The organism is Actinacidiphila sp. bgisy144 (assembly GCF_057708105.1).
Genome location: NZ_JBYIRM010000049.1, coordinates 1 through 45437, shown reverse-complemented (window position 1 = coordinate 45437; position 45437 = coordinate 1). Strand labels below are relative to the sequence as shown.

Sequence of the window (45437 nt, the reverse complement as noted above, 5' to 3'; positions counted from 1 at the left end):
CCCCCCCCCCCCCCGCGGCCTGCTCGCGCCGGGCGCGAGCAGCGGACTACGTCAGAGGTTGACCCCGAAGTCCTGGGCGATGCCGCGCAGGCCGGAGGCGTACCCCTGGCCCACCGCGCGGAACTTCCACTCCGCGCCGTTGCGGTACAGCTCGCCGAAGACCATCGCGGTCTCGGTCGAGGCGTCCTCGGTCAGGTCGTAGCGGGCGATCTCCGCGCCGCCCGCCTGGTTGACCACGCGGATGAACGCGTTGCGGACCTGGCCGAAGCTCTGCTGCCGGGTCTCGCCCTCGTAGATCGAGACCGGGAAGACGATCTTGTCGACCTCGGCCGGCACGCCGGCCAGGTTGACCTTGATCGACTCGTCGTCGCCCTCGCCCTCACCGGTGAGGTTGTCACCGGTGTGCTCGACGGAGCCGTCCGGGCTCTTGAGGTTGTTGAAGAAGACGAAGTGCTTGTCCGACACGACCTTGCCGGAGGCGTCGAGCAGCAGCGCACTCGCGTCGAGGTCGAAGTCGCTGCCGGTGGTGGTCCTCACGTCCCACCCGAGGCCGACGGTGACCGCCGTGAGTCCGGGGGCCTCCTTCGTCAGCGAGACATTGCCGCCCTTGGAGAGGCTGACACCCATGCTGGATCTCCCTGCTCGGTTCGGCGCGGGCCACGCCGCTTGACGATTCCTTTGCCCAACGGATTCAACGCACACCACCCTGCCCGGGTTCCCGCCCGGCTGCCACCGCGACCCGCACGCAGAACAGGGCGGCATCGAAGAACGATGCCGCCCTGTCCGGGTCCTGCCTGGAAACACCGGGTGCTTCCGCTGGTGCGCGAGGGGGGAGTTGAACCCCCACGCCCTTTCGGGCACTGGAACCTGAATCCAGCGCGTCTGCCTATTCCGCCACCCGCGCATGGGTGCCGCCGTTGGGCTTCTCACCTGGGCTTCGACCGGTAGGTCTTGCTGGTGGGAACCCCGTCCGACATGCAGAAGATTAGCACGCCGCAAGCCGTGCGTTCACATCCGTTTCCCGCGGTGCCCGGCGGGCGGCACGCGGGGGCGTGGCGGTGCGGGACACTGGGGACACTGGTGGGGACGGCCCGCACCCGGGGCCGGTCCGGAGCCGCGCACAGCGGCCCCAACTACCATCGCTGTGGGTGGGAGGAGCGCAGGCGCGGCGCGGTGTGAGGGTGGACACTGCCCACCCGGTCAAGATCGGGGAACCACGGGTTTTTCCCACGCGTGGATACGATCAGTAAGCAGTATCGGAATCGAGCCGACGGACGATCCGGAGGAGGGAGGTGCCCGGTGGGTGTGCTGAAGCGTTTCGAACAGCGGCTTGAGGGCATGGTGAACGGCACCTTCGCCAAGGTCTTCAAGAGCGAGGTGCAGCCCGTGGAGATCGCGGGTGCGCTACAGCGTGAGTGCGACAACAACGCGACGATCTGGAACCGCGACCGCACCGTGGTGCCGAACGACTTCATCGTCGAACTGAGCGCTCCCGACTACGAGCGGCTGAGCCCGTACGCGGTCCAACTCGGCGACGAACTGGCCGGCATGGTCAAGGACTACGCCAAGCAGCAGCGCTACACGTTCATGGGCACCATCAAGGTGCACCTGGAGCGGGCCGACGACCTGGACACCGGGCTGTACCGGGTGCGCAGCCGCACCCTGGCGTCCAGCGAGTCCCAGCACCCGCAGTCCCACCAGCCCCAGCGCCCGCCCGCACCGCACGCCCCGCACGGCCACCAGCCGCCGCCCGCGCGCCCGCAGCAGTCCTACCAGGCGCCGGCCCCGCCGCCGTACCAGCAGCGCCCCGAGCGCCCCGCGCCCGACCGGCACGCCGCACCGCCGCGCCCGGCCGGCCTGCCCCCGATGCCGGCCGCCCCGCCGCCGGGCGGCGGCGCCCCGGTGACGCGGCTGCCCGGCACCGGCGTGCCCGCGGGCTCGCCGGCGGCGAGCGTCCGGCGCTGGGTGGAGATCAACGGCACCCGCCACCAGATCTCCCGCGGCAGCCTCGTGCTGGGCCGCTCCACCGAGGCCGACGTCCGCGTGGACGATCCGGGCGTATCGCGCAAGCACTGCGAAATCCGGGTCGGCACCCCCTCCGTCGTCCAGGACCTCGGGTCGACAAACGGCATCGTGGTGGACGGACAGCACACCCAGCGCGCTACGCTCCGCGACGGCTCCCGCATTGTCGTGGGGAGCACCACCATCGTGTACAGGCAAGCCGAAGGGTGAAGCGGGGGCAATGTCAGAGCTGACCCTGACGGTCATGCGGTTGGGTTTCCTCGCCGTGCTGTGGCTGTTCGTCATCGTCGCGGTCCAGGTGATCCGCAGCGACCTGTTCGGGACCCGGGTGACCCAGCGCGCCTCGCGCCGGGCCGACGACCGGTCCCGCCCGCCGCAGCAGCGCCAGCAGCAGGCGCCGCCGCCCCGCCAGCAGCCGCAGAACAACCGCCAGCGGCGCGGCGCCCCCACCAAACTGGTGGTCGCCGAGGGCTCGTTGGCGGGCACCACGGTGGCGCTCCAGGGCCAGACGATCACCCTGGGCCGGGCACATGACTCGACGATTGTGCTCGATGACGACTACGCGTCCAGCAGGCATGCCAGGATCTACCCGGACACCGACGGCCAGTGGATCGTCGAGGACCTGGGCTCCACCAACGGCACCTACATGGACCGCAACCGGTTGACCACGCCCACCCCGGTCCCGCTGGGCGCGCCGATCCGCATCGGCAAGACCGTCATCGAGCTGCGGAAGTAGTCGCACAATGGGGCAGCGAAGCCACGACGCGCGAGCGAGAGGGTGGGCAGCGTGCGGATGTACCCGGAACCGACGGGGGAGGTACGCATGTCGTTGAGCCTGCGTTTCGCCGCCGGTTCGCACAAGGGCATGATCCGCGAGGGGAACGAGGACTCCGGCTACGCCGGCCCCCGTCTGCTCGCGATCGCCGACGGCATGGGCGGCCAGGCCGCCGGCGAGGTCGCCTCCTCCGAGGTGATCTCCACCATCGTCACGCTCGACGACGACATCCCCGGCTCCGACATCCTCACCTCCCTCGGCACCGCGGTGCAGCGGGCCAACGACCAGCTGCTGCACATGGTCGAGGAGGACCCCCAGCTGGAGGGGATGGGCACCACGCTCACCGCCCTGCTGTGGACCGGGCAGCGGCTCGGGCTGGTGCACGTCGGCGACTCCCGCGCCTACCTGCTGCGGGACGGTGTGCTCACCCAGATCACCCAGGACCACACCTGGGTGCAGCGGCTGGTGGACGAGGGCCGGATCACCGAGGAAGAGGCCACCACGCACCCGCAGCGCTCGCTGCTGATGCGCGCGCTGGGCAGCGGCGAGCGGGTCGAGCCCGACCTGTCCATCCGCGAGGTGCGGGTCGGCGACCGCTACCTGATCTGCTCCGACGGGCTGTCCGGGGTGGTCAGCCACCAGACCATGGAGGACACCCTCGGCGGCTACCAGGCCCCGCACGAGACCGTGCAGGAGCTGATCCAGCTCGCGCTGCGCGGCGGCGGCCCGGACAACATCACCTGCATCGTCGCCGACGTGCTCGACACCGACGACGGCGACACCCAGGCCGCGCAGCTCAACGACACCCCGGTGGTGGTCGGCGCGGTCGCCGAACACCAGTCGCAGCCCCACGACCCGCGGCACCTGGACACCCCGGCCGGCCGCGCCTCGGAGCTGGGCCGCACCCCGCACCAGGCCGGGCCCACCGGCACCTTCGGGCCGCCCGGCAGCGGCGACCCGGTGCCCGGCACCCCGCCCGGCTCCTTCGGCGCCTACGACGGCGACCTCGACAAGCCGGCCCGGCGCAAGTGGCCCAAGCGCACCCTGATCAGCGTCGTGGTGCTGGCGGTCGTGGCCGGCGGGCTGTACGGGGCGTACTCCTGGACCCAGAACCAGTACTACGTGGGCGCCAAGGGCGACCACGTCGCCGTCTACCAGGGCATCAACCAGAAACTCGTGGGCCTGAGCCTGTCCAAGGTGCACCGCGACCGCTCGGACATCCCGCTGAAGTACCTGCCGTCCTACCAGCGCAAGCAGGTGCAGGACACCATCGCCACCAGCAGCCTGGGGCAGGCGGACGACAAGGCGGACGAGCTGGCCCAGCAGGCCGAGGTCTGCAAGAAGGTCGCCACTGCCACCAGCCTGGCCGACAAGGCCAAGGACGCGACGAAGAACGCCGAGAACTCGGTCGGCTCCGGCAGCGCCGAGGGGACCAAGGGCGGGAAGAAGATCACCACCACCCCGACCCCCTCCCCGAGCGCCTCCCTGACGCCGGACGAGAAGAAGCTGGCCGGCGAGTGCAGCACGGACACGGACACGGGCCAGCAGTAGTGCCGGCACCGGGAGCAGCAGGAAGGTTCGGCTCGTCATGAGCGCCAGCAACACCACGACGATCACGTCGATCGGCGCGCCCAACCGCCGCAACACCGAACTGGTCATGCTGCTCTTCGCGGTGGCGATCCCCGTCTTCGCGTACGCCGACGCCGGGCTCGCCAAGCACGGCTCCGTGCCGGCGGGCCTGGCGGAGTACGGCCTCGGCCTGGGCTGCATCGCGGGCATAGCGCACCTGCTCGTCCGCAAGTTCGCGCCCTACGCGGACCCGCTGATGCTGCCGATCGCGACCCTGCTCAACGGCCTCGGGCTGGTGCTGATCTGGCGGCTGGACCAGGAACCGTCCATCACCACCCCCCAGCTCGGCGGCGCGATGGCCCCCAAGCAGCTGATGTGGTCCGCGCTCGGGGTGGCGCTCTTCGCCCTGGTGCTGGTCTTCCTCAAGGACCACCGCATCCTCCAGCGCTACACGTACATCTCGATGATCGTGGCGCTGGCCCTGCTGATCTCGCCGATCTTCTTCCCCGCGGTCTACGGCGCCCGGATCTGGGTCACCATCCCCGGCGTCGGCTCGCTCCAGCCGGGTGAGTTCGCCAAGATCGTCATCGCGGTCTTCTTCGCCGGCTACCTGATGGTCAAGCGCGACGCCCTCGCGCTCGCCTCCCGCCGCTTCATGGGCCTGTACCTGCCGCGCGGCCGCGACCTCGGCCCGATCCTGGTGATCTGGCTGTTCAGCCTGCTGATCCTGGTCTTCGAGACCGACCTCGGCACCTCGCTGCTCTTCTTCGGCCTCTTCGTGATCATGCTCTACGTGGCCACCGAGCGGACCAGCTGGATCGTCTTCGGCCTGCTGCTCAGCGCGGGCGGCGCGGTGATGGTCGGCACCACCGAGGCGCACGTCAAGGTCCGCGTCCACGAGTGGCTGCACCCGCTCGCCCTCCAGAACGGCGGCGTCACCGAGACCGCGCAGTCCCGCTACGCCTTCGGCTCCGGCGGCCTGTTCGGCTCCGGCCTCGGCGAGGGCTACAGCCGGCTGATCGGCGGCATCGCCCCGAAGAGCGACTACATCCTCGCCACCGTCGGCGAGGAACTGGGCCTGGCCGGCGTGATGGCCATCCTGCTGCTGTACGGGCTGCTGATCGAGCGCGGCATGCGGACCGCGCTGGCAGCCCGCGACCCGTTCGGCAAGCTGCTCGCGGTCGGCCTGTCCGGCGGCTTCGCGCTCCAGGTCTTCGTGGTCGCCGGCGGCGTCACCGGGCTCATCCCGCTGACCGGTATGACCATGCCCTTCCTCGCCCAGGGCGGCTCCTCCGTGATCGCCAACTGGGCGCTGGTCGCGCTCCTGCTCAGGATCAGCGACACCGCGCGGCGCCCGGCGCCGAGCCCCGCGCCCTCCCCCGACTCCGAAGCGACCCAGGTGGTGCGCAGCCAGTGAACAAGCCCCTGCGACGGGTCGCGGTCTTCTGCGGTCTCCTCGTCCTCGCCCTGCTCGTGCGCGTGAACTACGTGCAGTACGTCCAGGCGGGCCAGCTCTCCAGCGACCCGAACAACCGGCGGGTGGCGATCAACCAGTTCGCCCAGCCGCGCGGCGACATCATCGTGGACGGCAAGGCGATCACCGGCCACACCACGACCACCGGCAGCGACTTCAAGTACAAGCAGACCTTCACCGACGGCCCGATGTGGGCGCCGGTGACCGGGTACGCCTCGCAGGCGTACAGCACCTCGATGCTGGAGGGCGTGGAGGACAAGTTCCTCACCGGCAACGACGACCGGCTCTTCTTCAACCGCACCGTCGACCTGCTCACCGGCAAGCAGAAGCAGGGCGGCAACGTGGTGACCACCCTCAACGCCAAGGCACAGGCCGCCGCGTTCAACGGGCTCGGCAAGAAGAAGGGCGCCGTGGTGGCGCTCGACCCGCGCACCGGCGCGATCCTGGCGATGGCCAGCACCCCGTCGTACGACCCGAACTCCTTCGCGGGCAACTCGCTGACCGACGAGAAGAACTGGAACGCGGTCCAGAAGAAGAGCGACAAGGACGACCCGACGCTGAACCGGGCGCTGCGCCAGACCTACCCGCCCGGCTCGACGTTCAAGCTGGTCACCGCGGCGGCGGCGCTGGAGAGCGGCAAGGTCACCGACATCGACTCCGCCACGGACTCCCCCGACCCGTACATGCTGCCGGGCACCACCACCCCGCTGCCCAACGAGGGCAACATCCCCTGCAAGAACGCCAGCATGCGCAACGCGCTGAAGTACTCGTGCAACAGCGTCTTCGGCAAGCTGGGCAACGAGGTGGGGCTGGACGGGATGGTCTCCGAGGCCGAGAAGTTCGGCTTCAACGAGGAGCAGTTCATCCCGGTCCGCGCGGACGCCAGCAACTTCGACACGAAGATGAGCGACGACCACGTCGCGCAGTCGTCGATCGGGCAGTTCGACACCACCGCCACTCCGTTGCAGATGGCGATGGTGGCCGGCGCGATCGCCAACGACGGCACGCTGATGCAGCCGTACGAGGTGGACAAGCTGGTGGCGCCGAACCTGAGCACCATCTCGCAGACCTCGCCGAAGAAGATGAGCCAGCCGCTGTCGGAGGAGAACGCGAAGAAGCTCCAGTCGATGATGGAGACCGTGGTCGACTCCGGTACCGGCAGCAACGCCAAGATCAGCGGTGTGACGGTCGGCGGCAAGACCGGTACCGCGCAGAACGGCGTCAACAACGAGGGCATCCCCTACGCCTGGTTCGTCTCCTACGCCAAGACCGACCAGGGCTCGCCCGTCGCCGTGGCGGTCGTGGTCGAGGACGCCTCCGCGAAGAGCGACGTCTCCGGTAACGGGTACGCCGCCCCGATCGCCAAGAAGGTCATGGAAGCGGTGCTCGACAAGTGAGAGACACGTCACGTCCGGATCGGGTCGCAGGCAGATACCGGTCGGATATCGGCGGGCCGCCGAGCCCGATGTGCGCGCGGAGCGCCCGGTAGCGTAGGCCCGAGCAGGCATAGGGCACAGGTTCACATGTCGGGTTGAGCTTGCGGGATTGAGGAGAGGGCAGAGCTATGGAAGAGCCGCGTCGCCTCGGCGGCCGGTACGAGCTGGGCTCGGTGCTCGGCCGCGGTGGCATGGCCGAGGTGTACCTCGCCCATGACACCCGGCTCGGCCGCACCGTTGCCGTGAAGACGCTCCGGGTGGATCTCGCCCGCGATCCGTCCTTCCAGGCCCGGTTCCGCCGTGAGGCCCAGTCGGCCGCCTCTCTGAACCACCCCTCCATCGTCGCCGTGTACGACACCGGCGAGGACTACGTCGACGGGGTCTCGATCCCATACATCGTGATGGAGTACGTCGACGGCTCCACGCTGCGCGAACTGCTGCACTCCGGGCGCAAGCTGCTGCCGGAGCGCTCCCTGGAGATGACCGTCGGCATCCTCCAGGCCCTGGAGTACAGCCACCGGGCCGGCATCGTGCACCGCGACATCAAGCCCGCGAACGTGATGCTGACCCGCACCGGCCAGGTCAAGGTCATGGACTTCGGCATCGCCCGCGCCATGGGCGAGTCCGGCATGACGATGACCCAGACCGCCGCGGTGATCGGCACCGCGCAGTACCTCTCGCCGGAGCAGGCCAAGGGCGAGCAGGTCGACGCCCGGTCCGACCTGTACTCCACCGGCTGCCTGCTGTACGAGCTGCTGACCGTCCGGCCGCCGTTCGTCGGCGACTCGCCGGTCGCGGTGGCCTACCAGCACGTCCGCGAGGAGCCGCAGCCGCCGTCGGTGTACGACCCCGAGGTCACCCCGGCGATGGACGCGATCGTGCTGAAGGCGCTGACCAAGGACCCGGACTACCGCTACCAGTCGGCCGACGAGATGCGGGCCGACGTCGAGGCGGCACTGGACGGCCAGCCGGTCGGCGCGACCGTCGCGATGGGCGCGGCCGGCTACGGCTACCCGCACCAGTACGGCGACACCGCGGCCACCACGGCGATGCCGCCGCAGACCGACCCGCAGACCTCGATGCTGCCGCCGGCCCGCGACGACGACGGCGGCTACGGCTACGAGGACCGCCCGGACCGGCGCCGGCAGAAGAAGTCGAGCAACACCTCCACGGTGCTGCTGGTCATCGCCGCCGTGCTGGTGCTGATCGGCGCGATCTTCCTCGGCAAGTCGCTGTTCGGCGGGCACGCCAACAACAGCGGCACCGTGCCGGACTTCACCAACGTGTCGCTGACCGACGCCCAGGCGAAGGCGGGGAACGTCGGCATAAAGCTGGTCAAGGGCCCGGCGGTGTACTGCGGGAACGTCGACAAGGACCTGGTCTGCAAGCAGGACCCGGCGGCGGACTCGGCGATCCCGTCGGACAAGACGGTCACCGTGAACCTGTCGAAGGGCGCCGCGCCGGTCGCGGTGCCGGATGTGACCAACGACAAGTTCGACGACGCGAACACCGAGCTGACCAAGCAGGGCTTCCAGGTCCAGCAGAAGTCCGAGACCTCCACCACGGTCGACCCGGGCACGGTCATGAGCCAGGACCCGAAGGGCGGCACCAAGGCCGCCAAGGGCTCGACGATCACCCTGACCGTGGCGGTGGCGCCGAAGAAGGCCACCCCGACCAACGTCAAGGGCGAGTCCTACGACGACGCGGTCAACGCCCTCAAGGCGCAAGGCTTCACCAACATCAGCCGGGGCACCGACCAGCCGTCCGACGAGACCCAGCAGGGCGACGTCATCAGCCAGACGCCCGACCCGAGCGCGGGTGAGCAGTCACTGGACACCCAGATCGTGCTGACCGTCTCCTCGGGTCCGGCGCCGACGACCCAGGCGCCGGCGACCATGCCCGACCTCGCCGGCAAGAACGTGGGCGACGCCAAGGCGGCGCTCCAGGCGCTGAACCTCAACCTCCAGATCAACGCGGTCAACATGCAGGGCGGCCAGGCCGCCGACAACGCCAAGGTCGTCCAGACGGACCCGCAGGCCGGCACCCAGCTCCAGGAGGGTCAGACGATCACGCTGACCGCGTTCGGCGGCAACGGCTTCGGCCAGTAGGCCGCCGCTCCTCCTCCCGCGCCGCCCAACACCCCGCGCCCCGCCGCCGGAGCTACTTCAGCTCCGGCGGCGGGGTGCGCTGTGCGTCGACCTTCTCGGTGCGGACCAGCTGGCCCCACACCACGTAGCGGTAGAGCGAGGTGTAGACGGGCGTGCAGGTGGTGAGGGTGATGTAGCGGCCCGGCGTCTTCTTGCCGGACTCCTTCGGGACCTGGTCGGTCACCGCGACGTCGTACTTCGAGGTCTGGTCGAGGACCTTGTAGACCTTGTAGACGTACCAGGTGTCCTTGGACTCGAAGACGATCGGGTCGCCGGTGTGGATCTTGTCGATGTTGTGGAACTTCGCGCCGTGGCCGTCGCGGTGCGCGGCGACGGTGAAGTTGCCGGTGCTGTCCCAGGGCATCGCCGCCGGGGTGGGCTTGGTGTAGTAGCCGGCCACCCCCTCGTTGAGCACGTTGGTGGAGGTGCCCTTCTTCACCAGCACCTCGTAGTTCCGGCCCATCGCGGGCACGTGCAGGAAGCCGATGCCGTCCTTGGTGTCCAGGCCGCGCGGGGCGCTGTTGCCGCCGCCCGACGGCGTCTGGGCCCACTCCTGGCGGACCTTCGCGGCCTCCTTGCGGGCGTGCCGGTCGGCGACGACGTTCGTCCACCACAGCGAGTAGACGACGAACAGCGCGAGGATGAGCCCCACGGTGATGAGGACCTCGCCGACGACGCTGATGACGGCCGCGACACGGCCCCGCCCGGTGCGGTTCTCGGTGGTCACGCTGTTCCGTTCTGTTGTTGTCGCGCCCTCAGCCATTGACGAGCGCGTCGGGTTTGCCCTTGCTGCGCGCCCGCTCCTCGGTCAGTTTGCCCCAGACGATCAGCCGGTTGGTGCTGGTGAACTCGGGCGTGCAGGTGGTGAGCGTGATGTAGCGGCCCGGCCCGGTGAAGCCGGAGCCCGGGGGCACGGGGTCGAGGACGCTGATGTTGCTGGGCGGGGTGGTCGCCAGTGAGCTGGTCACGGTGTAGGTGTAGTACGTCGTGGACGTCTCCACCACCACCTTGTCACCGGGGACGAGGCGGTTGATGTAGCGGAAGGGCTCGCCGTGCGTGTTGCGGTGGGCGGCGACCGCGAAGTTGCCGGTCTTGTCCCAGGGCATCGCGGTGTTGGTCGGCTCGCCGTCGTAGTGGCCGATCATGCCCTTGTTGAGCACCTTCGTGGTGCTGACGCCCTGGGCGATCGGGGCCTTCACGTCCAGCTTGGGGATGTACATGATCGCGAAGCCCTGGCCGGGCGAGAAGGTGCCCGCGTCCCGGCTGCCGTCACCGGTGCTGTTGTCCCACTGCTGCTCCAGGTTGTGCGACGCGCTGTTGGCCTGCGCGTGCGCCCGTACGTTGGTCCACCACAGCTGGTAGGTGACGAACAGCAGCATCACGACGCCGACGGTGATGAACAGTTCGCCGACGATCCGGCTGATCACCACCGCGGGGCTGTCCTTGGCAGCCTTCGCGGCCCGGCGGGCCTCGACCCGGCTCAGCGGCGCGGCCGGCTGCTCGCCGTCGGCCGCGGGGGCGGGCGCTGCGGCGGCGCCGCGGCCCCGGGCGCGGTGGCCGCCGCGGGCGGCCGCCTTGCGCCGGGCGGCGCGGCCGCCCTCGGCAGGGGCCGGCCCGGGGGTGGGTGCCGCGGCGGGGGTAACGGCCGCGGCGGGGGCCCCGGCCTGGGCCGCCTCAGCCGCCTGGGCCGCCTCGATGGGCACGGTGTCGGTGAACTGGGGAAGCTGCGCGGTCTCGTCGGGCGCCGGCCCGGATGCCCTCGGCTCGGGCGAAGGCACGGCGGCCGCGGGAGCGGCAGGGGCCGGCGCCGTGCCAGGCGTCGTGCCGGGTGCCATGACGGCCCCTGGGGCCGGGGCAGGTGCCGGGCCGGGCGCGGTCACGGGTGGCGGCGCCATCGGCGGGGGCGCGCTCGCCGGCTCCGGCTGCTGCGGGGCCCGCCCCGGCGCGCGGAACCACGGCGAACCCGGCGCGGGGCCTTGCGGCGGGCCCTGCGTCGGGCCCTGCTGCGGGCCAGGGGGCGCAGCACCGTGCGCGGGCCCCTGCGGGGCGCCCTGCGGCGGGCCCTGCTGAGGTGTGCTGCCGCCCGCCGGGGCCCGGCCGGGCAGCGGGTCGTTCAGCGGGTCCGCGAGCTGTCCGACGGCGACCTCGAACTGCCCGGTGTCCTCGTACGACATCGGGCCGTCGGAGTGTCGCTCCGGCCGGAGCGTGGTCACCTCGCGGCCCCCGCGGCCGGGGTGCCCGTCCCGACCACCGGGGCCAGTCCGTGCGAGCGGGCCACCGCTCCCGGTTCACCGCACTCGGCCAGCCAGTTGGCGAGCATGCGGTGCCCCCACTCGGTGAGCACCGACTCCGGGTGGAACTGCACCCCTTCGACGGCGGCTTCGCGGTGCCGGAGCCCCATGACGATCCCGTCCTCCGTCCAGGCGGTCACCCGCAACTCGTCCGGGAGTGTGTCCCGTTCGACCGCGAGCGAGTGGTAGCGGGTGGCGGTGAAGGGCGAGGGGAGCCCGGCGAAGACTCCGGAGCCCTCGTGCAGCACCGCCGAGGTCTTGCCGTGCAGCAGTTCCGGCGCGCGGCCGACGACCCCGCCGTAGGCCACCGCCATGGACTGCACACCCAGGCAGACGCCGAAGACGGGTACGCCGGTTTCCGCGCAGTGCCGGACCATGTCCACGCACACCCCGGCCTCTTCGGGGGTGCCGGGGCCGGGGGAGAGCAGCACCCCGTCGAACCCCTCGTCGGCGTGCGCGAGTCCGACCTCGTCGTTGCGCAGCACCTCGCACTCGGCGCCGAGTTGGTAGAGGTACTGGACCAGGTTGAAGACGAAGGAGTCGTAGTTGTCGACCACGAGGATGCGTGCGCTCATCGGAAGGCGGCCACTCCGTGCTGGACTGAGGTCATCCCGTTGTCGACGGTGACGTCGTTGAACGGCAGCAGCGGCTCCGCCCACGGGAACACGTACTGGAAGAGGATGTAGACGACCGCGAGGACCAGCACGAGTGAGATCAACGCCCTCACCCACACGTTGCCCGGCAGATGTCGCCAGATCCAGCCGTACATGCGGTGCCTTCCTTCCGGGTCCCCGCAACAGGGTAAAGGGAGATCGGCGACCAAGGGACGTCCATGGGACAAAGCTTCGGCATGGGATCGGGCCGCGCGCACGGGATGCCGGGGGCCGGCGGCGGGGCGGCTCACTGCTGGTCCACAGGCGTCGCATAGCGCAGGTCCACCGACCCGGTGTAGCCGGGCAGGGTGGTCCGGCCGGACGCCGCCACCTTCCAGCCGAGTCCGTACGCCCGCACGTACTGGAGGTAGTTGCGGATCGCCGGGCTGGCGTCGAGGGCCTTGCGCAGCCGGCTCTGGTCGCCGACCGCGGTGATCCGGTAGGGCGGGGAGTACACCCGGCCCTGGAGGATGAGGGTGTTGCCGACGCAGCGGACCGCGCTGGTCGCGATCAGCCGCTGGTCCATGACCCGGATGCCCCGGGCGCCGCCCTGCCACAGCGCGTTGACCACCGCCTGGAGGTCCTGCTGGTGGATGACCAGGTCGTTCGGCTGCGGGTCGGGCACGCCGGGCACCAGCGCGGTGGCGTTCGGCGGGGCGTCGTCGAGGGTGACCTGGAGCGCCGGGCCGGTCAGCGGCGCGGTGCCGGCCGCCTTGCCGAGGGCGTCGATCCGGGCCCGGTCGGCGGCGCTGAGGCCACTGCCCTGCCGGGTCAGGCCGTCCACGTCGGAGCGGACCCCGGCGAGCTGCCGCTCCAGCTTCTCGTTCTGCGCGTTCTTCGCCCGGATGTTGTCCGACAGCTTCGGCAGCGGGTCGTCGCTGCGGATGTCCACACCCTTGGCGGTGTCGAAGCTCGTCCAGAAGATCAGCCCGGCCAGCGCGAAGACGCCCGCGCTCAGTGCGCGCAGCGCTACCGTTCGGGAGGTCCCGCGGGATGTCCCACGAGATGTAGGGGCTGGGGAGGTGCCACCGGCTCCGGTCACCAAATACCCTTCTCCTTACAACCCAAGGGAAGCACTACGCTAACGGACGTCCGGGAGCGGCACCGCCTCCCACCGCCCCTCACCCGCCGGGCTGACCCCACAGAACCGCGCGGTCACGCAGCGCATCGACAGGAGTTCTCTCGTGCCGAAGTCACGGATTCGCAAGAAGGCGGACTTCACCCCGCCCCCCAGCAAGAACGCCGGAGCGATAAAGCTCAGCAACCGCGGCTGGGTGGCGCCGCTGATGCTGGCGTTCTTCGTCGTCGGGCTGGCCTGGATCGTCCTGTTCTACGTGACCCGCGGCGACCTTCCGGTGGACGCGTTCGGCAACTGGAACATCGTGGTCGGCTTCGGCTTCATCGCCGGCGGCTTCGTCGTCTCCACCCAGTGGAAGTAGCACATCGACACGGTGGAAGCAGCACGTCGGGCATGGTCCCCCGCACTTGTCCACACGGTTATCCACAGTGGGGAAAAGGTCGGAAGATCTGTGGATAACCTCTACGGAGTTGACGCCGGTACGACCGGTGGTCGCCACGGCGGCCACCGGTCTTTCGTCGATCGGGCCGGGAAAACCCGGTCGAACCGGACCACGTGACGTCGTGCACACGGGTTGTGCACAACATGGCGGAAGTTCTTCACAGGTGCGGTCCCGCTGTGGATAACGTCGGATCAACGCCAGGGACACGGGCCGGTGCGGCGGTCAGGGCGTGACTTGCGCCACAGCCACGCCGATGAGCGCGACCGAGGCCAGCAGCACCGCCGCCGTGGACCCCCACTGCACCAGCGACCGCCGCTCCCGCGGCGCGTAGAGCATCCCTATGGCCACCAGCGTCCCGGCCACCAGACCGCCGACGTGCGCCTGCCAGCTCACCCCGCTCCAGGTGAAGCTGAAGAGGATGTTCAGGCCGAGCAGGATCAGGATCGGCCGCATGTCGTAGTTGGCCCGCCGCATGTACACCGCGGTCGCGCCGAACAGCCCGAAGATCGCCCCCGAGGCGCCGATGGTCAGCGCGTCCGGCGCGAGCAGCAGCACCGCGGCGCTCGCCCCCAGCGCGGAGACCAGGTACAGCGCGATGTAGTGCAGCCGCCCGAGCCGCTGCTCCAGCGGGGCGCCGATCCACCACAGCGTCAGCATGTTGAAGCCGATGTGCAGCGGGTTGGTGCGCTCGTGCAGGAACGCCGAGGTGATCACCCGGTACCACTGGCCGTCGGCCGCGCCGCCGCAGACATGGTGGCCGAACTGGTCGTGCAGGCACACCGCGTACAGCCCGTAGTCCGAGGCGACCTTGCCGGTGGCGCCCCCGCCGGCCGCCAACTCCACCAGCCACACCGCGACGTTGACCGCGATGAGGATCTTGGTGACCAGGAACGGGTCGCCCCGGCCGACCCGGCTGCCGGTCACGGTACGGGGCTGGGAGACGTGGCGCGGGGCGCCCGGACCCGCCTGGTGGGACTGGGCCACGCACTCCGGGCACTGGAAGCCGACCGAGGCGCTGACCATGCACGCGGTGCAGATCGGCCGCTCGCACCGGGTGCAGCGGATGCCGGTCTCCCGGTCGGGATGCCGATAGCAGCAGACCGGCTGGTCCATGACGTCCACTCCCTGATGACACCCGACGACACCCTGCGCGCCTGTGCGCGCGCCCTGTGCGGGCTGTGCACTCGTACGCCCCGCCCTCTGAGTACGTGCGGGCGGGGCGTGGCGTTCCCCGAAGACTACGGGATCGGCGGTCGCGGGCGGGCGGTCAGGAGGTACGGCGCTCGATCAGCACCGTCTCCAGGACCACGTCGCTGAGCGGGCGGTTGGTGTGCGGGTTGGTCGGGGTGCCGACGATGCCGTCCACCACCTTCCGGCTGGCGTCGTCGGCGACCTCGCCGAAGATGGTGTGCTTGCGGGTGAGCCAGGTGGTCGGTGCCACGGTGACGAAGAACTGCGAGCCGTTGGTGCCCGGCCCGGCGTTCGCCATCGCCAGCAGGTAGGGCCGGTCGAAGGCCAGGTCGGGGTGGAACTCGTCGGCGAACTCGTAGCCCGGGCCGCCGGTGCCGTCGCCCAGCGGGTCGCCGCCCTGGATCATGAAGCCGGACAGGACCCGGTGGAAGACGGTGCCGTCGTAGAGCTTCTCGTGCGACGGGTCACCGGTGCGCGGATCGGTCCACTCCCGGGTGCCCTCGGCGAGCCCGACGAAGTTCGCGACCGTCTTCGGGGCGTGGTTCGGCAGCAGCCGGATCACGACGTCTCCGAGGTTGGTCCGCAAGGTGGCGTAGAGCTGCTCGGCCACGTTCTACCTTCCATGATTCTTCGCTGACAAGGGACAAATCCTTGCACGGCCCGGACGGTGCCGTGGGCCCGGTCCCCGGCCGTGCCCGCTGCTGGGGCGGCCGGTACGAGGGGAATCGGGCCGACTGACCCGGATGGCTTGCCGCACATGCCGTACACCGGTCGGCCGGGCATGATTTCGAAGCGGATGGACAGGCGAGGACGGTACGCCACCGAACCACCGAGGAGGAGGTTCCTGTGACCCGCATCGACAGCGTGCGCCACGCGGCCGACGTGACGAAGGACAGCGTGCGGCACGCCGCGGAGGTGGCCGCACCGTACGCGGCCGCGGCGAAGGAGAACGCCGTGGTCTACGGCCGGCAGTACGGTCGGCAGGCCGGCGTCTACGGCCGCCAGGCGGGCGCCGTCGCCCGGCAGCAGTACGAGGCCAAGCTCGCGCCCCGGGTCGACCAGGCTCGGGAGCAGGTGTGGGCCGCCATGCCGCCCAAGGCCGCCAATGCCGTGGAGACCGCGACCCGCCGCACCGCGGAGGGCGCGCGGGCCGCCACCGACTACGCCGCCCCGAAGGTGACCACCGCGGTCGCCGCGACCCGCTCCGCGGCCGGTCCGGCCAAGGACGAGGTGGTGCTGCGCGGTGGGGCCGCCCTGCAGGCCCTGCGCGGCCAGGTGTCGGCCGGCGACATCGACCGGCTGGTGCGCCGCCGGATGCGGCGCGCGAAGGCCGGGCGGGCCGCCCGCGACGTGGTGCTCGTGGCCGTCTGCTGCGGCGCGGCGCTGGCCGCGTGGAAGTGGTGGAACAAGCAGAACAACCCCGAGTGGCTGGTCGAGCCGTCGGAGCCGACCGACACCGGCGAGCGCTCCCCGATGCCCGGCACCACCACCCTCACCGTGGTGGACCCGCAGTCCGGCTCGCTGAACGGCTCCTCGCCGGACACCGTCGACCACGTCGACGGCTCTCCCGGGGCGGACGAGCTCGACGAGGAGGTGCGGGCCAAGCAGGCGGAGGCGGACCGCAGGCGCGAGAACGGCGAGGGCGGCGGCCACTAGGCCGTGGCCTGGAGCCGCCGCGTCCGCCCGCCGGCGCGGTCCGCGGCCGGGCTCAGGCCGTCGCCGCGGGTGCCGGCGCGGTCGCGGCGCCGGCCGGGTCGGCGTCCTCCACGTGCTGGTCGAGCACCGCGGGGACGTCCTTCAGGGTGCGCAGCGCGAACAGCGCGCCCGCGAGCATGACCGCCGCGGCGGCCACCACCGTGACGTGCATGCTGCCGGTGAACGCCGCGCGGGCCGCGTCCACCACCTGCCGGCCGGTCGCGCCGCCGAGCTGCCGGCCGGTCTGCACCCCGCCCGCCACGGACTCGCGGGCCGCCGACCGGTGGCCGGCGCCGAGCAGCGCGGGCAGGTGCAGGTCGTTCCGGTAGAGCGTGGTGAGCACCGACCCGAGGATCGCGATGCCGAGCGCGCTGCCCAGCTCCGTGCCGGTCTCCGAGATCGCCGCCGCCGCGCCCACCCGCTTTCTGGGCACGCTCGCCAGGATGGTGTCGGAGGTGACGGCGAAGGTGAAGATGACGCCGAGGCCGTTGACGACCAGCAGCGGCAGCAGGTGCCAGTAGCCGGTGTGCGGGGTGACCCGGACGAAGGCCGCGGTGCTCAGCGACATCAGCAGCAGGCCGAGCGCGACCGTGCGGGCCCGGCCGGCGCGCTGGACCAGGACCGTGGACAGCGGCGCCCCGAAGGCCGCGGACAGCGGCCCCGGCAGCAGCGCGAGTCCCGCCATGAGCGGCGACCAGCCGTGCACGACCTGGAAGTAGAGCGAGCAGGCCAGCGACAGCGTGGACGAGGCGAACAGCGCGACCACGTTCGCGGCCAGGGCGCCGGTGAACGCGGCGTTGCGGAAGAAGCGCAGGTCGAGCAGCGGCTCGGCGAGCCGCCGCTGGCGGCGCAGGAAGGCGGTCAGGGACACCGCGCCGACGGCCGCGGCGATCCACACCGCCGGCTGGTCCACGCCGTCACGGGCCGCGGTCTTGATCGCGTAGATGATGCCGAGCATCCCGGCGATCGACATCGGCACGCCGGCCCAGTCCAGCCGCCCGGGGTGCGGGTTCCTGGACTCCGGCAGCACGATCGCGCCCGCGACCAGCACCAGCGCCATCAGCGGCACGTTGATGAGGAAGACCGAGCCCCACCAGAAGTGGTCGAGCAGCAGGCCGCCGACGACCGGGCCGAGCGCGAAGCTGGCCGCGCCGACGCCGCTGCTCACCCCGACCGCGGTGGTGCGCTCCCGGGGGTCGGTGAAGGCGTTGCGGACCAGGGAGAGCGTGGAGGGCATGATCGTCGCGCCCGCGACGCCGAGCAGCGCGCGGGCCGCGATCAGCAGGCCGGGGTCGTCGGCGTAGGCGGTGAGCGCGGAGGCGGCGCCGAAGCCGGCCACGCCGAGGAGCAGCAGCCGCTTGCGGCCGATCCGGTCGCCGAGGCTGCCGGCGAAGATCAGCAGCCCGCCGAGGACGAAGCCGTACACGTCGACGATCCACAGCAGTTGCGTCGAGGAGGGGTGGAGCTGGTCGGTGAGGCTCGGCAGCGCGTAGTTCAGGACGCTGTTGTCGATGCCGAGGAGGGCGGCGGCCACGCAGCAGATGGCGAGGACCGCCCAGCGGCGGCCGTCGGCCACGGCGCCGGAGGCGGGGGCGGGAGTTGTCGTCGTCATGGCACCGAGCGTGGGCGGGGGCGCTGACCGCGGGCTGACCGTCGGCGCACCGCGGGCTGACAGCGGGTGTCGGCGCAGGTCGGTGCGGTGCCCCGGAGCGGTGGTCGCGCCCTTCGCGCGGGGGCGGGGGACGGGTCACCCGCTGGTCAGGTACTCCGTGGTCAGGGCGAGCGCGGCTGCCCGGTCCAAGGCGCGGGTGCGCGCGTACGCCTCCTCGTACGGCCCGTCGCCCAGGGCTCTTCGGGCCGCGGCGGCCGTGGCGCGCACGTCGGGTCCGCCGGGCGGCCTGCCGCGCACCGCGTGTGCGGCGCCCAGCAGCAGTGCGGCCCGGCGCGGTTCGTCGACCAGCACCGCGAGCCCCGCGGCGGCCACCGCCAGGAGCGCACCGGACATCGGGAACTCCATGGCACCGCTGCCGCTGTCCGCCGCGGCGGCCCTGAACCGGTCCCGGGCGGCGGCCGCGTCGCCCTCGGCCACCGCGATCCAGCCGAGGGCGCGCAGCGCGGTGGAGCGGATGCCGTCGCTGGAGAACCAGCCGCGCGGGCACTCCAAAAGCGCCTGCTCGCACAGCGCCCGCGCGGTGGCCAGGTCGCCGGACAGCCGGGCGGCCTCGCCGAGCCCGACGTGGGCCATCGCCAGCGTCTCCGGCGAGCCGGCCCGGCGGGAGAGCAGCACGGCCCGCTCGCAGTACGCCCGCGCCGCGTCGTACTCCTCCGCGCGCAGGCTGTACGCGGCGTGGTTGCAGAGCAGTTCGGCCATGTCCAGGGCGGAGTCCAGCTCCTGCGCCAGCTCCAGCGCACGGCCCAGCGACGCGAGGGCCTCCGGCAGCCGGCCGTCGTAGTCCGCGAGGTCGGCGAGCACGTTGAGGGAGGTGATCATGCCCCAGCGGTCGCCCTCGGCCGTGAAGTACTCCAGGGCGCGGGTGCACTCGCGCCGGGCGGCGGCGGTGTCGGCGTGCGTCATCCACGCCTGGAAGCCGGCGCCGAGGTGGCCGAGCGCGCGGTACCACGGGTCGTCGTGCTCGGCGAGGAACTCCTCCAGCACCGCGACGGTGTCCTCGCTCGCGTCCGGCACGCCCGCGAACGGCGCCCACAGCAGCGTGAGGACGGGGAAGCGCCGGGACACCCGGTGCATCCGGTCCACGACGACGGTGGCGGCCGCCACGTGCTCGGCGTAGGCGTCCGGGTCGGAGAGCGCGCCGAGCACCGCCATCACGCACAGGGCGAACTCCTCCTCCATGCCCTCCGGCGGGTGCGGCCCGAGCGCCGCGAGCACCTGCCGGGCGGCCGCGACCCCCTCGTACCGCACCCCGCGCAGCAGCCAGTACGACGACAGGGCCGCGACCAGCCGCATCGTGGCGGTGGTGTCCCCGGCGGCCTGGGCGCGGTGCAGGGCCGCCCGGAAGTTGTCGTTGTCCTCGGCGTACCGCGCCAGCCACTCCACCTGCTCGGCGCGGCGCAGGTGCGGGTCCGCGTCGAGCGCGAAGCGCAGGAAGTGCGCGATGTGGGCACGCTGGGTGCGGTCGGTCTCGCCCGCCTCGGCCAGCCGCTCGGCGCCGTACGCGCGGATCGACTCCAGCACGCGGTAGCGGACCCGGCCGGACACGTCCGGCTGCTGGGCGACGACGAGGGACTTCTCCACGAGCGCGGCGACCAGGTCCAGCACGTCGTCGGGGTCGATGCGGTCCGCGCCGGCGGGGTCGCCATGGGCCGGTTCCGGGTCGGCGCAGACCGCCTCCGCGGCATCCAGGGTCCAGCCGCCCGCGAACACCGAGGCGCGCCGCAGCACCGCCCGCTCGTCCGCGGGCAGCAGCTCCCAGCTCCACTCCACGACGCCGCGCAGGGTGCGCTGGCGCGGCTGGGCGGTGCGGCTGCCGCGGGACAGCAGCCGGAAGAGCGCGTCCGGCCGTATGCCGAGGCTGTACGGGACCACGTCGCCGTCGCGGTCGGGGAGCGCACCGAGCCGGGCGGCGATGTCCACGACAGACAGCGAGCGCAGCCGGGCCGCGGCGAGCTCGATCGCCAGCGGCAGCCCGTCCAGGGCGGTGCACAGCCGCAGCACGGCGTCCGCGCTCGCCGGGTCGGCGACCGGGTCGAAGTCGGGGCGCACGGCGGTGGCCCGTTCGACGAAGAGGCGCACGGCGGGGGAGGCCAGCGCTCCTTCCCGGTCCGTGCCGGGCTGCGGCAGGGGCAGGGTCGGCACCGGGCACAGCGCCTCGCCGTCGATGCCGAGCGCTTCGCGGCTGGTGGCGAGGACCCGCAGCAGGGGCAGCCCGGCGAGGAGGCGCTCGGTGAAGTAGGCGGCTTCGGTGACGACGTGCTCGCAGTTGTCCAGGACCAGCAGCAGCGGGCGGTCGGCGAGGGCGGCCGTGATCCGGGACAGCGGGTCCGGCGCGGCGGCGCCCGGGCCGGACGTCGGCAGCAGCCCGCCCTCGCGGAGCCCGAGACCGCCGAGGACGGCCCGTGCCAGGGCGGCGCCGTCGTCGAGCCCGGCCAGCTCCACGAACCGCACGCCGTCCGGGTGGCGGCGGGCCGCCTCCACCGCGAGCCGGGTCTTCCCGGCGCCGCCCGGGCCGATCAGCGTGACGAGCCGGCCATGCGCCAACTGCTCGCCGATCCGGGCGATTTCCTCCTCGCGGCCGATGAAGCTGGTGAGCCGGGCAGGAAGTTCGTGGTGCTCCGGAGGCTCGGGACGCTCCGGATACTCCGGATGTGCACGGCGGGCGTGCGGCGCTGTTCCACGTGGAACATGCGCCTCCGCGCGTGTTTCACGTGGAACATGCGCGGTTGTCCGGGGCGGTACGGGCGCGGGCCCGGCTGCGGCTGCGCCCGGCCACTCCCGCTCCTCCCGCGTCCGCGGCCTGTCCGGTATCAGCGACGGGTCCCCGCGCAGCATCGCGAGGTGGACCGCGGACAGCTCCGGGCCCGGGTCGGCGCCCAGCGCGTCGGCCAGCTCCCGCCGGGCCGCCTCGTACGCCGCCAGCGCCTCGGCCTGCCGCCCGCTGCCGTACAGCGCCCGCATCAACTGGCCGCGCAGCCGCTCCCGCAGAGGGTGCGCGGCCACCAACTCCCCCAGTTCCGCCACCACATCGCGATGCCGGCCGAGCGCCAGTCCTGCCTCGACCCGGTCCTCCACCGCCCCCAGCCGCAGTTCCTCCCACCGCGCCGCCTGGGCCACCGCGAACGGCGCGTCCCCCACGTCCGCCAGCGCGGGCCCGCGCCACCACCCGAGCGCGTCCGCCAGCAACTCGGCCGCCGCGTCCGGCTGTCCGGCCGCCAGCGCCTCCCGCCCGCGCAGCGCCAGCCGCTCGAACCGATACGCGTCCACCTGCTCCCGCTCCGCCGCCAGCCGGTACCCCGCCGGGTGCCCCTCCACCGCCACCGGCAGCACCTGCCGCAACCGCGAGATCTGCGACTGCACCGCGTTGGCCGCCCCGGCCGGCGCGTCCGCCCCGTACAGGCCGTCGATCAGCCGCTCCGCGGCGACCACCCGCCCCGCCTCCAGCACGAGCAGCGCCAGCACCGCCCGCCGCCGCGGCCCGCCCAACGCGGCCTCGGCGCCGTCGGCCCCGACCGCCCGCGTCGCCCCCAACACCCCGAACATGACCACCCCCCGATTCTGTCCCACCCCCACCCCGACCCCCAGCCCCCGCACCCCACCGCCCGGCCGCCGCACCCGGCCCACACGCCGTCGGCCCCCTCACCCATCCCGGGTGAGGGGGCCGACGGTCTGCACGCGCACGAGTGGAGCCTAGGAGATTCGAACTCCTGACATCTGCCTTGCAAAGGCAGCGCTCTACCAACTGAGCTAAGGCCCCGTGTGGCAGACAGCGTACCGGGTGGAGGGGGGCGAGCCGAAACGGGTTGTGGGCGGGATGGGGGGACACACCCTCGCGCCCGGGTGGGCGGCCCTGGCAGAGTCTGGTCCGACGGGATCGAGGTCGGTGAAGAGGGCGGACGGCAGGCGATGGGCGAGGTCTTCGCGGGTCGGTACGAGCTGGTGGACCCGATCGGACGCGGCGGGGTCGGAGCGGTATGGCGGGCGTGGGACCGCCGCAGGCGGCGCTACGTGGCGGCGAAGCTGCTCCAGCAGAGCGACGCCCACGCGCTGCTGCGCTTCGTCCGGGAACAAGCGCTGCGGATCGACCACCCGCACGTGCTGGCCCCGGCGAGCTGGGCCGCGGACGACGACAAGGTGCTGTTCACCATGGACCTGGTGTGCGGCGGTTCGCTGTCGCACCTGGTCGCGGAGTACGGCCCGCTGCCGCCGCGCCTGGTCTGCGTGCTGCTCGACCAGCTGCTCGCCGGGCTGAGCGCGGTGCACGCCGAGGGCGTCATCCACCGGGACATCAAGCCCGCCAACGTCCTGCTGGAGGCGACCGGCACCCGCCCCCCGCACGTACGGCTGTCGGACTTCGGGATCGCGATGCGCAAGGGCGACGCCCGGCTCACCGAGGCCAACTACGTGGTCGGCACGCCCGGCTACTTCGCCCCGGAGCAACTGCTCGGCGCCGAGCCGGACTTCGCGGCGGACCTGTACGCGACCGGGCTCGTCGCGCTCTACCTGCTCGGCGGGCGCAAACCCGACGCCCAGGCGGTTCAGGACCGGTTCCTGGAGATGGGCATGCCCCCGGCGCCGCTGGGCGTGCCGGGCCCGCTGTGGCAGGTGGTCGGCACCCTGCTCCAGCCGGACCCGTACGCGCGGTTCCGTACGGCGACGGGCGCGCGCAAGGCGCTGGCAGCCGCGTCGGAGCTGCTGCCGGAGGACGGGTCCGGCGAGGAACCGGTGGAGATCTTCGACCTGATCGGCCCGCTGCCCGCGGGGTTCGGCCCGGACGGGCCGACCGCGGACCGGGCGGTCACCGCGCCGGCGCCCGCAGGTGCGGCCGTCCCGCCGTCCACTCCCGTCCTGCCGTCCACTCCCGTCCCCCCGCCACCGGCGCTGCCGCCGGACCAGGACCGCTCGAGCCAGGGGCACCCGGGCCAGGGCCACCCGGCCGGATACGGTGCGGCGCCCCTGCCGGGCTACCCCGCCCGCCCCACGACGGCCCCCACGCCCATGCCTCCCGCCCCGCCCGCGGCTCCCCCCACGCCACCCGCCACCCCGGTGCCGCCCCCGCAGATGCCCGCCGAGGCCCCTGTGGAGCCCCTGCCCGCCCCGCAGCCGCCCGGCGGACGCCGCCAGCCCCGCCACGCCGCCCCGACCGCTCACGCGGCCGTGGAGGCCGTCCCGCTGCCCGCGCCCGCCGCTCCGCCGGAGCCCCCGACGCACCCGCCCACCCGCCTGAACCACCCCGCACCGCCGGAGCCCTTCCCGGCACCCGCGACCGCGGCCCCGACTCCGACCCCGCCCCCGGCCCCCGCGACCGCCTCCACCGCGCCGGGCACCACCACCGGCACCGCGGACACCGCCGACACCGCCTCCGCCGCCCTCCCGGCCCGCCGCGCCAAACCCGGCCCCCCGGCGAAGGTCGCGGTGCCGATGCTGGTCCTCGCCCTGCTCTGCTTCGCGATCGGCGTCGTGGCCCTGATGGCCTCCTGAGGCTCAGCCCCTGGCCGGCCGCCGCCGCGCCGCCCCGAACCAGACCGCCAGGACGATCAGCAGCAGCGTGCCGAGCCCGAACGCCCCGTACGCGACCATGCGCAGTCCCGGGACCGCGGGCGCGCCGCCGGCCGTGCCGGCGGCCGACGGCGCGCTGCCGTCGGCCGAGGCCGCCGCGCGGGCGTCGACGCCGATCCCGGCCGCGCCCGGGTCCCCGGCGTACGGGGGACCGGCCTGCGCCGTACCGGAGACCTGGACCCGCAGTGTGACCGGCACCGCCCCGCTGACCTGCTTGGCCACGTCCGGGTGCACCGTGACCGCGACGTAGTACCACCCCGCGTACCGCACCCGCTGGACCGTGTCGTCGTCCGAGGAGCGGTTCGCGTAGGACACCGTCGGCACCTGCGTGTCGAGCGAGGTCTGCGCGCCGGAGTAGGAGCCGTCGTCGCCGTCGACGTACTGCCGGACCGGGCTGAAGGAGGTCAGCCGGACCCCGGTGTTGACGAAGTTGAGGGAACTGCCGATCAGCGGAGCGCTGGAGAAGTCCGCGAAGACGGTGGCCTGTTGGCCCCAGTCGACCGCCACCTTGTAGAAGCGCGTCTCGCCGGGCAGCACCTGGTCCTTCCAGATGCCGGTCCGCAGCGCGGCCGCGGTCTCGAACGAAGTGCCGCCGCTCGCCGGCTTCGTCGTGCCGGTGGTGAGCGGGGTCGGGGAGGCGGTGGCGGTCACGTCGGGCGGTGCGGACTGCCGGTCGGCGCCCGCCTTGAGCGGCGGTTCCAGGACGTAGCGCAGCTCCAGCGGCCAGGCCGCCTGGTCCGAGCCCGCCTCGGAGGTGCGGTGCACCTGGAGCGTGTACCGGTCGGCGACCTCGCAGGAGCCGTAACCGCCGCTGGCCACGCGCTGCACCGCGGTGCCGACCGGGCGGGCGTCGCCGTCGTCGTCGAAGTGCGCCTCGCGGCTGTCGCACTGCGTCCCGTCGGCGCTGGTGAACTTCAGCTCGATGCCGTCGTTGTAGGCCACCTTCACGCCGGTCGGCGGCAGGGCGAACGCCGAGGCGTAGGCGGAGGAGACCGCGTCCAGGGGGATGGTGTACATCCGCGTCTGGCCGGGCTTGATGGTGTCCTGGTAGGTGGTGCCCGCCTTCAGCACGGGTGCGTCGGCCGTGGTGGCGGCTCCGGTGAGCACGCGGCCCTGCGGCTGCCAGGTGGCCGGGGCGGTCGGCGTGGCCGGGGCGGTGGCGGTGTCGGTGGCACCGGAGGGGGCGGAGGACGCCGAGGACGAGGAGGTGCCCGGCGACGTGGTCGTCCCGCCGTCCGCGACCGCCGGGGTCGCCGCGGCGGCCAGCACCACTAAGGCCGCGGCCACGCCGAACGTCGTGCGCTTCATCCCCTGCTCCCGTCCCCTCCGACCGGGGAACCGACCGGGACCGATCGGAGCCGATCAGAGTGCGATGCGCGGCACCGTAGCTGCACCGGCACCGTATCGGAACGGGCGGGAACGGCGAAGGCCCCGGCCGCGCTGTGCGACCGGGGCCCGAAGACCGCCCTCGCGCCTCTCGGCGCGCTGCTCACGGCATCTCACACGTCTGAGCCGGAACCACCCGGGACCGTGTCAGTGGCTTCCGTCCACAGGTCCTGCTCGGCGCGATCCGCCTGGATCTGCCGGTACACGAACAGCCCGGCGACGGCGGCCAGGGCGATCAGGAGAATCTTCTTCATCGCCTGACCCTCCTCCTTCTTGCGTGAGACGAGCTTCTGACCCGCCCGACTATACACAGCGGCCGATACCGAATGGTTACCTGGCATCGAAAACGGGTAGGGCGTCGCGCCACCGCCGAGGCCGGGCCCGACACCCCGCCGGGGAACGACAAAGGCGGCCCGGTCCCTCAGGGACCGAACCGCCTGTCTGCGAGTGGGGCTACCAGGACTTGAACCTGGGGCCTCTTCCTTATCAGGGAAGCGCTCTAACCGTCTGAGCTATAGCCCCGCGCTGCACGGAAAGATTAGCGCACCAGGGGCCGAGCCCCAAAATCGGTTACTCGTCCTCGGCCAGGGTGAGCTCCACGCCGCCCACGAAGTTCGAGGAGAGGTTGTAGATGAAGGCCCCCAGAGTGGCCAGCGCGGTGGCGAGCACCACGTCGATGACCGCGATCACCGTGGTGAACAGCAGCACCCGGGACAGCGACAGGAAGCTCACCAGGTCGAAGCCGCCCTTGCCGCCCTCGGTGGAGGTCGCGTCGCTGATGGTGGAGCCCACGGCGCTGAACACGCCGATGGTGTCGAGCACCATCCACAGCACGGCCACCGCGACGATCGTGCAGATGCCCAGCGCGATCGACAGCAGGAAGCTGACCTTCATCACCGACCACGGGTCGGCCTTGGACACCCGCAGCCGCGCCTTGCGGGTACGCGGCGCCGTACGGGCCGCGGGCCGCGGTCTGCGCACCCCGGCGGCCGCGGCGGACGTCCCGGTGCCACCGGGCGCGTCCGAGGGCCGGGGCGGCGGGTACGCGGCCGGCGGCTGGTGCGGCGACTGACGGGTGTCGGTCACGGTGTATCCCCCCTCCTGCGGACCGCTGCGGTCCGCAGCGCCGGCCGGGCCGGTGCTCCCGGCCGAGCCATGGGCACCGCCCGTGCGGCCGGCGCCATGGGCGCCACCCGTCCTACCGGACCCGCCCGCGGCGCCCATGGCTCCACTCACGGCTTACTCCTCTGCTTCACCGGCCGCGGGGGTCTGACCCGGGGCCGCAGTGTCATGCCCTGTCGTGCTCGTGTCGTCCGCCGCGGCCGCCTGCGCCACCACGCCGTCCTGCTCACCGGACTCCGCGCCTTCCGGCGCCACGCCGTCGGACTCCACGCCGTCCGGATCATCCTCCGCTTCGGCGTTGCGCGCGATACCTACCACCGCGTCCCGCTTGCCGAGGTTGATGAGCTGGACGCCCATGGTGTCACGACCGGTCTCCCTGACCTCGTTGACCCGCGTCCGGATCACGCCACCGCTGAGCGTGATGGCAAGGATCTCATCGGTCTCCTCGACCACCAGCGCACCGACCAGCGAGCCCCGGTCCTCGACGATCTTCGCCGCCTTGATCCCGAGCCCGCCACGCCCCTGCACGCGGTACTCGTCGACCCGCGTGCGCTTGGCGTAGCCGCCGTCGGTGGCGGTGAAGACGAACGTACCGGGCCGCACCACGTTCATGGAGAGGAGTTCGTCACCCGCGCGGAAACTCATCCCCTTCACCCCCGAGGTGGCCCGGCCCATCGGCCGCAGCGCCTCGTCGGTCGCGGTGAAGCGGATGCACTGCGCCTTGCGGCTGACCAGCAACAAGTCGTCCTCGGCGGAGACCAGCTCGGCGCCGATCAGCTCGTCGGACTCGGCCGCGGCGCCCTCCTCGGCGGCCCCGGCGTCCCGCAGGTTGATCGCGATCACACCGCCGGAGCGCGGGGAGTCGTAGTCCTTCAGCGCGGTCTTCTTCACCAGGCCGGACTTGGTGGCGAGCACCAGGTACGGCGCCGCTTCGTAGTCCTTGATGGCCAGGATCTGGGCGATCCGCTCGTCCGGCTGGAAGGCCAGCAGGTTCGCCACGTGCTGGCCTCGGGCGTCCCGTCCGGCGTCCGGAAGCTCGTACGCCTTGGCGCGATAGACGCGTCCCTTGTTCGTGAAGAACAGCAGCCATTGGTGCGTGGTTGTGACAAAGAAGTGGTCGACGATGTCGTCCTGCTTCAGCTTGGTGCCCCGCACGCCCTTGCCGCCGCGCTTCTGCGAGCGGTAGTCCTCGGTCTTGGTGCGCTTGACATAGCCGCCGCGGGTGATCGTGACGACGATGTCCTCCTCGGCGATCAGGTCCTCGATGGACATGTCGCCGTCGAAGGGCACCAGCTTGCTGCGCCGGTCGTCGCCGAACTTGTCGACGATGGCCTGGAGTTCCTCGCTGATGATCTGCCGCTGCAACTCGGGCGAGGCGAGGATCGCGTTGTACTCGTTGATCTTCGCCTGGAGCTCGTCGTGCTCGGCGATGATCTTCTGCCGCTCCAGGGCGGCCAGCCGCCGCAGCTGCATCTCCAGGATCGCGTTCGCCTGGATCTCGTCGATCTCCAGCAGGCCCATCAGGCCCTCGCGCGCGGTCTCGACGGTGTCGCTGCGCCGGATCAGCGCGATGACCTCGTCGATCGCGTCGAGCGCCTTGAGCAGGCCGCGCAGGATGTGGGCGCGCTCCTCGGCCTTGCGCAGCCGGAACCGGGTACGCCGGATGATGACCTCGACCTGGTGGTTCACCCAGTTGCGGATGAACGCGTCCAGCGAGAGCGTGCGCGGCACCCCGTCGACCAGCGCGAGCATGTTGGCGCCGAAGTTCGACTGGAGGTCGGTGTGCTTGTAGAGGTTGTTGAGCACCACCTTGGCGACGGCGTCGCGCTTGAGCACGATCACCAGCCGCTGGCCGGTGCGCGAGGAGGTCTCGTCGCGGACGTCCGCGATCCCGCCGATCCGGCCGTCCTTCACCAGGTCGGCGATCTTCTGCGCGAGGTTGTCCGGGTTGGTCTGGTACGGCAGCTCGGTGACGACCAGGCACTGCCGGTTCTGGATCTCCTCCACCTCGACGACCGCGCGCATGGTGATCGAGCCGCGCCCGGTGCGGTACGCGTCCTCGATGCCGCGGCGGCCGACCACCAGGGCGCCGGTCGGGAAGTCCGGGCCCTTGATCCGCTCGATCAGCGCGTCGAGCAGCTCCTCGGACGTCGCGTCCGGGTTGGCCAGGAACCACTGGGCGCCGTCGGCGACCTCCCGCAGGTTGTGCGGCGGGATGTTGGTGGCCATGCCGACCGCGATCCCGGCCGAGCCGTTGATCAGCAGGTTCGGGAAGCGGGACGGCAGGACCGTCGGCTCCTGGTTGCGGCCGTCGTAGTTGTCCGTGAAGTCGACGGTCTCCTCGTCGATGTCCCGGACCATCTCCATGGCCAGCGGCGCCATCTTGCACTCGGTGTACCGCATGGCGGCGGCCGGGTCGTTGCCCGGCGAGCCGAAGTTGCCGTTGGAGTCCACCAGCGGCATCCGCATCGACCACGGCTGCGCCAGCCGGACCAGCGCGTCGTAGATCGAGGAGTCGCCGTGCGGGTGGTACGTACCCATGACGTCACCGACGACGCGGGCGCACTTGTAGAAGCCCTTCTCCGGCCGGTAGCCGCCGTCGTACATCGCATACAGCACCCGGCGGTGCACGGGCTTCAGGCCGTCGCGCACGTCCGGCAGGGCGCGCGAGACGATGACGGACATCGCGTAGTCGAGGTAGCTGCGCTGCATCTCCGTCTCGAGCCCGACGGGCTCGATGCGCAGCCCCCCGGACTCGTTGCGCTCGTCCATCTCGGACGCGGGGAGATCGGGCACGGGAGGGGTGTTGGGGGTCTCGTCGGCCATCGCTGTCTGATAGTCCTTTCACACGGCCGGAAGTCGGGGCCGACTCAGATGTCCAGGAACCGGACGTCCTTGGCGTTGCGCTGGATGAAGGTGCGGCGCGCCTCCACGTCCTCGCCCATGAGCACGGAGAACAGGTCGTCGGCCTGCGCCGCGTCGTCCAGCGTGACCTTGCCGAGCACACGGTGGTCGATGTCCATGGTGGTGACCCGCAGCTCCTCGGCGTTCATCTCGCCGAGGCCCTTGAAGCGCTGGATCGAGTCCTCGCGGATGCGCTTGCCGCTCTGCTTGCCCAGTTCCACCAGCGCGTCGCGCTCACGGTCGGAGTAGGCGTACTCCCAGTCGTCGCGGCCCCACTTCACCTTGAACAGCGGCGGGCGGGACAGGTACACGTGTCCGGCCTCCACCAGCGGGCGCATGAACCGGAAGAGGAAGGTCAGCAGCAGCGTGTTGATGTGCTGGCCGTCGACGTCGGCGTCCGCCATCAGGATGATCTTGTGATAGCGCAGCTTGTCGATGTCGAAGTCCTCGTGCACACCGGTGCCGAAGGCCGAGATCAGCGCCTGGATCTCCTGGTTCTGCAGGATCTTGTCGATCCTGGCCTTCTCCACATTGAGGATCTTGCCGCGGATCGGGAGGATCGCCTGGTACTGCGGGTTGCGGCCGGACTTCGCCGAGCCGCCGGCGGAGTCACCCTCGACGATGAAGATCTCGCACTTCGTCGGGTCGTTCGACTGGCAGTCGCTCAGCTTGCCCGGCAGCGACGCGGACTCCAGCAGGCCCTTGCGGCGGGTGAGGTCCCGCGCCTTGCGGGCCGCGACGCGGGCGGTGGCCGCCTGGATCGACTTGCGGATGATGTCCGTGGCCTCGTTGGGGTTGCGGTCCAGCCAGTCGGTGAGGTGCTCGTGCACGACCTTCTGCACGTACGTCTTCGCCTCGGTGTTGCCGAGCTTGGTCTTCGTCTGGCCCTCGAACTGCGGCTCGCCGAGCTTGACCGAGATGATCGCGGTCAGGCCCTCGCGGATGTCCTCGCCGGTGAGGTTGTCGTCCTTCTCCCGCAGCAGCTTCTTCTCCCGCGCGTAGCGGTTGACCAGGCCGGTCAGGGCCGCGCGGAAGCCCTCCTCGTGGGTGCCGCCCTCATGGGTGTGGATCGTGTTCGCGAAGCTGTAGACACCCTCGCTGTACTGGGTGTTCCACTGCATGGCGACCTCGACCGACAGCAGCCGCTCCTTGTCCTCCGCCTCGATGTCGATCACCGTGGGGTGGACCATCTCGCCCTTGCGCGAGTTGAGGTACCGCACGTAGTCGACGATGCCGCCCTCGTAGTAGTACGAGGCAAAGAGCGGCTTGCCCTCCTCGTCCACGTGGTCGGGGCGCTCGTCGGTCAGCGCGATCCGCAGGCCCTTGTTGAGGAACGCCATCTCCTGCAGCCGCCGGGAGAGCGTCTCGAAGGAGTACTCGGTGGTCTCGAAGATGTCCGGGTCGGCCCAGAAGGTGACCGAGGTGCCGGTCTCCTCGGTGGCCTCGCGCTTGGCCAGCGGCGCCGTCGGCACGCCCAGCTTGTAGTCCTGCGTCCAGCGGTACCCGTCGGTGCGGACCTCGACGGCGACGCGCGTCGACAGCGCGTTGACCACCGAGACGCCGACGCCGTGCAGACCGCCGGAGACCGCGTAGCCGCCGCCGCCGAACTTGCCGCCGGCGTGCAGCACGGTCAGCACGACCTCGACGGCCGGCTTGCCCTCCGAGGGGATGATGCCGACCGGGATGCCGCGCCCGTTGTCCACCACGCGCACGCCGCCGTCGGCGAGGATCGTGACGTCGATGGTGTCGGCAAAGCCGGCCATCGCCTCGTCGACCGAGTTGTCCACGACCTCTTGCACGAGGTGGTGCAGGCCCCGCTCACCGGTCGAGCCGATGTACATACCGGGGCGCTTGCGCACCGCCTCGAGTCCCTCCAGCACGGTGATCGCACTGGCGTCGTAGGACTTGTTGGAGTTCTCGTTGGGGTTGCCGGAATCGGCCACGAAGCGCCCTTTCTGGCACAGCACGAGCCGGGTCCCACCGCGGTGGGATCGGCTGCGATGTTCTGACTGTGGTTCGACGGTTCCGCTGGGGTACCCCTGCCGGACTCGCCGGACTGCCAGGGGAGGGCGGTCTCGTACCAGTCTACCGGTAGCGCCGACATGAGTGGGGCTTTGCCGGTACCTGAGTTCCCATGTGCCGACCGAACCCCGCCTCGGCCGACTCCCTACACGCGGCCCCGGTGCCGAAACCGCTCACGAGGGCGTCCAGGGCTTCCGGCTGTCAACCTCCCACTACGCTCAGCAGGGGCATCCGTGCGCCTGCGCGCTCACCCGTACGTGTCACCCGGACCACGGCTGCCGGGCGCCCGCAGCCTGCCGTACGACCGGCTCGGACCGGCCGGTGCCAGCACCTTGATCATCCGCACCGTGCCCTGCCCGAGATCGGCGTTGAGCCGCGCCACCAGCGTCGGCGCGAGCAGCCGCAACTGGGTCGCCCACGCCGTCGAGTCGCACTGCACGGTCAGCACCCGCTCGTCCTCGTCGTACCGCTCCGGCGCGCAGTGCAGCGCCACCTCCGGCCCGACCAGCTGCGGCCAGCGGCCCATCACCCCGCCGACCGCGGCCGGCGCCTCCCAGCCGCGCTCGGTGATCAGCCGGTTGATCGCCGCGCCCAGCGGCAGCGGGTCGCGGCCGTCCGCCCGGGCGCCGCTGCGCAGCCCGCCCCGGCGGGCCTGCTTCTTCTGCACCGCCGCCGCGCCCCGGGCCCGCGCCTGCTCCTTCGCCGCCCGCAGCGCCACCCGGGCGAGGTCCACCCCCGAGGCGCCGCCTGCCGCCGGCTGTTCTCCTCCGCCCAGCGCCGCGCCCTCCTGCCGGGGTACGGCTCCGGCGCCGTCCTCCTGCCGGGCCCGTGCCCGCTCGCCCTCGCTCATGCCCGCTGCACCGTTCCGTTCTGCACCGCGAAGCGCGTGCCCGCCAGCACGCCCGGCACGTCGTCGTCGACCGCGGCCGTCACCAGCACCTGCTCGCCGGGCGCGACGAGTTCGGCCAGCCGCTCGCGGCGCCGGGTGTCCAGCTCGGCGAACACGTCGTCCAGCACCAGCACCGGCTCCCGCCCGTCGGAGCAGAGCAGTTCGTACGACGCCAGCCGCAGCGCGAGCGCGTACGACCACGACTCGCCGTGGCTGGCGTAGCCCTTCGCCGGGAGCGGGCCGAGCTTGAGCACCAGGTCGTCTCGGTGCGGTCCGACCAGGGTCACACCGCGTTCGATCTCCTGTTTGCGGGCCTCGCCGAGCGCCTCCAGCAGCCGCTCGTACAGGTCCTCGCGGCCGGTCGCGCCGGCCATCCTCTCGTCGCCGATCGAGCCGCGGTACTCCAGCCCGACCGGGCCGCCGCCGGGCGCGAGCTGCTCGTATGCCTTGTCGGCCAGCGGCTGGAGCGCGGCGACCAGGTCGAGCCGCTGGGCGAGCAGTTCGGCGCCGGCGCGGGCCAGGTGCTGGTCCCACACGTCCAGGGTGGACAGGTCGGCGCCGCCGGTCCGGCCCGCGCTGCCCGCGGCCGTCCGGCTGCCGTGCCGGCGGGCCAGCGCGGCGGACTTCAGCAGGGTGTTGCGCTGCTTGAGCACCCGCTCGTAGTCGGAGCGGACCCCGGCCAGCCGGGGCGCGCGGGCGGTGACCAGCTCGTCGAGGAAGCGCCGCCGCTCGCCGGGGTCGCCCTTGACCAGCGCCAGGTCCTCCGGGGCGAACAGCACGCTGCGCAGGATGCCCAGCACGTCCCGCGGCCGGACCTGCGAGGAGCGGTTGATCCGGGCCCGGTTGGCGCGGCCCGGGTTGATCTCCAGTTCGACCAGTTGCTGCCGGTCGCCCTGCACCACCTGGGCGCGGACCACCGAGCGCTCCGCGCCGAGCCGTACCAGGGGCGCGTCCGCGGCGACCCGGTGGCTGCCGAGGGTGGCCAGGTAGCCGACCGCCTCGACCAGATTGGTCTTGCCCTGCCCGTTGGGCCCGACGAAGACCGTGACGCCCGGGTCGAGAGGGACCTCGGCCCGGGCGTAGGAGCGGAAGTCGGCGAGCGAAAGGTGCGCTACGTGCATCTCGTGCTGTGGCGCCCGATGCGCCGACCTCCCTGCTGTGACGTGCGGTACGAGAACCGCCGTGCGGCCTACTCGGCCGCGGTGACCGCGTGGCCGCCGAACTCGTTGCGCAGCGCGGCGATCATCTTCATCTGCGGCGAGTCGTCCTGGCGGGACGAGAACCGGGCGAAGAGGGACGCGGTGATCGCGGGCAGCGGCACCGCGTTGTCGATCGCGGCCTCCACGGTCCAGCGGCCCTCACCGGAGTCGTCCGCGTAGCCGCGGAGGTTCTCCAGGTGCTCGCTCTTGTCGAGCGCGTCCACGGCCAGGTCGAGCAGCCAGGAGCGGATCACCGTACCCGACTTCCAGGAGCGGAAGACCTCGCGGACGTCGGTGACCGAGTCCACCGCCTCCAGCAGCTCCCAGCCCTCGGCGTACGCCTGCATCATCGCGTACTCGATGCCGTTGTGGACCATCTTGGCGAAGTGGCCGGCGCCGACCTTGCCGGCGTGCACCGAGCCGGAGTCGCCCTCGGGCTTGAGCGCGTCGAAGATCGGCTGCGCCTTGGCGACGTCCTCCGCGGTGCCGCCGTACATCAGCGCGTAGCCGTTGGCGAGGCCCCACACGCCGCCGGAGACGCCGCAGTCGACGAAGCCGATGCCCTTGGCGGCCAGCTGCTCGGCGTGCTTCTCGTCGTCGGTCCAGCGGGAGTTGCCGCCGTCGACCACCAGGTCGCCGGGCGAGAGCAGCTCGCCCAGTTCGTCGATGGTGGACTGGGTGGCCTTGCCGGCGGGGACCATCACCCACACCACGCGCGGACCCTGGAGCGAGTCCACAAGTTCCTTGAGGCTGTGGACATCGGCGAGGTCCGGGTTCCGGTCGTACCCGATGACGGTGTGGCCGGCGCGGCGGATGCGCTCGCGCATGTTGCCGCCCATCTTGCCGAGACCGATGAGACCGAGCTCCATCACTGACCCTTCGTTCGAAGCATTCGACGCGTAACGCATGGCGCGTGACCGCGGTACCCGGCGGGACTGCCTGAGCCCGGCCCGGTCCGACCACGAGCCTACGTCGACCCGCGGTCCGGGCTTCAGCCGGACAGGCGCACCGGCATGATCAGGTACTTGTACGCCTCGTCGGCCTCGGCGTCGACGGCCGGTCGGCCGCTGAGCAGGGCCGGCTTCGTGGAGGTCGTGAAGGACAGCTGGGCGGCCGGGGAGTCGATCGCGCTGAGGCCGTCGAGCAGGAACGTCGGGTTGAAGGCGATCGAGATGTCGTCGCCGTCGAGCTTGGCCTCGACCCTTTCCACAGCCTGTGCGTCGTCGCTGGAGCCGGCCTCCAGGGTGAGCACGCCCTGCTCGAAGCTCAGCCGCACCGGGGTGTTGCGCTCGGCGACCAGGGCGACGCGCTTGACCGCCTCGACCAGGGGCGCGGTCTCGATCACCGCGACCGAGGCGAACTCGGTGGGGAACAGGGTGCGGTACTTCGGCAGGTCGCCCTCGAGCAGCCGGGTGGTGGTGCGGCGGCCCGCGCCCTCGAAGCCGATCAGCCCCTCGCCCTCACCGGCGCCGGCCAGGGCGATGGAGACGGTGTCGCCGCTGGTGAGCGACTTGGCGGTGTCCTGGAGGGTCTTGGCGGGCACCAGGGCGACCGCGGAGATGTCGGCCTGCTCCGGTTTCCACAGGAACTCGCGGACCGCGAAGCGGTAGCGGTCGGTGGCGGCCAGCGTGACGGTGTCGCCCTCGATCTCGATCCGCACACCGGTGAGCACCGGCAGCGTGTCGTCGCGCCCGGCGGCGATGGCGACCTGGGCGGCGGCGGCGGCGAAGACCTCACCGGGGACGGTGCCCGAGGCGGTGGGCATCGCGGGCAGCGCCGGGTACTCCTCGACGGGGAGGGTGTGGAGGGTGAAGCGGGAACTGCCGCAGACCACGGTGACCCGCACGCCGTCGGTGGAGATCTCCACCGGGCGGTTGGGCAGCGCCCTGGAGATGTCGGCGAGCAGCCGGCCGGAGACCAGCACGGTGCCCTCCTCGTCGACCTCTGCCTCGACCGAGACCCGCGCCGAGACCTCGTAGTCGAAGCCGGAGAGGCTGAGCTTGCCCTCCTCGGCCTTGAGCAGCAGCCCGGCGAGCACGGGCACCGGGGGACGGGCCGGGAGGCTGCGGGCTGCCCAAGCCACTGCCTCGGCGAGTACGTCGCGCTCCACCCGGATCTTCACCGGAACCGCCTCCTGCTTGTTGCTGGCTGTCGGGGACCAGTCTGACGCACAGGACTGACAGCAGGTGCGGCTTGGCGTCAAGCCGTGATCCGAGCCGCGGGGCGGCACCGGCCCGAGTTGTGCACAGCCCCCGCTTCGAAACGACTTCCCAGCTCTCTAGGTGTAGTCGTAGTAGTAGGGGGTGTGGATACCGTGGATAACCGGTTCCTGTGCAGGTCAGGGGCGGTTTTTTATCCACCGGGCCTGTGGGTGACGCCGGTGGATAACCAGGGGCGGCTGTGGACGGCGGAAAGTTGTGCACACCCCATACACAGGGCACCCCGACTTGTCCCCAGCTCCATCCCCAGGAATACCCGGGTTCTCCCCAGGCCAACCCACCCCCTTGGTGTGACGGCTTTCACTCGTTCGTGCCCCTAACCGTGTTGCGTTGCCGAACAGTGGACAGAGATGTGGAGAAGCGGCCCGAACCTGTGTACAACCCAGGGCATCCTGTGGGTAGGCGGTGGACAACTCCTCGACCCAGGTGCACTGTTGCCCGTTTCATCCACAGTCTGTGGATATGGGTTACCCACATTTCCACATGCGGCTGAGCTGGGCCGATGTCCCTTGCGGCAGCCGGCCTGTGGAGACGAATCTGGACAACTCCGGTGTGCACAGGCTGTGGACGACGCTTCGTCCACCTTCCTGTGGAAAAACGGATCTCTGCCGGGCGTAATCGAACAGCGGGAAACGGCGAGTGCCCCGGGAGCAGGGCTCCCGGGGCACTCGTGGGTGGGTGCGCGGACGGCGTGTGCGGCTTTTTCGGCGCGCTGAGGACCGCTCGTACGGCGCGCGGCCGGTCCCGCGTCAGCTCTTGATGCGGTTGGTCAGCTCCGTCACCTGGTTGTAGATGGAGCGCCGTTCGGCCATCAGCGAGCGGATCTTGCGGTCGGCGTGCATGACCGTCGTGTGGTCGCGGCCCCCGAAGAGCGCGCCGATCTTCGGTAGCGACAGGTCGGTCAGCTCGCGGCACAGGTACATCGCGATCTGCCGCGCGGTGACCAGTACCCGGCTGCGGGAGGAGCCGGACAGGTCGTCCACCGCGAGCCCGAAGTACGCGGCCGTCTCCGCCATGATCGCGGTGCCGCTGATCTCCGGCACCGAGTCGTCGCCGCCCGGGATCAGGTCCTTGAGCACGATCTCGGTGAGCTGGAGGTCGACCGGCTGCCGGTTGAGGCTGGCGAAGGCGGTGACCCGGATCAGCGCGCCCTCCAGCTCGCGGATGTTGCGCGAGATCCGCGAGGCGATGAACTCCAGTACCTCCGGCGGGGCGTTGAGCTGCTCCTGCACCGCCTTCTTCCGCAGGATCGCGATCCGCGTCTCCAGCTCCGGCGGCTGGACGTCGGTGATCAGGCCCCACTCGAACCGGTTGCGCAGCCGGTCCTCCAGGGTGACCAGCTGCTTGGGCGGCCGGTCGGAGGAGAGCACGATCTGCTTGTTGGCGTTGTGCAGGGTGTTGAAGGTGTGGAAGAACTCCTCCTGCGTCGACTCCTTCTGCGCCAGGAACTGGATGTCGTCGACGAGCAGGATGTCCATGTCCCGGTACCGCTTGCGGAACGCGTCCGCCTTGCCGTCCCGGATGGAGTTGATGAACTCGTTGGTGAACTCCTCCGAGCTGACGTACCGCACCCGGGTGCCGGGATACAGGCTGCGGGCGTAGTGCCCGATCGCGTGCAGCAGGTGCGTCTTGCCGAGGCCGGACTCCCCGTAGATGAAGAGCGGGTTGTACGCCTTGGCGGGTGCCTCGGCGACGGCGACCGCGGCCGCGTGCGCGAAGCGGTTGGACGCGCCGATCACGAAGGTGTCGAAGAGGTACTTCGGGTTCAGCCGGGCGGTCGGCTCCACCGCGCCGTTGCTGCCGCCGGAGCCGCTCCCGCCGCCCGGCTGCTCGCTGCGCGCGGCCGGCACCACGGGCGCCTGCTGGTAGGCGGCCGGCGGCGGGACGTACGTCTGCGGACCGGGGCGGCCCTGGGGCTGGTGCCCCTGGTGCGGCACGTTCGGGTAGGAGTCGCGCGGCTCCGGCAGGTAGCGCCGCTCCTCGAACGGCTCCGGGCGGCTGTCGTACGACTCGGACCGGCCGCCGTCGTAGCCGTCCCGGGGGGAGCGGCGCTCGTCGTAGGCATCGCGGCGCACCTCGTACGGCTCGCGATCCTGGAAGTCGACGGGGGCGGGCACGCCCCAGCTGCCGAGCTTGGGCTGCTGCCAGTCCTGGTGCTCGTCGGGGTAGGCGGGGCGCATCCGCAGTTCGTGCGGGTCGCGGGCGCCGAGGGGGTCCCGGCTGTCGCGGCCGTCTCTGCTGTCTCGGCTGTCATGCGAGCGGTCCGCGCGCGGGTCGCGCTCCTCGGCGGGCTCGGCCGGGGGCGGCTGCTCCTGGTCGCCGCCCGAGGCCACCGCGATCGCGATGCCGACCGAGTGACCGAACTCACTGCTGAGCACCTTGGTGATCAGGGGCAGCAGCCGTCCCTCGAGCACGTTCTTGGCGAACTCGTTGGGCGCGGAGAGCACTGCGGTGCCGGCCACCAGGGCCAGCGGCTGGGTGCGCTGCAACCACTCCGTGTCCTTGGGCTTCAGCTCGCTGTCCATCAGCAGCTTCTGCAGCACCCGTGGCCACACTGCGGCAAGATCGGCAGTCACGTCGGCCACAGTGCACGCTCTCTCGGGTCGCTCGGGTGGTGCGGAGAACTCCCGCGAAAGTGTGAACCTCCGGAAGGGGCGGGGAGTGGAGGAAGTTCGCTACCTGGATGGGTCCGGAGTCCAGTCACGGTAGTCAGGCCAGTGTGCGCGGTTCAAGTCGTTGTCCACAGGCTGTGTACAAACCTCGGGGTGTCGCAGGCCGGGTTTGACCGGATGGCCTAGCCGCACGTACCGTATCGAGGTCGAGTTGTCGATGGCTGCTGCCGCCTGCCTACCGATGGGCGAAGATCTTCCGGGAGTCTCAGGCCTCCGGGTGGTTGTCAAAGCGGTACACCCGATCAGTCCGCGAGCTTCCTCGTGGGCGCACGGTGACAGCCAGGCGACGCACCGCTGCCGTCCCGATCCTCTGGAGCCCCCGAGTGAGCAAGCGCACCTTCCAGCCGAACAACCGTCGCCGCGCCAAGACCCACGGCTTCCGTCTGCGTATGCGTACCCGTGCCGGCCGCGCGATCCTTTCGACCCGCCGCGCCAAGGGCCGCGCCCGCCTGTCCGCCTGATTGCCACAGGTCTCATGCCGTGCTGCCCACCGAGAATCGGCTGAGGCGGCGCCAGGACTTCGGCGAAGCGGTTCGCCGGGGACGCCGGGCGGGTCGCCCGCTACTGGTCGTCCATCTGCGCCGCGACGCCACGGACCCGCACACGCCAGGGGGAGACGCTCCCCCGGCGCGTGCGGGTTTCGTCGTAAGCAAAGCCGTCGGCAACGCCGTGCAGCGCAACCTGGTCAGGCGCCGACTGCGTCATCTGGTGCGGGAGCGTCTGTCGCTGCTGCCCCCCGGTAGCCTTGTGGTAGTACGCGCGCTCCCCGACGCGGGGAGCGCGGACCACGCACAGCTAGCCCTCGACCTGGACGCCGCGCTCCAGCGGTTGCTGGGCCGTGACGCCCGTGGCGACGCCGAGGGGAGGGTGGCTCGATGAAGTACCCGCTGCTGGCACTGATCAAGATCTACCAGTGGACGATCAGTCCGCTGCTCGGACCGGTGTGCCGCTACTACCCCTCCTGCTCGCACTACGGCTACACGGCCATCGACCGGCACGGTGCGATCAAGGGGACCGGGTTGACCGTGTGGCGCATCCTGCGCTGCAACCCCTGGTCGCCGGGTGGCGTGGACCACGTCCCGCCGCGTAAGCGACCGCGATGGCACGAACTGCTGCGCCGCTACCTGCGGGGCGGCTCCGACGGGCCCGTCACGCCCGAGCCCACCGGACCCTCTCACGCCCAAGGAGCCTGACCGTGGGGATCTTGAACCCCCTCTATGACGCCGTTTCGTGGATCATCGTCCAGTTCCACTCGCTGTACAGCCTGGTATTCGACAAGGACAGCGGTTGGGCGTGGGGTCTGTCCATCGTCTCCCTGGTGGTCCTGATCCGGACGGCCCTGATCCCGCTCTTCGTGAAGCAGATCAAGTCCACCCGGAACATGCAGGTGCTCCAGCCGAAGATGAAGGCGATCCAGGAGCGCTACAAGAACGACCGGCAGAAGCAGTCCGAGGAGATGATGAAGCTGTACAAGGAGACGGGTACCAACCCGCTCTCCTCGTGCCTGCCGATCCTGATCCAGTCGCCGTTCTTCTTCGCCCTGTACCACGTGCTCAGCAACGTGGCGAAGGGCCACGAGGTGGGCGTGATCCACAGCAACCTCGTGGAGAGCGCGAGCAAGGCGCACATCTTCGGCGCCCCGCTGCCGGCGAAGTTCCTCGACAGCACCGCCACCCTGGCGCACCTGCACACCAGCCACGCCGAGGTGCGCACGGTCACGATCATCATGATCGTGCTGATGTCGTTCTCGCAGTTCTACACGCAGCGCCAGCTGATGACGAAGAACGTGGACATGTCGGTGAACACGCCGTTCATGCAGCAGCAGAAGATGCTGATGTACGTGTTCCCGCTGATCTTCGCGGGCTTCGGCATCATCGCTCCCGTCGGTGTGCTGCTGTACTGGCTGACCACCAACGTCTGGACCATGGCGCAGCAGCTCGTCGTCATCCGCCGCAACCCCACCCCGGGCAGCCTCGCGTTCAAGCAGCGGCAGGAGCGGCTGCGGGCCAAGGGCAAGCTGGTGGAGCCGCCGGAGGAGATCAAGGCGAAGGAAGCGGTCGAGCAGGCGCGCGCCAACCGCACCCAGCCGAAGCGGCAGAGCAAGTCCCAGCGGACCTCCGGTGGCACCGCCACCAGTACCCGTAGCGGCGGTGGTGCCGGGACGGCCACAGGGGCTTCCGGCGGCGCCGGTGACGCCGGTGGCGCCGGCCGCTCCGGCGGTGCGAAGCCGGCTGGCGGCTCCGGGGGCTCCGGCGGTGCGAAGCAGTCCGGTGGCAAGCAGTCCGGTGGCGGCAAGGGCGCGCCCCGCGCGGGTGCTCCTCGGGCCGGTGCGCCCCGCGCGGGCAGCACCAAGCAAGGCGGCGGCGCTTCGGGCAAGCAGTCCGGTGGCGCGAAGCCCAAGCCGGGCAACCTGTCGAAGAAGAAGTAAGAGGAGAGTCCAGGCGTGAGCGACGTCAACACGACCACGGCACCCGACGCCGGTCCGGCCGGCCTGACCCGGCTGGAGCAGGAAGGCGAGATCGCGGCGGACTACCTCGAGGGCCTGCTCGACATCGCCGACCTCGACGGCGACATCGACATGGATGTCGAGGGCGAGCGCGCGTCGGTGTCGATCATCGGTGACAGCGGCACCCGTGATCTGAACAAGCTGGTCGGGCGGGACGGCGAGGTCCTGGAGGCGCTCCAGGAGCTGACCCGGCTCGCGGTGCACCGGGAGACCGGTGAGCGCAGCCGGCTGATGCTCGACATCGCAGGGTTCCGGGCCCAGAAGCGGGCCGAGCTCGCGAAGCTCGGCGCGAGCGCGGCAGCCGAGGTCAAGCAGACCGGCGAGCCGGTGAAGCTGGACCCGATGACGCCGTTCGAGCGCAAGGTCGTGCACGACGCGGTCGCCGCGGCCGGGCTGCGCAGCGAGTCCGAGGGCGAGGAGCCGCAGCGCCGCGTCGTCGTCCTGCCCGCGTAGCATCCCGACCGACCCGCCGCGCACGCGCGCGTGACCAACCCGTCGGCCCCGTCTGTTCGCAGACGGGGCCGAACCTTGTAACTCTGATGGTGTACGTCTGCCTTCCGAGCGCTTGGGCGACCAAGGCGCGGACTTCGAGGAAAGGACCGCCTCCGTGACCGAGGCAGCAGCGGAGCTTCCCGCGCCGCCCGAGCAGGCCAGAGAGGTCTTCGGCGATCGCTTCGACGACGCGCTGCGCTATGCCGGGCTGCTGGCGGACGTAGGTGTCCAGCGCGGCTTGATCGGCCCACGCGAGGTGCCCCGGCTGTGGGAGCGGCACCTGCTGAACTGCGCGGTGCTCTCCGAAGTGATCGATGAGGGGGTGTCGGTCTGCGACGTCGGGTCCGGCGCCGGGCTGCCCGGCATCCCGCTGGCGCTGGTGCGGCCGGACCTGGAGATCACCCTGCTGGAGCCGCTGCTGCGGCGGACCACCTTCCTCGACGAGGTGGTCAGGGTGCTCGGTCTGGAGAACGTCACGGTGGTCCGGGGACGGGCGGAGGAGATGGTCGGCCTGCTGCCGACGGTGGATGTGGTGACGGCCCGCGCGGTGGCGCCGCTGGAGCGGCTGGCCGGGTGGGGGCTGCCGCTGCTGCGCCCGCACGGCGAGATGGCCGTGCTCAAGGGCGACACCGCCGAGGAGGAGCTGAAGACGGCCCGGGCGGCGCTGGGCCGGCTCGGCGCGGTGGGCGCGAGCGTGGTGCAGGTCGGCGAGGGCATTGTCGATCCGCTCTCCACCGTGGTCCGGGTCCAGGTCGGGGAGAGCCCCGGTGGGGTGCGGGCTGCGAGTCGGCGGGCCAAGGCAGCGCGCGCACATCGCGCCTCACGCAACGGAGGCGGCGGACGCCGCCGGCGCTGACGTCGCCCGCTCGGACCGGCTTTCTACGCCATCCAACCGGCCAAAACCGCACGATCCGGAGTGTCTGCGGAGTTGGCGTCGTACCGCTGTGCATCGTGTTCCACGTGAAACGTCGCTCGCTGCTCCCCGGAGTTCTCAACCGTGGCCGTGCCGCGGCCGAAGCGCACGCCACCAAACCGGTGAAGAAGGCCCCGACTGTGGACGGTTCCCGGGATTTATCCACAGGCAGCCGGGGCTCGCTGGTTCAGCACCCCTCGGGCATGGCAGGCTCTTCTCATAGCGAGCCTGAAGTCGAGGAGAGTGAGTCCTTGCGGTCCGACGCCAACATCGCGGGGCCGATGGCCGATCCGGTCCCCGGTCCCCGCTCAGCTGAAACCGCCGGAGGACCCCTGTCCGGGCCCCCGGGGTACGGGAGCGGTGTTTCACGTGAAACATTGCCTCCCATGGATGACACCCCCATCGGGCGCGCGGCCCAGTTGGCCGTGGAAGCGCTCGGTCGCGCCGGTGAGGGGCTGCCCCGGCCCGCCCAGACCCGGGTGATGGTCGTCGCCAACCAGAAGGGCGGGGTGGGGAAGACCACTACCACCGTCAACCTGGCGGCCTCCCTCGCCCTGCACGGCGGGCGGGTCCTGGTGATCGACCTCGACCCGCAGGGCAACGCCTCCACCGCCCTCGGCATCGACCACCACGCCGAAGTCCCCTCGATCTACGACGTGTTGGTGGAGAGCAAGCCGCTCTCCGACGTCGTGGTCCCGGTCGCCGATGTCGAAGGGCTCTTCTGCGCCCCCGCCACTATCGACCTGGCGGGCGCGGAGATCGAACTCGTCTCCCTGGTCGCGCGCGAGAGCCGGTTGCAGCGGGCGATCGAGGGCTACGAACAGCCGCTGGACTATGTGCTGATCGACTGCCCGCCCTCTCTCGGCCTGCTCACGGTGAACGCCCTCGTGGCCGGCGCCGAGGTGGTCATCCCGATCCAGTGCGAGTACTACGCGCTGGAGGGCCTGGGCCAGCTCCTGAAGAACGTCGATCTGGTCCGTGCCCACCTCAACCCGAGGCTGCACGTCTCCACGATCCTGCTGACGATGTACGACGGCCGGACCCGGCTGGCCGCTCAGGTCGCCGAGGAGGTGCGCACCCACTTCGGCAAGGAGGTGCTGCGCACCAGCATCCCGCGATCGGTGCGTATCTCGGAGGCCCCCAGCTACGGCCAGACCGTGCTCACCTACGACCCGGGTTCCAGCGGCGCCCTCTCCTACCTGGAGGCGGCCCGCGAGATGGCCCTGCGGGGCCTGCCCGGCAACGTCACGGTCGAGTACGACCCGGAACAGCACCAAGAGCACAACCCGCACAGCATGTCGGAGGGGATCCAGTGAGTGATCGACGCAGAGGGCTCGGCCGCGGTCTTGGCGCGCTGATCCCGGCGGCGCCGCAGCCGGCCAGTGCCGCACCCGCGAGCCAGCCTGTGCTGGTACCGGACCGCGGGGTCGCCGCGGCCAAGGTGGCCGGGTTGACCGACCGCCGAGCGGCGGAGAGCGTGCCCGCACCCGTGGACATCCCTGTTTCACGTGGAACAGAACCGGATGTGTCCGGGGTGGAGGTGCCGGTCACCGGTGCCTACTTCGCTGAACTCGCGCTGGACACCATCACCCCGAACCCGCGGCAGCCGAGGGAGGTCTTCGACGAGGACGCCCTCAATGAACTCATCACCTCCATCAAGGAGGTGGGCCTGCTCCAGCCGGTGGTGGTGCGGCAGATCGACACCGGCCGCTATGAGCTGATCATGGGCGAGCGCCGGTGGCGGGCCTGCCGGGAGGCGGGTCTCGAGCGCATCCCGGCGATCGTCCGGGCCACCGACGACGAGAAGCTGCTGCTCGACGCCCTGCTGGAGAATCTGCACCGGGCCCAGCTGAACCCGCTGGAGGAGGCCGCGGCGTACGACCAGCTGCTGCGGGACTTCGCCTGCACCCATGAGCAGTTGGCCGACCGGATCGGCCGCTCCCGTTCCCAGGTCTCCAACACGCTGCGCCTGCTGAAGCTGTCGGCGCCGGTGCAGCGCAGGGTCGCCGCCGGGGTGATCTCCTTCGGCCACGCCCGGGCGCTGCTCTCGCTGGAGGACGCCGAGGAGCAGGACCGGCTGGCCCACCGGATCGTCGCCGAGGGACTGTCGGTGCGCGCGGTCGAGGAGATCGTGACGCTGGCGAACAGCGGTCCCACGAGCACCCGTAAGGCCGCCGCACCGCGGGCAGGCCGTCGGGTCTCCCCGGCACTGACCCATCTGGCCACCCGGCTTTCCGACCGCTTCGACACCCGGGTGAAGGTCGACCTTGGTCAAAAGCGCGGAAAGATCGTCGTGGAGTTCGCGTCGATAGAGGATCTGGAGCGCATCCTGGGATCGATGGCCCCCGGCGAGGGCAAGGTCCTGGAGAACCGGCTGGAGGCCGAAGCCGAGGACGGTGACGAAGCCGAGGACAGCGCCGAGTGACCTGTCGGCACCCCGGCAGGGCGCGCCGGGGTGCCGACAGGCTGGTCGGCTGACAGGAACGGGGTCTTTCGCCAGATGGGACGTCGGCTCGCACCGCTCACGCTCGACAACCTCACCGACCTTCCCATGCCGTGCCGGCGCTGCGTCTTCTGGGAGCTCGACCCGGTCAGCGGCGAGGCGGCCGTCAAGGCGGGCCGCCCCGCGTTGGAGAAGGAGTCCTGGATCTCCGCGGTGCTGCTGGAGTGGGGCTCCTGCGGACGTCTGGTCTACGTGGACGAGATGCCGGCCGGCTTCGTGCTCTACGCTCCTGCCGCTTACGTGCCCCGCTCCACCGCCTTCCCCACCAGCCCGGTGTCCGGTGACGCCGTCCAGCTGATGACCTCCCGGGTGATTCCCGGGTACCAGGGGCAGGGGCTCGGCCGGGTGCTGGTGCAGACCGTCGCCAAGGATCTGGTCCGCCGGGGTTTTCGGGCCATCGAGGCGTTCGGCGACGCGACATGGGAGTCTCCCGACTGCGTGCTGCCGGCCGACCATCTGACCGCGGTCGGCTTCAAGACGGTACGGCCGCATCCGCGCTTCCCCCGACTGCGGCTGGAACTGCGCACCGCGCTCTCCTGGCGGGAGGACGTCGAGATGGCGATCGACCGCCTGCTGGGAGCTGTGCAGAAGGAGCCGGCGCTACGG

Annotated in this window: 38 protein-coding genes and 3 tRNA genes; 18 read left to right on the top strand and 23 right to left on the bottom strand. The window is 71.4% G+C overall.

Annotated features, from left to right (window positions below):
* Positions 1–51 precede the first annotated feature (51 nt).
* Both AC3EVP_RS34740 and AC3EVP_RS34735 read right to left on the bottom strand, forming a co-directional pair.
* Positions 52–627, bottom strand: a complete 576-nt coding sequence (locus AC3EVP_RS34740; protein ID WP_335971872.1) for a TerD family protein — start codon at positions 625–627, stop codon at positions 52–54.
* 190 nt (positions 628–817) lie between these two features.
* Positions 818–904, bottom strand: a tRNA-Leu gene (locus tag AC3EVP_RS34735).
* A gap of 395 nt (positions 905–1299) precedes the next feature.
* Between AC3EVP_RS34735 and AC3EVP_RS34730 the strand changes: the two genes are divergently transcribed.
* The 6 genes from AC3EVP_RS34730 (at position 1300) to pknB (ending at position 9384) form a co-directional block, all read left to right on the top strand.
* Positions 1300–2232 (top strand): FHA domain-containing protein, encoded by a 933-nt coding sequence (locus AC3EVP_RS34730; RefSeq protein ID WP_435137192.1) that lies wholly within the window; start codon positions 1300–1302, stop codon positions 2230–2232.
* A 10-nt stretch (positions 2233–2242) separates the two neighbouring features.
* Positions 2243–2758 carry an FHA domain-containing protein FhaB/FipA gene (locus AC3EVP_RS34725; protein WP_335971866.1) on the top strand — a complete coding sequence of 172 codons (516 nt, stop codon included), beginning with the start codon at positions 2243–2245 and terminating at the stop codon, positions 2756–2758.
* A 57-nt stretch (positions 2759–2815) separates the two neighbouring features.
* Entirely contained in the window at positions 2816–4348 is a 1533-nt protein-coding gene (locus tag AC3EVP_RS34720) for a Stp1/IreP family PP2C-type Ser/Thr phosphatase (RefSeq protein ID WP_335972223.1), read from the top strand.
* A 37-nt stretch (positions 4349–4385) separates the two neighbouring features.
* Positions 4386–5783 carry an FtsW/RodA/SpoVE family cell cycle protein gene (locus AC3EVP_RS34715; protein WP_335971863.1) on the top strand — a complete coding sequence of 466 codons (1398 nt, stop codon included), beginning with the start codon at positions 4386–4388 and terminating at the stop codon, positions 5781–5783.
* On the top strand, positions 5780–7237 hold the full coding sequence (locus tag AC3EVP_RS34710) for a peptidoglycan D,D-transpeptidase FtsI family protein (RefSeq protein ID WP_435137187.1): 1458 nt from the start codon (positions 5780–5782) through the stop codon (positions 7235–7237). Before AC3EVP_RS34715 ends, AC3EVP_RS34710 begins: the two co-directional genes overlap by 4 nt.
* A 167-nt stretch (positions 7238–7404) precedes the next feature.
* Positions 7405–9384, top strand: a complete 1980-nt coding sequence (gene pknB, locus AC3EVP_RS34705) for a Stk1 family PASTA domain-containing Ser/Thr kinase (protein ID WP_335971859.1) — start codon at positions 7405–7407, stop codon at positions 9382–9384.
* Between the two features lie 52 nt (positions 9385–9436).
* Here the strand turns inward: pknB and AC3EVP_RS34700 are convergent, their stop codons facing one another.
* From AC3EVP_RS34700 to AC3EVP_RS34680, 5 genes are all read right to left on the bottom strand, one after another.
* A complete protein-coding gene (locus AC3EVP_RS34700; protein WP_335971857.1) occupies positions 9437–10186 on the bottom strand; it encodes a class E sortase in 750 nt (249 codons plus the stop codon).
* Positions 10179–11597 (bottom strand): class E sortase, encoded by a 1419-nt coding sequence (locus tag AC3EVP_RS34695; protein ID WP_435137183.1) that lies wholly within the window; start codon positions 11595–11597, stop codon positions 10179–10181. The genes AC3EVP_RS34700 and AC3EVP_RS34695 overlap by 8 nt, the downstream gene beginning before the upstream one ends.
* A 35-nt stretch (positions 11598–11632) precedes the next feature.
* Positions 11633–12289 carry an aminodeoxychorismate/anthranilate synthase component II gene (locus AC3EVP_RS34690; RefSeq protein WP_335971852.1) on the bottom strand — a complete coding sequence of 219 codons (657 nt, stop codon included), beginning with the start codon at positions 12287–12289 and terminating at the stop codon, positions 11633–11635.
* A complete protein-coding gene (locus tag AC3EVP_RS34685; RefSeq protein WP_335971850.1) occupies positions 12286–12483 on the bottom strand; it encodes a hypothetical protein in 198 nt (65 codons plus the stop codon). Before AC3EVP_RS34685 ends, AC3EVP_RS34690 begins: the two co-directional genes overlap by 4 nt.
* 131 nt (positions 12484–12614) lie before the next feature.
* Complete coding sequence (locus tag AC3EVP_RS34680) at positions 12615–13409, bottom strand: DUF881 domain-containing protein (RefSeq protein ID WP_435137179.1); 795 nt, start codon at positions 13407–13409, stop codon at positions 12615–12617.
* Between the two features lie 142 nt (positions 13410–13551).
* Here AC3EVP_RS34680 and crgA point away from each other — a divergent pair, with 142 nt between their 5' ends.
* Positions 13552–13806, top strand: a complete 255-nt coding sequence (gene crgA / locus AC3EVP_RS34675; RefSeq protein WP_335971847.1) for a cell division protein CrgA — start codon at positions 13552–13554, stop codon at positions 13804–13806.
* 303 nt (positions 13807–14109) lie between these two features.
* On the opposite strand, the gene AC3EVP_RS34670 is transcribed toward crgA, so the two are convergent.
* Together AC3EVP_RS34670 and AC3EVP_RS34665 are read right to left on the bottom strand one after the other, a co-directional pair.
* Complete coding sequence (locus AC3EVP_RS34670; protein ID WP_335971845.1) at positions 14110–15000, bottom strand: rhomboid family intramembrane serine protease; 891 nt, start codon at positions 14998–15000, stop codon at positions 14110–14112.
* 154 nt (positions 15001–15154) lie between these two features.
* On the bottom strand, positions 15155–15688 hold the full coding sequence (locus AC3EVP_RS34665) for a peptidylprolyl isomerase (protein WP_335971843.1): 534 nt from the start codon (positions 15686–15688) through the stop codon (positions 15155–15157).
* 236 nt (positions 15689–15924) lie between these two features.
* On the opposite strand from AC3EVP_RS34665, the gene AC3EVP_RS34660 reads away from it, so the two are divergent.
* Complete coding sequence (locus AC3EVP_RS34660; RefSeq protein WP_335971840.1) at positions 15925–16734, top strand: DUF5324 family protein; 810 nt, start codon at positions 15925–15927, stop codon at positions 16732–16734.
* 52 nt (positions 16735–16786) lie between these two features.
* On the opposite strand, the gene AC3EVP_RS34655 is transcribed toward AC3EVP_RS34660, so the two are convergent.
* From AC3EVP_RS34655 to AC3EVP_RS34645, 3 genes are all read right to left on the bottom strand, one after another.
* Positions 16787–18385 carry an MFS transporter gene (locus tag AC3EVP_RS34655; RefSeq protein ID WP_435137174.1) on the bottom strand — a complete coding sequence of 533 codons (1599 nt, stop codon included), beginning with the start codon at positions 18383–18385 and terminating at the stop codon, positions 16787–16789.
* Between the two features lie 135 nt (positions 18386–18520).
* Positions 18521–21988: an AfsR/SARP family transcriptional regulator gene (locus AC3EVP_RS34650; RefSeq protein WP_435137198.1), complete on the bottom strand. Its 3468-nt coding sequence runs from the start codon at positions 21986–21988 to the stop codon at positions 18521–18523.
* 141 nt (positions 21989–22129) lie between these two features.
* Positions 22130–22202: transfer RNA gene (locus AC3EVP_RS34645), tRNA-Ala, on the bottom strand.
* Between the two features lie 83 nt (positions 22203–22285).
* Here AC3EVP_RS34645 and AC3EVP_RS34640 point away from each other — a divergent pair.
* The gene (locus AC3EVP_RS34640) at positions 22286–23926 is read left to right on the top strand and encodes a serine/threonine-protein kinase (RefSeq protein ID WP_435137171.1); all 1641 of its coding nucleotides are present in this window, start codon (positions 22286–22288) and stop codon (positions 23924–23926) included.
* Positions 23927–23929: 3 nt separating this feature from the next.
* On the opposite strand, the gene AC3EVP_RS34635 is transcribed toward AC3EVP_RS34640, so the two are convergent.
* The 11 genes from AC3EVP_RS34635 to dnaA form a co-directional block, all read right to left on the bottom strand.
* The gene (locus AC3EVP_RS34635; RefSeq protein WP_435137168.1) at positions 23930–25312 is read right to left on the bottom strand and encodes a hypothetical protein; all 1383 of its coding nucleotides are present in this window, start codon (positions 25310–25312) and stop codon (positions 23930–23932) included.
* Between the two features lie 191 nt (positions 25313–25503).
* A complete protein-coding gene (locus tag AC3EVP_RS34630) occupies positions 25504–25644 on the bottom strand; it encodes a DLW-39 family protein (protein WP_335971832.1) in 141 nt (46 codons plus the stop codon).
* A 194-nt stretch (positions 25645–25838) separates the two neighbouring features.
* Positions 25839–25912, bottom strand: a tRNA-Ile gene (locus AC3EVP_RS34625).
* A 48-nt stretch (positions 25913–25960) separates the two neighbouring features.
* Positions 25961–26614, bottom strand: a complete 654-nt coding sequence (locus tag AC3EVP_RS34620; protein WP_435137195.1) for a DUF3566 domain-containing protein — start codon at positions 26612–26614, stop codon at positions 25961–25963.
* A 15-nt stretch (positions 26615–26629) separates the two neighbouring features.
* Entirely contained in the window at positions 26630–29338 is a 2709-nt protein-coding gene (gene gyrA, locus AC3EVP_RS34615) for a DNA gyrase subunit A (protein ID WP_435137165.1), read from the bottom strand.
* A 44-nt stretch (positions 29339–29382) separates the two neighbouring features.
* Positions 29383–31383: a DNA topoisomerase (ATP-hydrolyzing) subunit B gene (gene gyrB, locus AC3EVP_RS34610; protein ID WP_335971827.1), complete on the bottom strand. Its 2001-nt coding sequence runs from the start codon at positions 31381–31383 to the stop codon at positions 29383–29385.
* A 302-nt stretch (positions 31384–31685) separates the two neighbouring features.
* Entirely contained in the window at positions 31686–32288 is a 603-nt protein-coding gene (locus AC3EVP_RS34605; RefSeq protein ID WP_435137162.1) for a DciA family protein, read from the bottom strand.
* Positions 32285–33448: a DNA replication/repair protein RecF gene (recF, locus tag AC3EVP_RS34600; RefSeq protein WP_435137159.1), complete on the bottom strand. Its 1164-nt coding sequence runs from the start codon at positions 33446–33448 to the stop codon at positions 32285–32287. Before recF ends, AC3EVP_RS34605 begins: the two co-directional genes overlap by 4 nt.
* Before the next feature lie 68 nt (positions 33449–33516).
* On the bottom strand, positions 33517–34434 hold the full coding sequence (gene gnd / locus AC3EVP_RS34595) for a phosphogluconate dehydrogenase (NAD(+)-dependent, decarboxylating) (protein WP_335971820.1): 918 nt from the start codon (positions 34432–34434) through the stop codon (positions 33517–33519).
* Between the two features lie 83 nt (positions 34435–34517).
* A complete protein-coding gene (gene dnaN, locus AC3EVP_RS34590; RefSeq protein WP_335971817.1) occupies positions 34518–35648 on the bottom strand; it encodes a DNA polymerase III subunit beta in 1131 nt (376 codons plus the stop codon).
* Between the two features lie 846 nt (positions 35649–36494).
* A complete protein-coding gene (gene dnaA / locus AC3EVP_RS34585; protein ID WP_435137154.1) occupies positions 36495–38330 on the bottom strand; it encodes a chromosomal replication initiator protein DnaA in 1836 nt (611 codons plus the stop codon).
* A gap of 410 nt (positions 38331–38740) precedes the next feature.
* On the opposite strand from dnaA, the gene rpmH reads away from it, so the two are divergent.
* The 9 genes from rpmH to AC3EVP_RS34540 form a co-directional block, all read left to right on the top strand.
* Positions 38741–38878 (top strand): 50S ribosomal protein L34, encoded by a 138-nt coding sequence (gene rpmH, locus AC3EVP_RS34580; RefSeq protein WP_123606641.1) that lies wholly within the window; start codon positions 38741–38743, stop codon positions 38876–38878.
* A gap of 19 nt (positions 38879–38897) precedes the next feature.
* Positions 38898–39296 carry a ribonuclease P protein component gene (gene rnpA / locus AC3EVP_RS34575; RefSeq protein ID WP_335971809.1) on the top strand — a complete coding sequence of 133 codons (399 nt, stop codon included), beginning with the start codon at positions 38898–38900 and terminating at the stop codon, positions 39294–39296.
* A complete protein-coding gene (gene yidD / locus AC3EVP_RS34570; protein WP_335971807.1) occupies positions 39293–39610 on the top strand; it encodes a membrane protein insertion efficiency factor YidD in 318 nt (105 codons plus the stop codon). Before rnpA ends, yidD begins: the two co-directional genes overlap by 4 nt.
* A gap of 2 nt (positions 39611–39612) precedes the next feature.
* Positions 39613–40845, top strand: coding sequence for a membrane protein insertase YidC (gene yidC / locus AC3EVP_RS34565; RefSeq protein ID WP_435137149.1), 1233 nt, complete (start codon positions 39613–39615; stop codon positions 40843–40845).
* Positions 40846–40860: 15 nt separating this feature from the next.
* Positions 40861–41376 (top strand): Jag family protein, encoded by a 516-nt coding sequence (locus AC3EVP_RS34560; RefSeq protein WP_335971802.1) that lies wholly within the window; start codon positions 40861–40863, stop codon positions 41374–41376.
* A 154-nt stretch (positions 41377–41530) separates the two neighbouring features.
* A complete protein-coding gene (gene rsmG / locus AC3EVP_RS34555) occupies positions 41531–42271 on the top strand; it encodes a 16S rRNA (guanine(527)-N(7))-methyltransferase RsmG (protein ID WP_335971801.1) in 741 nt (246 codons plus the stop codon).
* A gap of 260 nt (positions 42272–42531) precedes the next feature.
* On the top strand, positions 42532–43644 hold the full coding sequence (locus AC3EVP_RS34550; protein WP_335971799.1) for a ParA family protein: 1113 nt from the start codon (positions 42532–42534) through the stop codon (positions 43642–43644).
* Positions 43641–44753, top strand: coding sequence for a ParB/RepB/Spo0J family partition protein (locus AC3EVP_RS34545; RefSeq protein WP_335971797.1), 1113 nt, complete (start codon positions 43641–43643; stop codon positions 44751–44753). Before AC3EVP_RS34550 ends, AC3EVP_RS34545 begins: the two co-directional genes overlap by 4 nt.
* A gap of 75 nt (positions 44754–44828) precedes the next feature.
* Positions 44829–45437: GNAT family N-acetyltransferase (locus tag AC3EVP_RS34540; protein ID WP_435137143.1), on the top strand; the 609-nt coding region annotated here is incomplete at its 3' end.

What these genes read in the sequence shown, in the direction of transcription:
- pknB (WP_335971859.1), top strand. Translation starts at nt 7,405, where the DNA reads ATGGAAGAGCCGCGTCGCCTCGGCGGCCGGTACGAGCTGGGCTCGGTG.
- AC3EVP_RS34655 (WP_435137174.1), bottom strand. Translation starts at nt 18,385, where the DNA reads ATGACGACGACAACTCCCGCCCCCGCCTCCGGCGCCGTGGCCGACGGC.
- AC3EVP_RS34550 (WP_335971799.1), top strand. Translation starts at nt 42,532, where the DNA reads ATGGCAGGCTCTTCTCATAGCGAGCCTGAAGTCGAGGAGAGTGAGTCC.
- AC3EVP_RS34670 (WP_335971845.1), bottom strand. Translation starts at nt 15,000, where the DNA reads ATGGACCAGCCGGTCTGCTGCTATCGGCATCCCGACCGGGAGACCGGC.
- AC3EVP_RS34725 (WP_335971866.1), top strand. Translation starts at nt 2,243, where the DNA reads ATGTCAGAGCTGACCCTGACGGTCATGCGGTTGGGTTTCCTCGCCGTG.
- AC3EVP_RS34605 (WP_435137162.1), bottom strand. Translation starts at nt 32,288, where the DNA reads ATGAGCGAGGGCGAGCGGGCACGGGCCCGGCAGGAGGACGGCGCCGGA.
- AC3EVP_RS34740 (WP_335971872.1), bottom strand. Translation starts at nt 627, where the DNA reads ATGGGTGTCAGCCTCTCCAAGGGCGGCAATGTCTCGCTGACGAAGGAG.
- AC3EVP_RS34720 (WP_335972223.1), top strand. Translation starts at nt 2,816, where the DNA reads ATGTACCCGGAACCGACGGGGGAGGTACGCATGTCGTTGAGCCTGCGT.
- AC3EVP_RS34650 (WP_435137198.1), bottom strand. Translation starts at nt 21,988, where the DNA reads ATGTTCGGGGTGTTGGGGGCGACGCGGGCGGTCGGGGCCGACGGCGCC.
- gyrA (WP_435137165.1), bottom strand. Translation starts at nt 29,338, where the DNA reads ATGGCCGACGAGACCCCCAACACCCCTCCCGTGCCCGATCTCCCCGCG.
- gnd (WP_335971820.1), bottom strand. Translation starts at nt 34,434, where the DNA reads ATGCGTTACGCGTCGAATGCTTCGAACGAAGGGTCAGTGATGGAGCTC.
- AC3EVP_RS34635 (WP_435137168.1), bottom strand. Translation starts at nt 25,312, where the DNA reads ATGAAGCGCACGACGTTCGGCGTGGCCGCGGCCTTAGTGGTGCTGGCC.
- AC3EVP_RS34700 (WP_335971857.1), bottom strand. Translation starts at nt 10,186, where the DNA reads ATGGCTGAGGGCGCGACAACAACAGAACGGAACAGCGTGACCACCGAG.
- AC3EVP_RS34715 (WP_335971863.1), top strand. Translation starts at nt 4,386, where the DNA reads ATGAGCGCCAGCAACACCACGACGATCACGTCGATCGGCGCGCCCAAC.
- AC3EVP_RS34695 (WP_435137183.1), bottom strand. Translation starts at nt 11,597, where the DNA reads ATGTCGTACGAGGACACCGGGCAGTTCGAGGTCGCCGTCGGACAGCTC.
- AC3EVP_RS34685 (WP_335971850.1), bottom strand. Translation starts at nt 12,483, where the DNA reads ATGTACGGCTGGATCTGGCGACATCTGCCGGGCAACGTGTGGGTGAGG.
- AC3EVP_RS34690 (WP_335971852.1), bottom strand. Translation starts at nt 12,289, where the DNA reads ATGAGCGCACGCATCCTCGTGGTCGACAACTACGACTCCTTCGTCTTC.
- recF (WP_435137159.1), bottom strand. Translation starts at nt 33,448, where the DNA reads ATGCACGTAGCGCACCTTTCGCTCGCCGACTTCCGCTCCTACGCCCGG.
- yidD (WP_335971807.1), top strand. Translation starts at nt 39,293, where the DNA reads ATGAAGTACCCGCTGCTGGCACTGATCAAGATCTACCAGTGGACGATC.
- AC3EVP_RS34630 (WP_335971832.1), bottom strand. Translation starts at nt 25,644, where the DNA reads ATGAAGAAGATTCTCCTGATCGCCCTGGCCGCCGTCGCCGGGCTGTTC.
- AC3EVP_RS34620 (WP_435137195.1), bottom strand. Translation starts at nt 26,614, where the DNA reads ATGGGCGCCGCGGGCGGGTCCGGTAGGACGGGTGGCGCCCATGGCGCC.